This window comes from Paraliobacillus sediminis (assembly GCF_003426055.1).
Window position 1 is genome coordinate 1,268,768 of the sequence record NZ_QJSI01000001.1, and the last position, 57,671, is coordinate 1,326,438.

The following is a 57,671-nucleotide window of genomic DNA, read 5'->3' on the forward strand; positions in this document are numbered from 1 at the left end:
TTATCCATTCACGTGCTTTTATTTCTAATGGTGTTTTGCTTCGTTCTTCCTTCATGAAATCCCATCCATTCTCTAAAAGTCTATTTATACTATACCCATCAGATATTTACTTAAACCAAGTAGCTTATTTAGTTCAACCCCACCTTTCCTTTACATAGACTAAAGTAACTAAATATATATATGCATGAAGGAGAGGTTTTATTGATATGTCACTAATAAATCATTACCTAGCCAATTTTCAGGGAGAAAAGATACGAATCGATAATTATTATGGTTATCAGACAGCTGATCACAATTACTTTATTGTGCCAACTACACAAGATGAAGTAGTACATTTGGAACAAGGATGGTGTGCAGATTACTTCATTAATAAAGGGTATCTTCGAATAGCGAAACCTATTCAAAATCAACAAAAACAACTAATAACTGTAGAAAATGGCCAAAATTATATTGTTCTGAAAGCCCAAAAAACGCAAAGAAATAACGAGATTGGTGCAGCACAGCTTGCAGCATTCCATCAGACAGGAGGTTTATATCCTTATACGCCAAACTATATTTCAACTTACGGCATCTGGCATTCCTTATGGGGTGAGCGGTTAGCTATGTTTGAAGCATATTACGAAAAGCAAATAGAAGTCAGGCCTGTCTCAAGATATCTCCGCTTATTTATTGATACGTTTCCTTATCTGATTGGTTTAACAGAAAATGCAATTCAGTATGTACAAGAAACGAATCAAGAACATCGATTTGATAAGGTAGATCAGGGATGTATCACATTTCAAAGGTATAGCAACCAACTGGAACGAGATGTCATCTTCTCTGACCAGTTCGTTTATGATCATCCCACAAGAGACATAGCAGAATACGTACGGCCATATTTATTAAATAATGAGGTGCAAACGAAAGAAAAAGATCCAGTATACTTTTTTTTAAAGGAATATGAAAAACGCCAACCTCTGTCCGTTTTTAGCTGGCGGTTACTATTTGCTCGCCTTTTATGTCCTATACACATATTTGACTTTATCGAAGAGGCAATAGATGTAACGGATAAAGAAGAAACTTTTCTTGCATTTCGGGATTTACTCGAAAAACAAGGTAATTATGAGAAACAATTAAAAGACTTCTTTTTCCGTGTTGGAATTGATCCGAATTACAATCAAATACCCTTCTTAGAATGGTAAGTCTGTTTTTTCAGAAACTTTAGGCAATTGCTCCTTGAATAAGTGCATGGAGAGCGGTATAATGTCCACTATAGATATACACATGTGCTTTTTAAAAACACAGGGGAGGCGTTTAATTTGAAAAAGATACAAGTAGGTTTATGTGGTTTAGGCACAGTTGGAACCGGTGTTGTAAAAGTATTAGAGGATCATCAAGAACAGATCAAACATAAGCTGGGATGTGAGATTGAGATTTCGAAAGTCCTAGTTAGTAACCTTGAGAAATCAAGAGATGTTGTCATTCATAAAGAATGGTTAACAATTGATCCTGCTGACCTTGTTGATAACCCTGAGATTGATGTTATTATAGAAGTAATGGGTGGTATAGATGATACGAACCAATTGTTAGAACGTGCAATTAGAAACAAGAAACATATTGTAACAGCTAACAAAGACCTTATGGCTGTACATGGTCAGAAGTTATTAAGATTAGCAAAAGAAAACAAATGTGACATTTTATATGATGCAAGTGTTGCAGGTGGTATTCCAATTTTGCGTTCATTGTCTGATGGACTTGCATCTGATCATATTCAAAAAATTATGGGAATTGTCAACGGTACAACCAATTATATTATGACAAAAATGACTGATGAAGGACTTCCATTTGATGAGGTATTGCAAGAAGCACAATCTTTAGGTTTTGCGGAAGCAGATCCAACTTCTGATGTTGATGGTCTTGATGCTGCTCGTAAAATGACTCTGCTAGCTAATATAGCTTTTAGAATGGAGCTTAATTTAGAAGACGTTCATATGGTTGGTATTCGAGGCATCACACAGGAAGATATAAATTTTGCGAAAAGTTTAGATTACACAATTAAACTAATTGGTATTGCTTCGATGCAAGATGGTAAAGCAGAGGTAACCGTAGAACCGACATTGTTACCTAACGACCACCCATTAGCTTTAGTGAAAAATGAATATAATGCGGTGTATGTATATGGAGAAGCAGTTGGTGAGACGATGTTTTACGGACCAGGTGCAGGAAGTTTACCGACTGCAACTGCTATTGTATCTGATCTAATGGAAGTTGTTAAGAACATTCGTCTTGGTATTAGTGGAAATGCGTATATTGATCCACAATTTGATCATCAACTGAAGAGTGATAGCGAGAAATTCTCACGTCATTTTATTCGATTAGAAGTTGAAGATGAAGCAGGTGCATTCCAAGAAATCACGAATGTTTTCTCAGATGAAAAAGTTAGTTTTGCAAAAATACTACAATTACCAGGAGATCGCGAGAAAATTGCTGAAATTGTCATGGTCACACATAAAATTAGTAGAGAGCAACTATTAAAAAGCTTAGCTAATTTAAAAGGATTAGATGTTGTGAAACGTTTAATTAGTCATTATCGAGTAGATGGGGAGGAATAAGAAATGGCATGGGAAGGTTTATTAAGAGAATATAAAAAATATTTACCAGTAAACGAGAAGACACCACTTATTAGTTTACATGAAGGGAATACGCCTTTAATAAAATTAGAGAATTTATCAAAAAAGTATGATATTGAAGCATATGCTAAAGTAGAAGGAATTAATCCAACTGGTTCATTTAAGGATCGCGGCATGGTTATGGCGATGGCTAAGGCAATTGAAGATGGTGCAGAAGCTGTAATATGTGCATCAACTGGTAATACTTCAGCATCTGCTGCTGCTTATGCAGCAAGAGCAGGTTTGCGTTGTATTATTGTAATTCCTGAGGGTAAAATTGCGCAAGGGAAGTTAGCACAGGCAGTTATGTACGGAGCAGAAATTTATTCTATTGAAGGTAACTTTGATGATGCCTTACGTATTGTTAGAAAACTTGGCGAACAAGATGGTATTACATTAGTGAACTCTGTTAATCCATATCGTATTGAAGGCCAAAAGACTGGTGCATTTGAAGTGTGTGATGTGTTAGGACATGCACCTGATTATCTATTTATTCCAGTTGGAAATGCCGGTAATATCACAGCATACTGGAAGGGATTTAAAGAATACAATGAAGAGAAACAAACAGGCCTACCGAAAATGATGGGTTACCAAGCAAGTGGTGCTGCACCAATTGTGCATAATCGTATATTTGAAAATCCTGAAACAGTTGGTACTGCGATTCGAATTGGTAATCCAGCAAGCTGGGACAAGGCTTTAAATGCACGTGATGAATCTGGAGGTACTATTGACGAAATTACCGATGAACAAATGATTGCCGCTTATCAATGGATGGCTGGTAACGAAGGTATTTTTGCTGAACCAGCATCGAATTCATCTGTAGCTGGATTATTTAAAGCATTAGAAGAAGGAAAAGTACCAAAAGGTTCAAAAGTAGTTTGTGTCATGACTGGTAATGGATTAAAAGATCCTAATACAGCAATTGACTATAATGATATCAAACCACGTGTTCTTCCAAATGAAGAAGAAACGGTGATGAAAGTTATCTTAGGTAGTGTATCGGTATGAGTTGGCTAATCAAAGTGCCAGCAACAACTGCAAATATAGGTGCTGGCTTTGATTCGATTGGTGTTGCTTTAAATTTATATTTATCTTTAAAAGTTGATCGATCAGAGAAGTGGGAGTTTGTTCCTTGTTCTGATGGAATGGATGAACTACCACGTGATGAAGAAAATTTAATTTATCAGATTGCGTTGCAAACTGCAAATCAATTTGGACATGCTAGTTTACCCACTTGTCGTGTTGAAATGACAAGTGATATCCCTTTAGCGCGTGGGCTTGGTAGTAGTGCCACTGCTATTGTGGGCGGAATTGAATTAGCGAATTGTTTACTTCATTTAAACCTTTCAACAGAAGTTAAACTAGAAATTGCAACAGCTATTGAAGGTCATCCAGATAATGTCGCACCATCTTTGCTAGGTGGCTGTGTCATTGGGCATTATGATAAGAAATTGGATTGTATTAACGTTCCAATTCATGACTTAGTATTTTTAGCAGTCATCCCTTCTTTTCAATTAAAGACAAAAGAAGCACGAGCTGTTTTACCAGTGGAATTTGCCTATAAGGAAAGTGTTCAAGCGAGCAGTGTGGCAAATGTTAGTGTAGCTGCTATTTGCCAAGGGGATTGGGGTCTTTTAGGAAAGATGATGGAAAAAGATCATTTTCATCAGCCATATCGAAAGGCTTTAATACCACATTATGATCAGCTTGTTAACCTACTGAAAAGTGATGTATATGGCACATTTTTAAGTGGTGCTGGTCCTACAATGATCGCCTTAACAACTAAAGAGGTAGTCGATCGGAAATTAAAAGAATGGCAAGCATACATGCCTGAAATGAATTGGCTACGATTAGAAGTTGAAAACAAAGGTACACAAACAATACAGCAATAATAATAGATTCCGATTTCAGTCCCCAAACTGAAATCGGAATTTTTTTAATGAAATACTCTTTTGGAAACATTTTTGCTTTTCAATATACGAACTTGATAGAAACTGCGACGTAGTTATAAGTTATGCTTGTCCTCGCTGCGTCAGTAAATGGCTTCCCTTTCCGTGGGCACAGTCTCAGCTAACTCGGATAAGCAAAAATCGCTTTCCGAGTGGATCTTCAACTTTTGCTGTTCCCACAGGAGTGTCATCCATTTGCTTCCTTCGCTGGTGTCTAATTACAAACGATATCAGTATGTATTGAAAAGATGAATTAAACATGATGAAAATAATAATTTTCAATCAACAAAATATGATTAAGATCTGTTCATTTTTATGTGCAGATATGTACTCTCTGTTAGTAACGGGAAGATGGATATGTGCGTATCAAGTGAAATTGGCGACACTCCTGCAGGAACAGCACGGGCTGAAGATCCACTTGGAAGCGTTCTTTGCTTCCAAGTTAGCTGAAGCCGTGCCTGCGGAAAGGGAGTCGATTTCACTTGAGAAGCGGTTCAAAAATTCTGTTACGTCACAGTTGATGATAATTACGACGCATGGAACGCTATGTCGGAGTTCATAAAATTTATTCATAAACTATAATCTTTAAGCAAACAGTCTAATGAAATTATTAAGAATTCATAAAAAAGTCAATGCATTATGAAAAGAGTATAAATCGAGTAATTATATGAAAGCGAAACCAGTTTTAGAATTTGATAAAAGCCCTTTATACTTGTCGGTTAATGTCGATAATAAGGGAAACAAGGGGGGAGCAGATTGAAAAGAAAAAGTAGTATACAAATGAAAATTTTGATTTTTGTTCCAGTTGTATTAATAGCAATCATCATATTATCAGTATTTAGCTATTCATTTGCAAAAACAGAATTAGAAACGGAAATATCAGAAAAGATGTCTTATTTATCGGAAGAGGTTATTAACGATATTGATGGACAATTAATTAGCCACCAACGATTAGGTGAATCTCTAAGTGAAATCGTAGGAACTAGTGGTACAAATTTAACGGAAGAAGAGTATGCAAGCTTATATGAAAGATTACTCGCATTAAATCCGGATACATTTGGAATGGGTGTTTGGTATGAACCGTTTCAATATGATGAAGAACAAGAGTATTTTGGTCCATATGGATACAAAGACGGAGAGAATGTAATCTATACAGATGAGTATGAAACGGCGGAGTATGATTATCCTAATCAAGCATGGTACACGGCAGGTGCAGATTCTGGAGAAATAGTTTGGACAGCACCTTATTTTGACGAAGCGCTTAATACAACATTAATCACAACTAGTATTCCATTTTACAATCAATCGGAAGAACTAGAAGGTGTAATCTCGAGTGATATTGATATAGGAAATCTCCAAGAGATCGTTAAAACAATTGATACAGGTGAAACAGGATGGGCATTCCTAACAGGTTCAGATCAGCAATTTCTGGTTCATCCTAATGAAGAGAATAGTCTAGATATGACGCTCGCAGAAGATGAAACATTGCAATCTTTAGATAGTGCAATCCAACAGCAAGAGTCGGGTGTTGATATCGTAACATTAGATGATGGTGATGCACATGTTTATTATCAACATATACCAAGAACGGATTGGACACTAGGTTTAGTTATTCCCGATAATGAAGCATATGCCTCATTAAATGGTTTATTAATCCAGATTGTCATTGTGTCTATTGTGATAATAATTTTATTTGTAATTATCGCTCTAATTCTTGCTAGAAGACTTACAAAACCAATTAAGTTACTAAATGAAGAGGTAAGTAAAGTTGCCTCAGGGGACTTATCATCTAATATGGAAGCGAGCTCGAATGATGAAATCGGGGAATTAACAACGAATTTTAATGGTATGGTTAAAAACATTAGAGAATTAGTGACTTCCGTGAGGTCTTCGATTTATACCGTTTCAGAATCAACAGGACAGTTAAGTGCGGTCTCTGAAGAAACAACGGCGTCTAGTGAGGAAATAAGTCGTGCAATGAATAGTGCTGCTAATGGTGCTACAGAGGCTTCTAGTTATGCTGAAAAGACAAATACACAAACCGCAGCCTTATCAGATAAATTGTCTAGTTTGGTGAATCAAACAAACCAATTAAAAGAGAATTCTAGTGAGGTACAAAAACTTAACCTTCACGGTGTGGATCAGATAGAAATTCTAAAGGATACATCAGATCAATCTAAGGTAGTTATAATGTCAGTAGAGAAGGTAATTCAAAACCTTTCTGAAAAAATGAATAGAATCGATGAAGTTGTTAATACGATTAGTGCTATTTCAGAACAAACTAATTTATTAGCACTAAATGCCTCCATTGAAGCAGCAAGAGCAGGAGAACATGGTAAAGGTTTTGCTGTTGTAGCAGAAGAGGTAAGAAAACTAGCGGATGAAACTTCTACCGCGACAGAAAATATCAGTAATACAATAAAAAGTGTCCAAATTGAGTCAAAAGATGCAGTTAAACAAATTTCTTCATCTAGAGAAATGTCAGAAGCGCAAAATAAAGCAGCTGAAGATTCCTCTCAAGCATTTAAAGCAATTTCAAATGAAAATGATCGAATGGTTGAATCAATTCAAAAAATAGCTACAGATATTAAGAATATTGATACGTATAAAGATAGTGTTGTGGAGTCTATTGGTTATATAGCAAGTATTCTTGAGGATAGTGCCGCAGCAGCTGAAGAAGTTGATGCGTCGTCAGAAGAACAATTGACAGCTTTAAGAACAATAACAACTTCAGCAGAAAGTCTGCAAGAAACTGGTGAAGAGTTAGAAAAATTAATCGAGAAATTCAGAACATAAAAAAAGATGATCTTCCAAAAGGAAGATCATCTTTTTGCATCATCTATGGTTTTAAAATACTTGTTCAATTTCTGCTACGCCTGGAACTTCGGCCATTAATGCGCGCTCAATACCAGCCTTCAATGTGATTGTTGAACTTGGGCAATTCCCGCATGCTCCCATTAAACGAAGACGTACAATACCTTCATCAACATCTACTAATTCAACATCGCCACCATCACGTAGTAAAAATGGACGTAATTTGTTTAATACTTCTTGTACTTGCTCTTGCATCATCCATCTTCCCCTTTCATACTATCATTAACAGTATAACATGTTTTTATCAAAAATCTATTCTAGAGATTTACTTTTTTAGCTACCTCTATTTTACCTTTTCAATAAAGTTTTGTAAAATAGAATTAATAAGTTTAATTGAAATTTTTTAATAGTGAGGTGCCAGTGAAATGTCCATTACAATTGCAGTCTATGGTGCAAATAAAATATGTCCGAGTTGCGTAAATGCCCCAAGTTCTAAAGAGACATTCGATTGGATAAAAGCAGCTGTTTCTAGAAAATATCCTGAATTCAACCATATTGAATATAAATATGTAGATATGTTTAAGCAGACAAACAATAATAATGAAAAAAAGTGGATTGATCAGATACAGAAGGAAGATTTATTTTATCCTATTATTGTGATAGATGATCAGTTTGTTTGTGAAGGTGATCCACGGATTAAAGTGATTTATCAACTAATCGAGCAAAAAATTGATTCACATATGTAGCATAACAATGATTATGTTTGTATAATAAGATATAAATAACTTTGGTGAATGTGACCTAACAGTGGAGGTAACGATGAGAATACCATTTACGAAAATGCACGGATTAGGCAATAGCTATATATTTATTAATACATTTGATACTAAACTTGAGGAAAAGAGTTTACCGCAATTAGCAATAACTGCTGCGAATAAGGATATTGGAATTGGTTCAGATGGTTTGATTCTAATTCATCCTAGTAAAAAAGCGCCAGTCGGCATGCGTATTTTTAATAAGGATGGTTCAGAGGGAAAAACGTGTGGCAACGGTATACGATGTGTTGCTAAATATGCTTATGAAAATCAGTTAGTTAAGGAAAAAACATTTGAGATAGAAACAAAAGCAGGTAATGTAACTGCTGAAGTTCATGTAACTAACGAGTTAGTTGAAGAAGTAACAGTTGATATGGGTGAACCCATTTTAAACCGTAATAGCATTCCAATGACAGGTGAAGATGATGCGCAAGTTGTATTAGAAGCTTTTCAAGTGAGTCATCATCCTTTACAATTAACAGCGGTATCAATGGGAAATCCGCATGCTGTCTTTTTTGTAGAAGATATTGAAGAAGCACCACTAAATGATCTAGGACCAATTATTACACATGATCATCGCTTTCCTGAAGGTGTTAATGTAGAATTTGTAGAAGTTATCAATGAAACAGAAATACATTTTCGTGTCTGGGAACGCGGATCGGGAATTACACAAGCTTGTGGTACAGGTGCGTGTGCTGCTGTAGTCGCAACTATTCTAAATGGTTATGCTACGAAAGACCAAGTCGTGACGGTTCACTTAAGTGGTGGTGATTTAGCGATTCGCTGGGGATTGGATAATCATGTATGGATGAAGGGAAAAGCAGAGACTACAATTGAAGGTGTATTTATCTGGAAATAGGTGAATCAGTCACTATATTTGAATCAATCATTATTTATGCGTATAATTGGAGATAATGATTATGAAGAAGGGAGTTAATAAAATGGTCTTGAACATTACCGATAATGCTCGTTTACAAATAGAAGAAATGTTAAAAGAAGAGGATCAAGAAACGGTTCGCCTTCGTTTTGGGGTTAAAGGTGGGGGTTGCAGTGGTCTTTCTTATTCTTTAGGTTTTGATTATGATATAAATAAAGATTTAGATACAACAGAAGAGGTTAATGGAATACCGTTGACAATTTTCAGACAAGATATACCGGTAATTGAAGGTACAACGATTGACTTCAAACAAAATATGATGGGCGGCGGCTTTACGATTGAAAATCCGAACGCGATCGTATCTTGTGGTTGTGGTTCATCATTTAAAGCGAAGGAACGTGAAGGTACGCCAGAGAGCTGTTAGGTGCGTTTACGGTTGTTAATTACGAGATGAAAGACTTTTCTAGCGATGAATTTATCGTAGGGAGGTCTTTTTTTGTGTCGATATAATATATGTTGCAATTTTTATGGTGAAAAATACAAAAATAAAAATTGATACTTTCTTGAATTCTTAGTATAATCATCACAATGTATATGCAAATGAAATTCCTTACTAAAATTGTTGAGGTTTTTGGGATATACTTTAGTGCACTAATACGTTTCTTTGGAGGTTTTAAGTGAAGAAAATAGGAATGTTTCTATTGATTTTACTTGTTTTTATTGGAATTCCATTTAGTTATATTCAATATAAAAAGTCAGAAGTTGAGGAAAGTGTAATGAAGTATTTAATGACAGAAGAGAACGTTGCAAAGAGTAACATTATTTCCAGTGAACCATTTATTGCAAATTTAAAAGTAGATAAGAATTGGATGGTAAGTGTTAAGCTAAAAGATGATGATAAAACGTATTATTACTACAAAAGTAACAATGAAGTTATTTTAGAATCGTATGTAGAAGATGGAGTAGAACACGTTCAATAAACTGGCTAATTTAAGAAGGAGAAAACCCTGTTAAATATGCTTTCTCCTAAATATTATACAAATAGCAATTTTTAAAATTCAATGGATTTTTTTAAAAAAGGCATCGTTCAGTTTTTAACTGAACGATGCCTTCCTGCATAAACATTAGTAGGAAATGTCTTATAATCCGCATTGTAGCTGCGCGCCACAATTGTCACAGGTATTACAGCCGCCTGATTCTATCACTTCACCATTTTTACAAATAGGGCGTGTTTCACCTATCTCACTTACACAATATATTGCGTTATATTCCATTAGATCATATAGATTTCAAATTATCAATCATAGGTACACAATAATTTATTAGTTGTGAATATGTTGTGACCGAGGTCATGATGTAGGGGAATTTGCCCTTTTTTGTTTTAACGGTAGCGTAATACAAAACACTATAAAATCATTAAAAACAAATTCTACCTAATCGATAGTACGTGTTTTGCCACTACTGATTAGATAGTTTTTTAAATTTTATAAAGATGTTCGTAATACCTATTGAAATTAAAAAGAGTAAACAATAAAGCAGAAATAGATAAAAGTAATTAAAGCCATTATTCATACCAAATAGGTTTATGCTCACCAAAAAAGGTTTAAAGATAAATGAGAAGAAGGCCGCTAAACCTGTTGCATATAGATAAAAGTTCTTCTGTTTATTTAGTGTCCACTGATAAACTAACATAAAGGCGACAGGAGCTAATGCGCCATCTAGTGACAGGCTAAAAGGAAAGTATGGGGTGAGAGTATAGGGGTATTCCCAATAGGCTCTTCTTACACCGATTGAATCGATATAGGCAAACCAAACATGGATATTAAGTGTAAAGAATAGAATAAGAAATAGCTTGGTTTTATCAATTGCAATAACTAATACAATTAATGGTAGAATCATCGTGGCAACCATAACCCAAAATTGCCATGTGTCAATATTAGAATAGGTTAACCAATATTCTTCTTGGAGTTTTGCTACTTCTTCTTGTAATATGTTTATTTCGTTAAAAAATTCATTTTGTGCTTTCATTTAGGTCCCCCCTTATCGATGACTCCATTTTATAAAATCTCCAAATTTACGAAGAATATGCAAATATGTTGTCATGCGTTATTGCTCAACATGATAAAATAACAAACTTTGATACGGAAGAAGGTTCTATAAAAGCGAAAACAAAAAACACCACCCAATCTGGGTGGTGTTAATTATTCAAACAAACTTGTTGAATGTTTTGGTTGCACACGAGCATCTGGTTCTATATAAGCTTTCGCATTATTAATGGCAGTTGGACCTTCACCAAATCCTGTTGCTATTAAGTTGATCTTTCCAGGATACGTACAAATATCACCTGCTGCATAAATGCCTTCAACAGTTGATTCCATTTTTGAATTAACGACAATACTATTTTTATCGATATCCATTCCCCAACTCTTTATAGGGCCTAATGAGGAAATAAAGCCATAATTAACAATTACGTCATCGACATCAATTGTAACTTCATTGTCACCCTTTACTTCGCTTACTCTAACTTGTTCGATCATATCTGTTCCAATAAGTGCTCCAGGTACATAAGGAGTTAGAATGCGGACATTTGAATTCATTAATTTCTCGACACTATGCTCATGGGCGCGAAAGTTATCACGACGATGAACAAGTGTTACTTCAGCAGCAATTGATTCCAACATTAATGCCCAGTCAACTGCAGAATCTCCACCACCAAATAATACAACACGTTTTCCTTTGAATTTCATCATATTATCAACAAAATAGTGTAGATTGCGACTTTCATATGCCTCTGCTTCTTTTAATGCTAATTTACGTGGCTGAAATGCACCATTTCCTGCTGTTATAATGATGGTTTTTGTATAATGTACTTCTGTTTTTGTAGTTAATTTAAAAGATCCATCCTCTTGTCGTTCAACCTCTTGTACCTCTTGATCTAAAACAATAGAAGGGTCGAACATATCCAGTTGTTCTTTTAAATTATTTACTAGCTCTTGGGCTCCAATTTTAGGAAAACCAGCTATATCATAAATGTATTTTTCTGGATAGAGTGCACTAAGTTGCCCACCAATATGTGGTAAGCTCTCAATTATTTTAACACTGGCTTGTCGAAGACCACCGTAGAAGGCAGTAAATAGGCCTGTAGGTCCGGCGCCAATAATAGTAATATCATAAACTTTTTGATCAGTCATCCTTGGTTCCTCCTATATTGAAAACATATGTAGATAATAAATATTTTAACATACTTTATTATTAATATAGAAATCTCAATTCTTTCATTAAAATTTGGTTGCGGGTTGAAAATTCGACTAAAACCATCTAAAATTAGTTTAGATTAAATATTACGGAAATGTGACAAGGAATGTATAGGATGGAAGTGACACATTGGGAAAGCCGAGAATAGTTATATTAGGTGCAGGTTACGCAGGAATAATGACTGCGGTAACACTTCAAAAAAAGCTGAGACTAGATGATGCGGAGATTCAATTAATTAATAAACACGCGTATCATTATCAGACGACATGGTTACATGAAAATGCAGCTGGTACGTTGGCTGACGAACGGACTAAGATTGCTATTGATCAGTTGATAGACCCTCGAAAGATAGAATTTATCCAAGATACTGTAACGCATATTGATGTAGACGAAAAGAAAATCAATTTAGTACAGTCAGAGTTAGATTATGATTATCTTGTTGTGGCGTTAGGATTTGAAATGGAAACTTTCCAAATACCTGGATTAAAAGAATACAGTCTTTCAATGGGAACTTCTAATCAGGCCAAAATATTAAGAGAACAGGTTGAAAGTCAGTTTGCTACATATACAAATACTGGAGCAAATACGCATCCGTTAACGATTGTTGTTGGTGGAGGTGGATTTACAGGTGTAGAGTATTTAGGAGAATTAACAGATCAACTGTCAAATTTATGTAAGGCCCATAATGTCAAACAAGAAAACGTAAAAATAATAACAGTAGAGGCAGCACCAACTGTTATGCCGGGATTTGACTCTGAACTTGGAGAATATGCGATGCAATATCTTGAAGAGCGTGGTGTTGAATTTCGATTAGGAACAAAGGTGAAAATAGTTAAACGTGATTATATTGTTGTAGAAAAAGCAGGGGCGGTGGAAGAGATACCAACCTCCGCCTTTATTTGGTCGGCAGGTGTCCGTGCAAATAAAATTATGGAAAAATCAGGTATTTCAAATAATAAGGGAAGTGTCAAGGTTAATGCAGATTTAAGAGCACCGGGTTATCATAATGTTTTTGTGATTGGTGACTGTGCATTGATCTATTCTGAAGACGGTGAAACGTATCCTCCTACGGCTCAAATGACGATGCAAGAAGCTAAAGTTTGTGCGAGTAACCTAGTGAAATTAATGAAAGGTGACGTCAATTTAGATGCGTTTTATTTTAAAGATCGTGGAACAATCGCTTCTCTAGGAAGAAAAGATGCAATAGGAAATATTTTTAATAATAGAAAAACATTTGGTAAAGAAGCTATAGTATTAAAACAGATTATAGATAATCGAGTTTTATATCAGATTGGTGGTTGGCCACTTTTATTTAAAAAGGGAAAGTTTAAACTCTTTCATTAATTAAATAAACTTGTTTTCTTTGAAACAATGTATAAAATCAAATCATTTTGGTAAAGCTGACACCCAGAGAGGGTGTAAAAAATGGTTTGGTTTAAAACCTGTTTAAGAAGATTTGGTATGACATTTGTTTTCTTTGCAGCATGTCTTACAACACTAACAGCAATGACGAATGTTTCTGCACAAGAATTTTTAGAGGGAATTGAAGATAATGATTTATCCACACGAACCATCACAGAGCAGCCTGTTAAACAAGTAGAATTAACAAAAAAAGAATTAAATAATAAACAACCAAAACAATCGTATATATCTAGTGAACAAGTAGTAGTTCCTGATAAGTTAGAAGATACGATTGATCTTGAAGCATACCCAAGCGAAACGGTTATAGCTACGGGTTATACAGCAGGAGTTGAGTCGACTGGTAAGACTTCTGATCATCCGCAATATGGAATAACTTATTCTGGTGTGGAAGTAACCAGAGATTTATATTCTACTATTGCTGCAGATTTAACTGTTTATCCGATAGGTTCAATTCTCTATATACCTGGTTATGGTTACGGTGTTGTGGCAGATAAAGGTGGAGCAATCAAAGGGAATAAAATTGACTTATATTATCCTACAGTTGAAGATGTGTATCAAAAGTGGGGTAAGAAAGACGTAGAAGTTTATTTGATTGAAAAGGGAACAGGGGTACTTGTCAAAGAAACGCTGGAAAGTTTGAATGAAAATGAAGCATTACAAGTTTTCAGAGATCAAGTGAAAGAGAGTTAAAGAATATCGATTGCTAAGATTGTTCAAGTAAGAGGAACGAGTTACCGATAGATAAAGCCTGTATCAATGATTACTTGATAATCTACGATACAGGCTTTTTTTTGAAATTTTTTTAGTGAACTAGTTTTCAACTCAGCTGAATGATTCAACTTTCTTAGAAAATAGACTATACTTTCCCAGGCATGGGGATAAGCTCTCATTTCATAAATAAAAGGAGGTGCAATAATCTTACGTCGATATAAATCATCAACTGCGACGTAACAGAATTTATTGACCCGCTTCTCAATTGAAATTGACTCCCTTTCCGCAGGCACGACTTCAGCTAACTTGGATTCAAAGAACGCTTCCAAGTGGATCTTCAGCCCGTGCTGTTCCTGCTGGAGTGTCGTCAATTTCACTTGATACGCTAGTTTAGTACACTCCAATATTAAAAAAGTATAAATTAATTACAAGTCGAAAAGATACGCTATTATGCGAAGGAAGAAAATGGTTGAGACTCCAGTGGGAACAGCACAAACCGAAGATCCTCTATAGAAGTGTTCTTTGCTTCTATAGATAGCTGAGGTTGTGCCCACGGAAAGCGAGACCATTTACTGACGCAGCAAGGACAAGCATAACTTATAACTACGTCGCAGTTTCTAACAAGTCCGTAATATACAATTCAATGATGCATACGAAAAGAGCAATAAATCAACTTCAATTTTGGATTGGGAGACTTCCTAGTTATACCAATACTTCAATGCTCGTTTCACTCTGCGAAAGTTGTGAAATTATATAAAAAAGATAGTAAGGATAATCAATCCCTACTATCTTTACGCCTTACATGTATGCGTTTTTAAGACTACATAGTTTCTTTTTCGCTTTTTAAAAGAGTGGATAGAGTAATAGTGCAAGCATAATACCTGTTATACAACCAAAGAAAACTTCAATGGGTTGATGTCCAAGCAATTCTTTTAACTCTTCTTTTTTCTGGTATTCTTCTTTCTTTGACCAGACTTTAGCTTCCTCAATAAAGTAATTAAAATCTTTGACGAGCATATTTAAGATAATGGCCTGTTCTCCAGCTTGTCTTCTTATTCCAGTAGCATCGAACATAATAATGATACTAAAAACGCAAGATGCGGCAAACAAACCAGAAGACACACCGTGCTCTATACCAATTCCAGTTGTAACAGCAGCAACAGCTGCAGAATGACTACTCGGCATCCCACCAGTACTAAAGGCTAAACCTGGATTAAATTCTTTTGTTGCAATAAAATGAATTGGAATCTTAACCACTTGTGCGAAGATAATTGAAATTAGTGCTGCCCACAATGGGAAATTTTCAAACAAAGCCAACCGATATTCATCCTTTCACGTGTACCTTTATGTTTAAAATTTGATCATAGCTCGCGATCAAATTTCTAAATATTATTATAGCACAGCAATTAATTGAACGGAATCAATCTGTTTTTTGACAAAAACGAATTATTGACTTTTTTATACAGATCGAATAGTTGGCTTAGGTATGCGATCTACTATCTTGATAATAAGAAAAGCTGCAATAATTGCTATACCGACATCTTTCACGAAAAATGGTATCATACTGATCCATGTTATCGAATAAGATATCGTTAATCCTAACCAGGTGTTCATTGCAAGATACATGTAATTGACGCCAATTAAATAGTTAACAATTACACCTATAAGAGCAATTTGAAATGCTGATCCTAATTTGAATTTTTTTTGTCTTTCTGATAACCAGCCAGTTATATAGGCAACAAAAATATAAGACAATATAAAACCACCAGTATAACCAAATAAAACAAATAATCCAGCATGCATATTTGCAAATACAGGTACACCTACAATACCAATTAAAATATAAGCACATATTGATAACAATGCGAGTTTTCTACCTAATAATAGTCCAGCCATAATTGCAAAAAAAGTTTGTAATGATAGTGGTACAGAAATGCCACCAATTGGAATTGCTAAAAAAGGAAACCAAATAGCTATGTTTGCACCAATTGCCATTAAACAAACAAAAACACTACCATATGTAATATCAAGTGCAGTTAATCTTTTCATATGACACCTCCTGCACAGATCATAAAATAATCACAACCTATTGTCAACCTGGTTTCAAAAAGGTTTACAATATATGATAGAAAGAGGATTACGCAAGCCAATAACGTAATCCTTTTCTGATTTCTATTTTATTGCTGCGTCAAGTGAAACTTCTATCATTTCATTGAATGTTGTTTGACGTTCTTCTGCACTCGTTTCTTCTCCCGTTATAATATGATCAGACACAGTTAAAACAGAAAGTGCTTGACGATCAAATTTAGCTGCTAACGTATAAAGTGCAGTTGTCTCCATTTCAATCGCTAGTACATTGTACTTCGCTAATAATTCTAATAGTTCTGGAGCGTTATCACGATAAAAACTATCACTAGTAAAGACATTACCTACACGTAAGTGCAAGCCTTTTTCTACACCAGTGTCATATGCATTTTTCAATAGTTCGAAATTTGCTGTAGGTGCATAATCAATACCATTAAACACCATACGGTTCATTTGTGAATCTGTTGAAGACGTTGAAGCAAGAATAACATCTCTGACTTTTACATCTTTTTGAATCGCACCACATGTTCCTACACGTATTAACTTTTGTACGTTGTAACTTTGCATTAACTCATTAGCATAAATAGAAATGGAGGGAATGCCCATACCAGTACCTTGTACAGAAATTCTTTCTCCTTTATATGTACCAGTATAGCCATACATTCCACGGACTTCATTATAGCAAAACGCGTTTTCTAAAAATGTTTCTGCAATATATTTAGCACGTAGTGGGTCTCCTGGTAATAGAATTTTATCTGCAATATCACCTTGTTTTGCTCCAATATGTACACTCATTTGTCTGCCTCCCAAAAATCAATTCAATATAATATTAATAATAACGTAACAATATGTCGAATACAAATTTCTTGAAAATGGCTACCTTAATCATACAAGTGATATGAGAATGAAATCGTTTTATAAATATTTTCTTTTCTGTTTCTTCCAGTCAAGTTTTCGTATATAATGTTTATAAGTAGTCATTCCACAGTTTTTAATTAATGGAACCTTTTGTTATTAGTGAAATGAAAACGTATATAAATTGGAGGAGAAAAGAATGAAAGAACAAAAATTTCAAATTACAGATGATACAGGTATTCATGCTAGACCTGCAACTTTATTAGTAAATAAGGCTGGACAATATGAAGCTCATGTTGAAATGCATTTTAATGGTAAAGCGGTAAATTTAAAGTCAATTATGGGTGTTATGTCACTAGGTGTACCAAAAGGTGCTGAAGTTACAATAACTGCAGAGGGTACAGATGAAGAACAAGCGATTCAAGGAATTTCAGAAACAATTAAAGAACATTTAGGTGAGTAAGAAACCAGGAGCTAGAAGTATATTCTAGCTTTTTTGTTTGGCTAATAATTGATATGGTATACTAATAACCATAGATAACTATGAAAATATAAGAGGTGTTAGATATGAATGTTTCTGTATCGCAACTTCCAGGAATTGGCCAAAAAATCACATTAAAGACTGCCGAAGATAGCATGCTTGTGGTTATTGTACATCACACTGGAAAGCGTGAATTATATTTTTTTGATGATGTGGATGGAGACGAAGCTGATTTTGCGATGGATCTTACTTCAGATGAAACAAGAGAATTAGGAGCCCAATTATTAGGGGCAACATACCAACCTGTAAATGCACATCAATTAAAAATGTTTAAAAAGCAAATTGTTATTGACTATATTACTTTAACAGATAAAGCATCGATTACACATCAAACAATTGAAGAATCAGAAATTCGTAATAAAACAGGTACAACAATTATTGGAATTGTCCAAGGGGATGAGATGATCGCAATCCCGGAAGCAGATCGTATCCTGGAACCAGGAGATGTGCTAATGGCAATTGGTAAAAAAGATCAATTAGCAATGTTAGAAGCATTGTGTAAAGGAGAGGAATGATTCGGTTGTGCTAAGTGATTTTCCAACTTTACTAGTAGCAGGTCTTGTTTTACTTGGCATATTCTATTTGGGTTTTTTAAGTTTAAAAATTAATTTTCCAAGTGTTATTCTTTATATTTTATTTGGGGTACTTTTGGCCGATCAATTAAGTGACAATGAAATTCTGCATTTTGTTAGTGAAATCGGAATTGTGCTTTTACTCTTTATATTAGGCTTAGAGTTTAGTGTAAAAAGACTTGGAAGTATTGCAAAAAAAATCTGGACTTCGGGTTTATTGGATGTAGTTTTAAGCCTCGGTGTGTCTACATTAATAGCACTTGGATTTGGAATGAGTTTATTTAATGCCTTCTTAGTTGGTGGCGTGGCCTATGCAACAAGTTCATCCATTACAGCCAAACTGTTAGATGATAAAAGTAGAATGGCAAACAAGGAAACGGAATTTATTTTAGCTGTATTGATTTTTGAAGATTTAGTTGCCCCAATTATTATTGCGGTTTTAATTGGAATGAGCGCAGGTGGTGGAGAGTTTGTGCCGTCTGATTTAGCTTTTATATTATTAAAAGTTAGTGGACTTATTGTATTTGCAATTATACTTGGCAAAACACTCTTCAAACGTTTTGGAACATTTATAGATAGAATAGATGATGAGGATTTTAAATTCGCGTTATTAATAGGAATTGCTATTTCATTTGGTGGATTTGCATTATTGCTTGACCTTTCAGAAGTATTAGGTGCATTTTTAGCAGGCATGATGTTAGCGGAAATAAACAAGATTGAAAGAGTGGAACATGCAGTTATTCCAATTCGAGATCTTTTATTACCGACTTTCTTTTTATATTTTGGAACATCAATTGAATTGGGAGCAGGATTCCCTATGCCGCTTTTATTAATCACGCTGCTTATTTGGTCGGTATCATCTAAGGTGCTTGTCGGTGTAATTGGCGGAAGATGGTATGGCTTATCAAAAAGAGTGTCCCTGAGGGCAGGTCTTTCTTTATGTGCAAGAGGTGAGTTTTCAGTCGTTATTGCAACAGTGGCAACAGGAACAGCTCAAGTATTAAGTGGAATTTATATTATCGGTGCAGCGTTTATTGGAATGCTCTTGTTTGAATGGGCTCCAAAGATTACCAATATGGTATATGGTAAACCGATTCCAAAGAAAAAAGATTTACGTGTGCCTACTTCTAAAAATGAAAAACAAATCTATTAATTTTCTAGATGCGTTTGATTAGTAAATACCATAACTGGACATACTAATGATCAGCGGATTTCATGAACAGGAGCTGTTTATTAGATGAAAAAAACCATTTTATTTATAGTATGTATACTTAGTTTAGTAGCTTGTCAACAGGATGATTATTCTCCTCTGACAGTGACAATGTATAATAGTTCAAATGATGCAATAGGAACAGCGATACTTACCGAAAATTCTGAAGGTGTTTCAGTTGAAGTTTCAGTTGAAGGTTTAGAACCAGGCTTACATGGGATACATATTCATGAATATGCAAAGTGTGATTCGCCTGATTTCCAATCCGCAGGGAACCATTATAATCCTGAAGACAATGAGCACGGACTGATGCATCCAGAAGGCGCACATCTTGGTGATATGCCTAATATTGAGGCAGAAGATGGTGGTTTAGTTGAGGCTGAATTACTTATTGGTGGTGCGACCTTAACTGAGGGTCAGAAATCTTTACTTCAAAATGATGGAACGTCACTTATTATTCATGCGAAACAAGATGATGGTGTGACGCAACCAGCAGGTGACGCAGGGGAAAGAGTTGCTTGTGGATTGATTACTGTAGAAGAAGCAAAGAATGACGAAGCGCCTACAGATCCAACAGAAAATGAAAAAGAAGAAAAAGAGTAGTACATTTATCTGATGTACTACTCTTCTTCTTTTACTTTTTATCTAATGCGGCTATTATTTTGTTAATACCTTCTTGTACATAGGTTGTTGGGCTTGCAATATTCATACGCATGAACCCTTCACCTTCTTTACCAAATGAAACTCCGTCATTTAAACCGACTTTAGCTTCCTCTTGCATGAATTTCTTTAAGTCTTCATGTGAAAGACCCATATTTGTACAATCAAGCCAAATGAGATAAGTACCTTCAGCACGGATTGCAGTTATCTCTGGTCTCTCTTGAAAAGCTTCTATTAGAATGTTGCGGTTATGTTCTAATAGTGTCAGTAAATCATCTAACCAGCTTTCCCCATCTGTATAAGCAGCGTCGAGTGCTGCAATTCCCATTGCATTTAACATTGTCATGCCATATTTTCGATATTCTTTTTGCATTGCCACTCGAATATCTTTATCGGGAACAATCGCATAAGAAACATTTAATCCAGCCAAATTAAATGTTTTAGTAGGGGACATACATGTAATCGTACGATTATTTATTTCATTTGAAAGTGAACCAATTGGAATATGTTTCTTACCATCGAAAATCAAATCAGCATGTATCTCGTCTGATAACATGAATACGTCGTATTGCAGACAAAGTGCGGCCATTTTTTCTAAATCCTGTTTTGACCAAACTCTTCCTACTGGATTATGCGGATTACAAAGAATAAAAGCTTTTACGCCTTGTTTGAATTTAGTTTCTAAATCATCAAAATCAATTTCGTAGGCACCATTTTTGTATTCGAGTGGATTGGTGACTAATTTGCGGTCATGACTTTTCACAATGTCATAAAAAGGTGGGTAAACAGGTGTTTGAATTAGCACACTGTCACCTGGGTTTGTTACGTTTAAGATCGCCATATGTAATGTAGGAATTACTCCTGGGCTATAGATAATCCATTCTTTTTTAATATCCCAATTATGTCGACGAAGTAGCCAATCTTTCACTGTTTGGTTTAATTTATCGTCGGTAAGCGTGTAACCAAATATTGCGTGTTCCGCTCTATTTACCAATGCGTCTCTTATTGGTTCAGCGATTGGAAGATCCATATCAGCCACCCACATTGGTTGTACATCTTCTGCACCGTACAATGTTTTAACCATATCCCATTTTACCGAGCGGGTATTTTCTCGTTTTGGTAATTTTTCAAATAATGATGACATATATAAATTCCTCCTTTTAAAAAGATGTGATATTTAACAAATTATAACATGATTCGAAAAAAACTTCGATTCTTTGAAATTTTTTTATCGAATGAAAAGAGTCTCGTCAAGTAACATAGGAGTTTATGGCTTTCTTTGCAAAAAGTAAGAGGCACAAAAAAATAAGCAAAGCCTAAACGAGCGCTTTGCTTTCACAGGGGGAATACGAGAAAGTCTTACCTTTACATTACTTATTCTTACCTTAATGTACGTATGTTAAACCTGATTTTTAATTTTTTGAAAAATTTTATTGTGCTATTTACGACATTTATGTTAAAATTAATAATTGCGTGTAAGGAAAATAGTAGATACAAGCATAAGTCTAAATATTAGAGGCAATGAGATTAAAAAATAGGAGTTGTTAGCATGTCAGAGAAGTTTGTAGAAGGTCAAGTAGTAGATGGAAAAGTTACCGGTGTTCAACCATACGGAGCTTTTGTAGCATTAGATGATCAAATTCAAGGGTTGGTTCATATTTCTGAAGTAACACACGGATTTGTTAAAGACATTAATGAGTTTATCGCAGTAGGTAATGAAGTGAAAGTTAAAATCTTATCTATCGATGAAGCAAAAAATAAATACTCACTTTCTATTCGCGCTACAGAAGAAGCACCAAAACAGCAAGAAAAACCAAGCAAAGCACAAGCTCAAGGTGGAAACTTTAAGCAATATCAACAACAACAGCAACAAGAAGAAGCTGGTTTTAACACATTAAAAGACAAATTAAATGAGTGGATTGAACAATCCGAAGAACGCTCACAATCTTTTAATAAAAAGTAAAAATAAGAAAAAGCCTTTCAGAATTCTGAAAGGCTTTTTCTTATTTTTCTGGTTGTGGACTTCTAGCGCCAACTACTTCTTCAGATGGTTTAAATAACAATGATATACAAACGAGCCCACTAATACCAACTAGAGTATAAATTACACGAGCAAATGCACCGCTTTGTTCGCCACCTCCGAAAAGAGCAGCGACTAAATCAAACTGAAACAATCCGATAAGTCCCCAATTAATTGCGCCAATTATAATAAGAAGTAATGTAATACGTTGTAACGTGTTCAAGTAAACTCCTCCTTTTTTTTTAATTCTTCTATAGCTTAACTAATTTTGTTGAAAATATGCGAAGAGAAGTAGTTTTTGATTAATAAAAGATATTTTTCTTTAGCGTATCGCTGTTTCGGTGCTTTCTTATTTATTCTTACTTGATTTAAGTGGTAACTTTAGGTACATTTAGTATAGTAACGGTTAATAAAAAATGGAGGGTTAATAATGACACATGTAAGTTTTGAATATGATAAAGCATTATCTTTCTTCGGTACGCATGAATTAGATTATTTAAAAGAACCTGTAAAATTAGCGCACGATATGTTACATAATCAGACAGGAGCAGGAAGTGATTTTCTTGGATGGATAGATCTACCTGAAAATTATGATAAAGAAGAATTCGCACGAATAAAAAAATCTGCTGAAAAGATAAAATCTGACTCCGATGTCTTATTAGTAATCGGTATTGGTGGTTCTTATTTAGGTGCACGTGCTGCCATTGAAATGTTAACTCATTCTTTTTATAATGCATTGCCTAAAGAACAGCGTGATACACCTCAAATTATCTTTGTTGGTAATAGTATTAGTTCAAAATATATGAATGACTTATTTGATTTATTAAAAGATAAAGATGTTTCGATTAATGTTATCTCTAAAAGTGGTACAACTACAGAACCTGCATTAGCTTTTCGTATTTACCGTAAATTTTTAGAAGAAAAATACGGAGCGGAAGAAGCAAAAGGTCGTATTTATGCAACAACGGATAAAGAAAAAGGTGCTTTGAAAACATTGGCAACTGAAGAGGGCTATGAGTCGTTTATTATTCCTGATGATGTTGGCGGTCGTTATTCTGTTTTAACAGCTGTAGGTTTACTTCCAATAGCTGCAAGTGGTGTTGATATCGACGCAATGATGAAAGGTGCACAAGCAGCACAGCATGACTTAAGTGAGCCAGACATGGACAAGAACCCTGCTTACCAATACGCAGCTGTTCGTAACGTGTTATACAATAAAGGAAAAACAATTGAAATGTTAATTAATTATGAACCATCATTGCAGTACTTTTCTGAATGGTGGAAACAATTATTTGGTGAAAGTGAAGGAAAAGACTATAAAGGAATTTATCCTTCTTCAGCAAACTTTTCAACTGATTTACACTCACTAGGACAATATGTGCAAGAAGGTCGTCGTGATATCTTTGAAACAGTTTTACATGTGCTTGAATCCCCATCTGAGATTTCGATTGAAAAAGATGGACAAGATTTAGATGGACTAAATTATCTTGCTGGTGAAACGGTTGATTTTGTAAATGAAAAAGCTTATCAGGGTACGATGCTTGCACACACAGATGGTCAAGTGCCGAATCTAATCGTTCATTTACCTAAATTAGATGCATATACTTTTGGTTATGTTGTCTATTTCTTTGAAAAAGCATGTGCAATTAGTGGATATCTACTAGGTGTTAATCCATTTGATCAACCTGGCGTTGAGGCATATAAGAAAAATATGTTTGCATTACTTGGAAAACCAGGATTTGAAAAAGAAAAAGAAGAACTAGAGAAAAGATTATAAGATACAGAAAAAAGGTTCTCATTAAATTGAGAGCCTTTTTACATGCCTTCTAACAAAAGAAGTATATCTTTTTTAGTTAAGATTTGCTCAAAAGGTGGATTCAAACTCACTTCGCCATTACGTATTATTCCGATAAGTAAACGTTCTGAGCAGACATAGTAATCGGATACTTCTAAAAAGTTTTTTCCTACTAATTTTTCAGGTAAAGCACATTGAGAAAATTGTTGATTCGATAGTATTTCTAGTAATAATTCAAATGGTCGTAACGACGAGGTACGAAAGATTTCATGATAAAACAAGGTACTCATAAAGTCATTTGAACGAATGATTGTATCTGCACCGGCGCGTTTCGCGTTTGAAATTTGGGTTTTCATAAGAATTTCTGTGATAATTTGAATTGTTGGATTGTTTCCACGTAATGCTACTGTTGTTAAGATACTTGTTTGATCTGCTTGACGTTCTTTTTTTGCTGGATCTGCTGTAACGATGGCATATTTTGCGGCCTGAACGTTAGCCTTTTCTAAAATATCATCTGCAGTTGGATCACCGTGAATAAAGTGAAGGTTGTGTTCTTTGTAAGGAAGTTGATTTAAGGAATGATCAATTAAGACAAATTCCTCCTTCTTATGATGTTTATCCATCATCTCAAGTAGCTGTTTTGTCCGTTCATTCCAACCAATGAAAATAATATGATTTTCTCCTTTAAAGGTAATATCCCCTTTTGATAGTGACTCTTCTTGTTTGATGGTTGTAGCTGATATGGTTGCCATATAAAAAGTTACAACTCCACCACCAGTTAGTATTAAAAGAATACCAAGGATTTTGCCTAGTGTACTTAATGGAATATAATCTCCATAACCAACCGTTGATCCTGTCACAAATGCCCACCAAATACCATCAAAAATAGTCGTGAAGTGCTCGGGTTCGATTAAGTGTATAAGGAGACCAAAGCTAAACATTAGTATGAATACGGTTGCTAGTAAGCGTAGTAAATTAGGTAAACGAAAATAATACTGCCAAAATTTATAAAGGTGCAATTTCTCACTTCCTATCCAAAAATTAAAGTTAAAGATTAGTATTTACCAAAAAATTTGATATGATGTTAATAGATTATTTAGGAGGTCATACAAAAATGGAAAAAGAGAGACAACAGTTTTTAATGGAACTACTACAAACACCATCTCCATCAAGTATGGAAATGGAGATTCAAAAAAAATGGATGCGTTATGTTGAGCCTTTTGCAGATGAGATCATGACAGATCATGCAGGTAACGTAATTGGTGTGTTGAATAAAGAAGCTGATTTTAAAATTTTATTAGCTGGTCATAGTGATGAAATTGCACTTGTAATCAATCGTTTAGATGAACAGGGTTTTTTATATTTTGATAAAATGGGTGGAATTAATCCAAAAGCGGCTGTTGGCATGAAGGTAGATGTTTTAGGTTATGGTAAGAAAATCACCGGTGTTATCGGCGTTAATGCGCAACATCATGGTGGTATTAAAGGTGATTTTGACGTAGAAGATCTTTTCATAGATTGTGGTGCACAATCAAAAGAAGAAATCGCAGCATTTGTGCAAATTGGTGATCTTGCGGTATATCAACGCGAACCAGAAGTATTGATGGATCGCTACATAACGGGACGAGGTTTAGATAACCGTACAGGTGCATTTATCGTTGCTGAGGTATTACGTAGACTCTCTGATAAAGATTTAAAGGTAGGTGTCTATGCCGCAAGTACAGTGAATGAAGAAACAAACATGGGTGGTGCTTATTTTGCAGCAGCAGGAATTGCACCAACAATGGCAATTGCGTGTGATGTAACGTTCGCTACGGATTATCCAAGTGTTAATAAAAATAAACATGGAGACATTCGTTTAGATGGTGGGCCAGTGTTAGCAAAAGGAGCACCAATTAATCGAAAAATGAATATCCTATTAGAGGAAACTGCGAAACAGTTAAATATGGACGTGCAATATGAGCTAACTCCACGCATGACGGGAACAGATGCTGATAAAATGCGCTTAACAGGACGTGGTGTGCCAGTTAGTTTAGTCTCCTTACCTTTGCGCTATATGCACTCACCTGTTGAAACAGCTAGCATTAAAGATATTGATGAAGAAATTGACTTGTTAGTTGCAATGATAGCTGGTATGACTGGAAAAGAAAGCTTAAATCCATTAGATGAATAAGGCGATTTCTTGAAAGTTAAACTTTGTGAAAAGAAATACATGCAAAACCCTTCACAATGTTTTTAATTTATTGTATACTAAGATTAATTAAATATCGATTCTATCTTCGGGGCAGGGTGAAATTCCTGACCGACGGTGATAAGCGTTAGATCGCTTTTAGTCCGTGACCCACTTTCATAGTGGTGGACCTGGTGCAAATCCGGGACCGACAGTTAAAGTCTGGATGGGAGAAGATAAGGAGCAAAATTTGGTATATGTATGTATACCTTTATTTCCTGATATGTGTAAACCCTAAAAGCCCCCATTTGGTTTTAGGGTTTTTATAATGTCTAAAGGATTGCTCTACCTTCATCAAGATTAGAATCGATAAAGATGAAGGAGGAATTAGATTGCAAACAACTAAATCGCAATCATCAAAATTATTAAAATTAATTATTCTAGCTCTATTAGGTACAATTTCGTTGGTATTATTATTTATAAACTTTCCGTTACCATTTTTACCACCGTATTTAAAAATTGACTTTAGTGAAGTTCCAGCATTAATTGCAGCACTATTGTTTACACCAATGGCAGGAATAATTGTCGAGGCAATTAAAAATTTATTATATTTAATCTTTACAGGTGCAGGAGATCCAATTGGAGTGGTCGCAAATTTTATAGCTGGCGTATTGTTCGTTGTTCCAGTATCGATGTTATATCATAAATTTAAAGGTAATAAGAGTCTAGTTTCTGGATTAGTAACTGGTACTGTCGTGATGGCCTTAGGAATGAGTGTACTAAATTACTTTGTTATTTTACCTGCTTATAGTTGGTTTATGGGCTGGGAAACAATGAGTAGTACAGTCAAGTTAAGTACGGTCCTAGTTGGTGTACTACCGTTTAATGTAGTGAAAGGAATTATTTTTGCGGTGTTATTTGTTCCATTATATATAAAGCTTAAACCATGGATTGAACAAAAAAGGGCAACGATAGGATAAAAAATATCAAAGCAGGCTCCCTTAAAAGGAAACCTGCTTTTTTGATTGAGATAATTTAATTTGAGAAAGCGGACTTTTGAATCGGGCGAACACAGCTGGAATCGAGCGAACGCACAATTCATTCAATCAAAAAATTATCGTTTTTCTACAATGCCGATTGTAGAGCGTGAAGTAGCAATTAATTTATCTGATTCATCAACAATGTCAATTTGCCATACCATCGTAGTTCTACCAATATGCACTGGTTTTGCACGAGCGATCACCCAGCCATTCTTCTTACTTTTAATGTGATTAGCGTTAATTTCTATTCCGAAAATATTGTATTTGCTGGCATCAATATTTACTAAGGATCCAATGCTTGCGGCTGACTCAGCTAATGCTACACTTGCTCCGCCATGTAAATAACCCATTGGTTGCCGTGTCTTTTCGTTAACAGGCATTTTAATTTCAACTAAATCTGCCTGTGCTATCATAACTTCCATTTCTAACGCTTCCATTAATGTTCCGTTTAAATCCATTTAAATACCACCTCTCTTATGAAAAAAGCAGACACAATTTTTAATGTCTGCTTTTCTGTACGTATACGTTCTATTCTATAAAGAAAAAGGAATAAAGAATTGAATTAACAAAGATAAAGCTAGTAGAAATCCGTAAATTGTATTTGTTTGTGCAGTTGCTATCATAGCTGGAATCATTTCGACGTTAGTGGTTTTTCCTTGGAATCCATTAATAGCCTGTTTCGCTTTTTTAATACTCAATAATGTAAGAAGCGACCAGAATGGTAAAAGTCCGATACCAACAAATAGCACAGTCAAAAGATAACTAATAGAAAATAAAGATCCAAGCAATTTGACTGCTTTTTCATGTCCAAGTAAGATAGCAACTGTTTTACGACCGTTCGCTTTATCACCTTTTAAATCGCGGATGTTATTAGAAAGCATAATTAATCCGATGAAAATTGCTAAAGGAATGGAGATTAAGAGCATATCACCTGATATTTCCATTGTCTGTACGAAATAACTAAATCCGATTAACATCGTTCCCATGAAAAATCCAGAAACAATTTCTCCAAACGGTGTGGAAGCAATTGGATATGGTCCGCCTGTATATAAATAACCAATTAACATACAGAATAAACCGACAGCGCAGACCCACCAATTAGACTCTAAACAAATATAAACACCTAATAACATCGCGAGTAAAAAGAAACTACAAGCCAGTGTTAAAACAGTTTTTGCGGAAATCCCATCACGGACAATTGTTCCACCGATTCCAACAGAATTCTCGTTATCGAGTCCGCGGACATAATCGTAATATTCATTAAACATATTGGTTGCTGCTTGAATAAGCATTGCGGCTAAAAGCATTGCAGAAAACAGTAAGATATTTAACGATCCATCTAATAGAGCTAACATGCTACCGATGAATACTGGAACAAAAGAAGCGGTTAATGTGTGCGGACGAAGTAACCTCCACCACACATGAAAACCCGGTTTTTCGTTCAATGTTGATTTTATGGTACTATTTTCTAATGATTGCATAATCCTTATTTCTCTCCTAACTGACGTATAACGCGCAATTTCTTTTTATTATCTTGTCTTTAAACCTGATAATTACGCTAATATAATCTATAATAACATTATAAGTTTAGAGAAGGAAAGAAGTCGTGTCAATCAAATTGAATAAAAAATTATTGGTAAGGAATCAAATTGTTGAGAAAGATTGCGAAACAGCATAAAATATAAAAGGGGAAAGTTTTAAGTTAATAAAAATAGTGAATAGATGTATCATATATTATGGATCAAAGCCTTAATAGATAACCCCTATCATTATTGGAGGGTAGCACACATGATTGATATAGAAAAAAAACAACTAGATATTTTATTAGATGAGGCAATTAAAAAAGCAAAAATAAATAATACGGCACAAATGCTCAGTTTTACAGAAAAAATTGATCCAGTTGATCCACATGTTTTTTTTGAACAAGCGAAGTTTTTAGAAGAAAATCGTTTATTTTGGGGTAGTGTACCTGATGATTTTTATTTAGTTGGTGCAGGAACAGCGATTTCGATGCATGCAGATGATGCTTATTATCAAAATACAGAAAAACAATGGAAACGTCTTTTAGAAGACGCTATTATTTATAATGAATACAAACAGCCTGGCACAGGTCCAATTGCGATTGGTGCTTTCCCATTTGATACTACGAGTAGTCAAACGCCATTATGGGATAATTTTAACGGTAGCTATTTTCGCGTGCCTACTTATTTGTTGACGAAAGATAAAGAAGATTTTTATTTCACGGTTAATTTGCACATAAAAGAATCAGATCAAAAGCATCAGTTACAGGAAAAAATTGAAAAACAAAAAAACATGCTAATTTCACCACATATAGTAAAGCACGCGTTACCAGTTCTTAAAAACAAATCAGAAAGCGATCCAACAATTTGGAAACAACTAGTAAAACAAGCTACAAAGAAAATTAATCAAGGGCAAGCAGTTAAAATTGTATTAGCGAGAAAAATGGAAGTGGATTTTGCTGAACCGCCAGCAATTGTTTCTGTTTTAAAAGAATTAACAAGCAATCAAACATTAAGTTTTGTTTTTGCGATTGAAAAGGAAGAGGATTGTTTTGTTGGTGCGACACCTGAAAGACTTGTACGTATTGATAATCAACAGTTATTTTCTGCGTGTTTAGCAGGGACTGCACCACGTGGTAAATCAAAAGCTGAAGACGATAAAATTGGACAGGCGCTATTGGAAGATAGGAAGAATAGGGAAGAGCATAATCATGTTGTTCATATGATTCGAGGAGCATTAGAATCCTATTGTGAAGCAATCGATATTCCTGCTGAACCAGTAGTTTATCCATTAAAAAACTTACAACACTTATATACACCTGTGGTAGCAAAACTCAAGGAAGGTTTCACGATATTTGATGTTTTAAGGGATCTTCATCCAACACCGGCATTAGGTGGCTTACCACGAGAGGCTTCATTGACTTTTATTCGAGAATACGAATCCTTGGATCGTGGTTGGTATGGTGCCCCAATTGGTTGGCTAGATGCATATGCAAATGGGGAATTTGCTGTAGCAATTCGTTCTGCAGTCGTGCAACATAAAAAAGCCACGTTATTTGCAGGGTGTGGTGTTGTAAAAGATTCGATTCCAGAAGAGGAATATGAAGAAACAATGATGAAGTTCACACCGATGTTGACAGCTTTAGGGGGTGTAATGGATGAACCATACTGAAAGTTTAACACGCTACGTAACACGTTTTGTTGATGAACTGTACCAAAATGGATTAAGAGACGTTGTTATTTCACCAGGTTCCAGGTCAACGCCTCTTGCACTATCCTTTGCAGCCTTTCCATCCATTAAACATTGGGTTAATATGGACGAGCGCTCTGCTGCTTTTTTTGCACTGGGTATAGCGAAGCAAACGAAACGTCCTGTTGCACTTGTTTGTACTTCTGGTACGGCAGCAGCGAATTATTATCCTGCGATTATTGAGGCCTTCTACAGTAGGGTGCCATTACTTGTTTTAACAGCAGATCGTCCTCATGAACTAAGAGATGTTGGAGCTCCGCAAGCCATTAATCAAATCCATTTATACGGCGATTATGTAAAATGGTTTCATGATATGAGTTTACCTGAACTAACTGATCAGCAAGGAACTTATGTAAGAGGAAAGGCTTCAGCTGCCTATAAAACTGCAAATACAGCTAACCGTGCTGCTGTGCAAGTAAACTTCCCTTTTCGGGAGCCTTTAGTTCCTGACTTTACATTAGAAAATTTGTGGTGTGCAGATAAAGATACACCACATTTGGAAGTGAATCAGGGAAAGAAACAGCTTTCGAAGGAGCAGTTAACAGCTTTACATAATCAGTTTTCAACAATGCAAAAAGGTATTATTGTGTGCGGGCCTATGGAAGACCAGCAGGCTCAAAAAGAGATCATTGCACTAGCAAATGCTTGGCAATTACCATTATTCGCTGATCCATTATCACAATTACGTTCAGGTGATTGTGACAAAAGTAATGTAATCGAAAGTTACGACGCCATTTTAAAGCATAAACAAACAAGGGATCTATTTAAGCCGGATTTTGTTATTCGTTTTGGTGCTCAGCCTGTATCTAAACCTTATACATTGTGGGTAAAGGAAAACACGCAAATTGTTCATTACGTAGTAGAAGAAGCAGAAGGATATCGTGAGCCAATTGGTCACCAATCTACTGTTATATACGCTGATCCGCAACTTTTTTGTGAAGGATTAGTAACAAACCCTGTTCCTCATTTTGATCAACAGTGGCTGAAGGATTGGCAAAAAGGTAATAGTATTGCAAAAGAAGTTCTACAAAAAAACACAACTCAAGTAGTAACAGAAGGACATGTCGTCCAGTTTATTGAAAAGATTATACCGGACAATAGTACATTTTTCGTCGGTAATAGCATGGCGATTCGTGATGTAGATACTTTTTGGTTTAATACGGATAAACAAATTCGTATTTTAGCAAATCGTGGTGCGAATGGAATTGATGGGGTTACATCTAGTGCGCTTGGTGCGGCTACTGCTGTTGATCGCGTGACATTATTACTTGGTGATTTATCTTTTTTCCATGATCAAAATGGTCTATTTATGACAAAGCACTATTCCTTGAACATAACGATTGTTTTAGTGAATAATAACGGTGGAGGGATTTTCTCGTTTTTACCACAGGCAAAACAAGAAGTAGAGCACTATGAGGAGTTATTTGGTACGCCAATGGATTTAGATTTTTCTCATGTTGTTACGTTATACCAAGGGCAATATTCAAGTCCAGCTGATTGGCATGCTTTCCAAACAGCATTAGAAAAAAGTTATCAAACTGAAGGTCTATCGGTTATTGAACTAAAAACGAATCGTATAGATAATGTCGCATGGCATGAAGAAAAATGGCAAACCATTGCTAGGCATTTGGAAGGTGAATACGATGTATCTAACCGTAAATGATCGATCTTATTGGATAGAAGAAAATGGCGATAAAACAGGCATTCCGATTCTTTTTTTACATGGATTTACTGGAAGTAATAAAACGTGGCGTGAAACGATGGCGTCCTTTTCTGCTTATCATTGTATTGCACTTGACCTACCTGGTCATGGTCAAACGAAATCTAATGACCCTGTTCGAATGGAAGATTTCTGTGAAGATCTAGCTTTGATCCTTAACCAATTAGCGATAAAACAAGTTCATCTAGTTGGTTATTCAATGGGTGGTAGGGCAGCTTTATCATTTACACTAATACACTCTAAAATGGTTGCATCGCTTACTTTGGAGAGTGCTACACCAGGTCTTGACTCACCGAATGAACAGGTGGCTCGACAAACAAAAGACGATAGTTTGGCAGAAACAATAGAAAAAGATGGTATACTAGCGTTTGTTGATCAGTGGGAAAGCTTGCCGTTATTTGCTACACAACAGACATTATCACATGCAGTGAAAAACGAAATAAGAAATGAACGTCTAGCACAATCTGAAAAAGGCCTTGCATCCTCGTTACGTGGTATGGGAACGGGGAAACAACCTTCGTGGTGGGATCAGTTAGCAACGATCACTGTACCCGTTTTGGTCATTGTAGGCGCGTTAGATGAAAAATTTGTTGCAATTGCTAAAAAGATGGTACAGCGCTCAAAAACAATGGGTCTACATATTGTTTCTAATGCTGGCCATGCTGTTCATGTGGAAAAAAAGCAAAAGTTTGATACAATAGTAAAAGATTTTATTAATGATATGGAGGAATAATGATGACAGTAACATGGGAAAGTGTGAGAGAATATAGTGATATTTTATATCATAAGAATGATGGGATTGCTAAAATAACAATTAATCGACCAGAGGTGCGTAACGCATTTCGTCCACAAACAGTGCATCAACTTATCGATGCATTCGCAGATGCGAGAGATGATTCAAGCATCGGTGTTATCGTTCTTGCAGGAGCGGGAGATGAAGCATTTTGTTCGGGTGGTGACCAAAAGGTTCGAGGTCATGGTGGTTATGTAGGAGATGACCAAATTCCGCGTTTAAATGTTTTAGATTTACAACGTTTAATTCGTGTTATTCCAAAACCCGTTATTGCAATGGTTTCTGGCTATGCAATTGGTGGTGGGCATGTTTTACATATTGTCTGCGATCTAACAATTGCAGCTGATAATGCTGTCTTTGGTCAAACAGGTCCTAAAGTTGGTAGTTTTGATGCAGGTTACGGTGCAGGTTATTTAGCACATATCGTTGGACAAAAAAAGGCGCGCGAAATATGGTTCTTATGTCGTCAATACAGTGCACAAGAAGCAATGGATATGGGCTTAGTTAATACAGTTGTCCCATTAGATCAATTAGAAGCTGAAACCGTGCAGTGGTGCCAAGAAATATTAGGGAAATCCCCAACTGCCTTACGTTTCATTAAAGCAGCTCTAAATGCTGATACAGATGGTATAGCAGGTATGCAACAAATGGGTGGAGATGCGACCTTGCTTTATTATACAACAGACGAAGCAAAAGAAGGCCGTGACGCATTTAAAGAAAAGCGTGATCCAGACTTTAAACAGTTTCCGCGTTTTCCATAATATGGTTTTAATTAAACAAGAGGCGAGCATGAGAAAGAAAATGTTCGTCTTTTTCTTACATAAGGGGATGTGCGATTATGACAGAAAAAATGCCTCATTGGTTAGATAAACAAGCAGATATTACACCGGATGGATTAGCAATTGAATCTCCTTTCGTTCCTCCAGTCACATTTTCTATTCTTCGATATCGTGCGCAACAATTTGCTAAAAAACTGCAATTTCTTGGTGTGCGAGAAGGTGAACATGTCGCGATTCATTCCAAAAATAGTATCGAGATGATTATAGCTATTCATGGTTTATCTTATTTGGGTGCAGTTATCGTGTTACTTAACACACGTCTTTCTAAAAGTGAATTAGCCTTTCAAATAGAAGATGCAAACGTAAGGCACCTTGTAACTACATCGGAAGATCAAAGTTATATAGAAGGGTTTGTTGAACCAGATGTTGTAAAGGTTGTCTCCTTTACAACAGTAGAAAAACAACCAGAAATAGTAGGGGATTTAAAAATAGAAATGAATCCCGATGATATATTTTCAATTATTTATACGTCTGGAACAACCGGAAAACCAAAAGGTGTCGTTCATACATATGGTAATCATTGGTCAAGTGCAATTGCTTCTGCCTTAAATTTAGGTATTGATAAACAAGATAAATGGTTAGCAACGTTACCTTTATTCCATGTTGGTGGGTTCTCTTTACTAATGAAGAGTGTTATTTACGGTATGCCAATCTACTTATTAGAGAAGTTTGAAGTGGAGTCCATTCATCAAGCGATTATGAATAAAGGCGTGACAATCGTTTCTGTTGTTTCCGTTATGTTAGATCGTTTAATGGAGGAATTAGCTGCTAAAAGCTATCCAGCGGAATTCAGATGTATGTTGCTTGGTGGAGGACCGGCTTCCGCTTATCTGTTAGAAAAAGCAAGGCAAAAACGTATTCCAGTTTTTCAAACTTACGGAATGACCGAAACGAGTTCACAAATTGTAACCTTAAGTCCAAATGAGGCATTAAGAAAAATCGGATCAGCTGGAAAGGCTCTTTTTACTGCGCAAATGAAAGTAATCAATGACAAGAAAGAGGCCAATCCATTAGAAATTGGTGAAATTTTTGTGAAAGGCCCAATGGTGACAAAGGGTTATTATCAGAATGAAGCGGCAAATAAATCTGCTGTCTTACACCAAGGTTGGCTTGCAACAGGTGATCTAGGTTATCTTGATGAAGAAGGCTTCTTATATGTCGTTGATCGAAGAAAAGACCTAATTATATCTGGTGGGGAGAATGTTTACCCTGCTGAAATAGAGAACGTGTTAGTAGGTATAAAGGGAATTAAAGAAGCTGGAGTAGTAGGACAGGAAGATCCAAAATGGGGAAAAGTTCCTGTGGCTTTTATAATAGTTGAAGATAAACTCGATCTAGATTTAGTGAAACAACAGTGTAGAGATGAATTAGCTAAATATAAAATTCCGAGAGCTTTTTATATTGTGGACAATTTGCCTCGCAATGCCTCTAATAAACTGCTCCGTCATCAACTAGTAACCCGACTTGAACAAAATATAAAAGAATAAAGCAAACAATTTCCATTGATTAAAGAACCTGCGTTCGTATATACTATATATACGAACGCAGGTTCTTATTTTGAGGAGATGTTAAGCGTGTCTAAAGTGATTTTTTTGGTTGATATGCAATCTTTCTACGCATCGATTGAAAAGGCAACAAACCCAGACTATCAGAATAAGCCGCTTGTGGTATCTGGTGATCCAGCAAGAAGAAGTGGGATTATTTTAGCTGCTTGTCCAATCGCAAAAGGATATGGAATCAAAACAGCTGAAACATTATGGGAAGCCCAACTTAAATGTCCAGAAGTAGTAATGGTAAGGCCACGTATGCAGTTATATATTGATGTCTCCTATCATATAACAAAGATTTTAGAGCAATTTACTGATTGTATTGAAGTATACTCGATTGATGAACAATTTATTGATATTACAGGTAGTCAACATTTATTTGGTACACCACAACAAATAGCGGAAAAAATACAACAAACTATTTTTGAAGATGTAGGTATAAAAGCACGAATTGGGATGGGATCGAACAAAGTATTGGCTAAAATGGCTTGTGATGCATTTGCAAAAAAATCACCAAATGGTATTTTTCGATTAGATCCAAGTAATTTACAAGAAAAACTATGGCCGCTTCCGATCGGCGAACTATTCGGTGTGGGACGAAAAATGGAAGCGCATTTGCAGAAGATGGGGCTACACACGATTGGTAACCTGGCAAATTATCCAGTGAAGTGGTTGCAAAAGCGTTGGGGAATAAACGGAGAATTATTGTGGCGTACAGCGAATGGCATCGATGAAAGTCCAGTTACAACCACAACACATCAAGAACAAAAAGCGGTAGGGCATCACATGACACTGCCACGAGATTATCAAAAGTTAGATGAAATTAAAGTTATTGTATTAGAGCTAAGTGAAGAAGTTGCACGTCGCGCACGTGCACACCACTATATAGGGCAGACCGTTTCAATCAATGTACAAGGTAGTAGCACTTCCGAAGTTTCGACTGGATTTAATCGTCAAAAAAAATTAGTTACGTCAACAGCCTTTGGTTTCGATATTTATGAAACAGCTGTACAGTTATTTCACAAGTATTGGGATGGCCTTCCTGTAAGGGGAATTGGTATAACCTTAGCACAGCTAGAAAAAGCAGACGCTTATCAGTTGTCTTTATTCGATGATACATTAGAAAAAGTTAGGTTAAATGAAACGATGGACGGTATTTATCAAAAATATGGACCAACAGCAATTGTAAGAGCCTCATCTCTTATGGAGGCAGGCCAAGCACATGTTAGAGCGAGCAAAATTGGCGGACACGATAAAGGAGTAGGATTATAGATGAAGCCAAATAAATTAACACCTGGATACAATCTGATGTGGGAATCAAGCAGGATGATGCTCCCTGAACATAAACAAGTCTTACGGGCACATCAAAAGGAACTGAAAAAACAAGCAAAGCCAATTTTAGATGAACAGCAAATCATCCTTTTTTCTGAGCAAATTGTAGAAGCCAGATATTTTGAAAAGACGATTAAAATTAAAGTGTTTGACCCTTATCAAACGCTATATGTTATTGGAAAAGTAATGAAAGTAGATGAGCTGGAACAACGAATTAAGCTAGTTACAATTGACGGAATCAGTTGGGTATCGCTTGATGAGATACTTGATTTGACGATAGAAAACAATAATATCGAGTAGAATTCCCGAAGCGAGTGATAAGATTAAATGATAAAGATTATCAAAATCATTGACGAATTAGTTAATAGCCAATAAACTAGAGGTACTGATAAAAAAATTACTGCCTAAAATATAGTTTGAAATGCAGCTACTTATTTTTCTGATATAAATCAGCAACGCTCGTAAGGGAGAGATTGCATATGGAAACGATCGCTACGAAAGATTTAACACTAGGTTACGGTGATGATATTATTATAGATGATTTAAATATGACTGTACCTAAAGGTGAAATCACAGTTTTCATCGGTGCAAATGGTTGCGGTAAATCGACTTTGCTTCGTTCAATGGCAAGACTGTTAAAGCCAAAAGAAGGCGGAGTTGTTCTTAACGGGGAAAATATTGCAAAAATGCCTACGAAAGAAGTAGCAAAGCAACTTTCTATTCTTCCGCAAAGTCCGATAAGTCCAGAAGGTCTGACAGTTGAGGATTTAGTTAAACAAGGACGTCATCCATATAAAAGCATGTTTAATAGATGGTCTGGTGAAGATGAAGATGCTGTAAATGAAGCGTTAGAATCAACCAATATGTTAGATTTAAGAGATCGTGCAGTTGATTCGTTATCAGGCGGACAACGCCAACGTGCTTGGATTGCAATGATTTTAGCACAAAAAACGGACACTATTTTATTAGATGAGCCAACTACTTATTTAGATATGACTCATCAAATTGAGGTCCTTGATTTATTATTTGAATTAAATGAAAAGCATAACAGTACCATTGTGATGGTATTACACGATTTGAATCTTGCTTGTCGTTATGCTCACCATATAGTTGCGATTAAAGATAAAAAAGTTCATGTACAAGGAAAACCAGAAGAAATCATTAGTTGCAATATGGTTCATGATGTATTTCAAATGAGATGTGACGTAACCTATGATCCGGTTTTCGGTACACCAATGTGTATTCCACACGGACGCGGTCGTTGTTTAATAAAAGAAGTAGTAGCAGAGTCCCAAAAGAAAACAGCACAAGCACAATAAACTAGAAAGCGACTATCTTAGATAGTCGCTTTTTCTATTGTTAGTGTAGGAAACCTCGAAAAACCTAAGACACTAGTTAAGCTTATTCTTTTTAAAAATAACTCTTTTCGCAAATGTCTTTGCTTTACAATATACGGACGTGAGAGCTTGAGAAATAATTCGACGGAAGCGAGAGAAACTCCGTCGTAACATATAACAAACTTTATATAAAGTGCAATACAATAGAATTTATGTCCCGCTCCTCAAGCGAAATGGGCTCCCTTTCCGCAGGCACGTCTTCAGCTAACTTCGTTAAGCAAAAAGCGCTTTCCGAAGTGGATCTTCAGATCGCGCTGTTCCTGCAGGAGTCTCTCCCATTTCGCTTGATCCACTGGTTTTAGTCCGCTAATTATAATTGCGTATAAGCCTCTATTATTTTTAATTAATGGGTATCTAAAACATGAGCTAGAAACAATAAAAAGTGATTGTATAATACAAGGATACACTATCCAGCGAAGGTAGCAAATGGTTGACACTCCTGTGGGAACAGCACAAACCGAAGATCCTCTATAGAAGCGGTCTTTGCTTCTATAGATAGCTGAGGTTGTGCCCACGGAAAGGGAGACCATTTGCTACCGTAGTGTGATAGAAATCAGTAAATTATTGAGGTAGTCGGTAACAATGTTACGCCGTAGTTTATAGAAATTTAGAATAAACAATAAGCTTTTAGAAAACAGTCTTAAAAATAAATGAAACTATTTCATCTTGTGAGACGTTTATATATTAAAAGCAACACAAAAAAATTAATAAAAATGTTTGATCTAACATATAAAAAGGAAAGGTATATTAACAACAGATGGGAGGTGAGGAAATGAAACGGGAGAAACTAAAAGTACTATTAGCTTTTACGGCAATTATTCCACTGTTTTTATTTTCTTATCAAGGACAAACTAATGGAGATATTACAACAGAATCAGTTACATCAAAAGAATTGAGTGCTAATCAGGTACTAAAAAAGGAAGAAGCAACAAATGTTGAAGCTAATCGATTAGCAAGTTCTCAAGAAGATATAAAAACACCAACTTTAGAGCATAATGAACTTATTGATATTACCAATACATTTATGGACATTCTTGTTCAAGATGTTGATCAGCAATATAAAGTTAATGGAATAGAGACTAAAGTAGAATTAATCGATAAATTCAAAGATACTACAACAGAGGAAATTGCAACAGAATATGTGTCGCATTACTATGAAGAAAAAGAAGATGGTTTGTATATCATACCGACAGAAACACCACCTTGGTTTATCGAATCTCAACCGTATCAAAAAGAAAGTACAGGAGAAAACAAAGTGAAAATCACGCAACAGAATCAAAGTGATTTGTATGGTGCATATACAATTGAAATCGAGTTAACATACAATGAAGAAGGTTGGAAGATAACAAATATTAATCATAATGATCAAAATAATGATACAATGGAAACAAATCAAGTATAAAGGTAGCGGTAAGTATGAAAATATTCTACGATTATTATCACAATGAAGTTAAATTGTCATTCGATGATCACCCATTCAAAAAAGATCCGAAACACGTCTGGGTAATTTGTCGATGGGAAACGCAATGGTTATTAACCAAGCATAAGGAACGAGGAATTGAGTTTCCAGGTGGGAAAGTTGAACCAGGAGAAACAGCTGAAATAGCTGCAATTCGAGAAGTGAAAGAAGAAACAGGCGGAAGGGTTCATTCTCTAACCTATATTGGCCAATATTATGTGAAAGGCAAAAGTGAAGATGTCGTAAAAAATATTTATTTTGCCGTAATTGACTCGTTACCAAAGCAAGCTAGTTATTTTGAAACAGAAGGACCAGTATTGTACAAAGAACTTCCTGAAAAGTTACGCACAAATCCCGCTTTTAGTTTTATGATGAAAGATAAAGTACTACCATACAGTTTAGAGCGGGTACAAGAATTAGTTGACTCATAAAGCCGTCCCAGATGCTTTTAAGCAATCAGGACGGCTTTTGTGTACTTAACTTTTTTTGATTAACCACTTCTCTAATCTTTCTACCCCTTGATACATAAGCGAGGCTAAAATAGCGATAACGACCAAACTATAAAGCACAAGGGTGAAGTTAAACACTTGGAACCCATAAACAATTAAATAACCAAGTCCTTTTGAAGCAACAAGAAACTCTCCTACAATGACACCTACCCATGACAATCCAACATTTACTTTGAATGTTGAAATCATTGCGGGAAAAGAAGCTGGAAAGACTGCTTCTTTAAAGCATTGCCATTTCGTCGCACCGAAGCTTTGCAGTACTTTTAAATAGTTAGGATCAACTTCCCTAAATGCACTGTATACCACGAGTGCTGTGATAATAAAACAGATAATCGCACCCATCATAATAATAGAGAAATAACCCGGTCCTAAAGCAACAATTATAATTGGTCCTAAAGCTACTTTAGGTAAGGCGTTTAGTATAACAAGATAAGGATCAAGGATGTCAGAAAGTTTCTCTGAATACCATAATAAAAATGCTAAAAGTATCCCAAGTATTGTTCCAACAAGAAACCCAGCAATTGTTTCAAAAAGAGTGATCTGTAAATGAAACCAGAGTGAGCCATCAGCTAAATTTGTTAAAAGCATGCTTGCAACTTTAGAAGGTGAACTGAAAATTAACGGGTCTATCCATGCTAATCTGCTAGTTGCTTCCCAGGTTATGATAAAAACAATTAAAATAAACAGTTGCCAATATAACGTATTTCTGCGATCGGATTTCAAATTTTTAATATGGTTTAGAAATAGACTATTATCGGACTGTTGCTTTTGACTCAAGGCTATTCAACTCCTCCCATATCCGATCAAACAAGATTTGATATTTGATATGCTTTCTTGCCTCAAAGGGCGTTAAATTCCGTACTTCAACTGGAACTTCAAATTGTTGGTTGATCTCACCAGGGTTTGCCCGCATGAGGTAAATTTGATCACTCATTGCAATAGCCTCACCAATATCATGTGTGACGAGAATAGACGTTTTGTGATAGCTTTTTAATAAGTTAGAAACCAAATCTTCTAATTTTAATTTTGATTGAAAATCAAGTGCCGAAAATGGTTCATCAAGTAAAAGTAATTTTGGCTCTGTTAGAAGCGTGCGAATGAGTGCAACTCGTTGACGCATCCCGCCAGAAAGACTACTTGGATAAGCATCTGTCACATCTTCAAGACCCATTTCTTTCAAAAGACTTTTCGCCCTTTCAATGGTAGTTTTATCTTGATTGTGCTGCACTTTTGGGCCAATTAACGTATTTTCTAAAATGGTCTTCCAAGGAAAAAGATAATCTTGTTGAAGCATATAGCCGATTTCTGAGCGGTTTTTAATTAAGTTCTGCTGTTGAAGCGTAATAGCACCGTGAGTTGGAGCAATAATACCTGCTATAATAGATAACAGGGTACTTTTACCACAGCCGCTCGGTCCTAGCAAGGAAATAAATGCGCCCTCATCAACAGAAAAAGAGATATTATTTAATGCTTTTGTATAACCTTCTCGGTTAAAGTAATAATGTGAGATCTGCTTTATTTGTAAAAAACCCAAGCACAAAACCTCCCTATTCGTCCATGACCTCTTTAGCTATTTCGGTGTTCACTAATTCATCATGCATAATATCTGCTGGTAATTCCCCAGATTCATCCATAATGGACTTTAAGTTATTCCATTCTTCTTCATCTAAAAGAGGATTTTCGGCAAAAGAACCTTGTGTTTTGTAACGCTCTACCGAAGAAACTAATAACGCAATGTCGGTTTCCTCAAAATAAGGCTTAACTATTTCAGCAATTTCTTCCGCTTCATGTTCTTGCACAAATTGCTGGGCCTTGTAAATTGCGCGTGCAAATTTGATTGCTGCTTCTTCATTCTCTTCTAGAAAACTTTGCTTAGCCATAAATACGGTATAAGGAACATGACCCGATTCTTCACCAAAAGAAGCAACGATATGACCATTCCCATCTTGCACAAATTGACTTGCGATTGGTTCAAATAGTTGAACATAATCACCTGTACCAGATAAGAAAGAGCTAGCTATATTAGCGAAGTCAATGTTTTGAATTAAATTTAAATCATTCTGTGGGTCGATTCCATTTTGTTTTAAGACGTATTCTCCAACCATTTGTGGCATGCCACCTTTTCGTTGCCCCAAAAAGTCACTATCTTTTAAATCTTCAAACGAAAAATCATCATTCGGTTCCCGTGCTACAAGAAATGTGCCGTCTGTTTGCGTTAACTGTGCAAAATTAATAATAGGATCTTCAGAACCTTGCGCACCAACATAGATGGATGTTTCCGATCCAACAAGACCGATGTCGGAGTTATCAGACAAGATGGAAGTCATAACCTTATCCCCACCAGGAATTGTTTGTAGTTCGACGTCTAGTCCCTCTTCTTCGAAAAAACCTTCCTCGAGTGCCACATATTGTGGTGCATAAAAGATACTGCGCGTAACTTCTGCAACCTTAATTTTTGTAAGTGTTGAACTACTATCTGAACAGGCACTAAATACTACTAACGATAGAAGTAATATAAGATATACCAACCATTTTTTCATTATTTTATCCCCTTTTAAAATGTCTTTATTTACTTTATTCATGGGCGGAAAATGTGTGCCTGCCTATAAGTGTAAGTTTCCGAAAAAAATGATTAATAATGGTATAGTAGTGGAAAAGTAAAGTAAGGAGGCTAAAAATGTCTAAGAATATTATTTTGTACGATCAATTCTGTTACCTCTGTAAGCAAAGTAAGAAAATCATAAACACACTAGACTGGTTTAATGTATTTGAATGGCAATCCTTACAATCTTATCAAGAAAAAAATGATCTATCTGTTGAGGAGAAACAAGAATTGGCAGGAGAGATTCATTTAAGAAAGAAAACGGGTGAAACTTTAACTGGTTTTTATGCAGTTCGTTTTGTTTTGCTTCGTTGTGTTCTAACATTTTGGCTGGGAGCACTTGCCTATATACCAAAAGCCGATTTGATTGGAAATCCGATATATCGGTGGGTTGCTAAAAATCGTTATCGTTTATTTAAAAATAAATGTGAAGATGGCACGTGTCGAATTCACTAATAATTTGGCTTGTTTTATTGACAACTGTTATTGGTTCCGTTACGATAACATTCGAACACCTTCCATTAAATAAAGTAGCATTCCTTTAATTGGTGCTTGATAATGGATATGCAGCACTTTTAAAGTTAAAATAACTATTGCAGTTCAAAAAAAGAAGACGTAAAATAGATCTATTCGACATAAAAATGGTCGGGCAAGTGATTTAGGAAGGGGAGATTTAGCAGAATGACTGCAAATCGTCGATTATTCACCTCGGAATCAGTAACAGAAGGACACCCAGATAAAATTAGTGATCAAATTTCTGATGCGATTCTTGATGAGATATTAACACATGATCCAAATGCACGGGTAGCGTGTGAAACAATTGTAACAACAGGTCTAGTCTTAGTGGCAGGAGAAATAACTACTTCTACTTACGTTGACATTCCACAGATTGTGCGAAAAACAATCAAAGAAATCGGTTATACAAGAGCTAAATATGGTTTTGATGCTGAAACGTGTGCAGTACTGACAGCAATTGATGAGCAATCATCAGATATTGCTGGTGGAGTTGACCAAGCACTAGAAGCAAGAGAAGGAAATATGACGAATGATGAGCTTGAATCCATTGGAGCAGGGGATCAAGGTCTTATGTTTGGTTATGCCAATAATGAAACACCTGAATTGATGCCCTTACCTATAGCGCTAGCGCATAAGCTGTCTAAACGCCTTGCTGATGTAAGAAAAGATAAAACGGTGGGATATTTACGTCCAGATGGAAAGACACAAGTAACAGTAGAATATGACGAGAACAATAAGCCTTTACGAATTGATACAATCGTTATTTCAACACAACATCACCCAGATATTGAATTGGAAACAATTCAGGCTGATTTAAAAGAACATGTTATTAAACCAATCGTGCCAGTGGAATTATTAGATGACGACACAAAGTATTTTATTAACCCTACTGGTCGATTTGTTATCGGTGGACCACAAGGTGATGCAGGACTAACAGGTAGAAAGATTATCGTAGACACATACGGCGGTTACGCTCGACATGGTGGTGGAGCATTTAGTGGTAAAGATGCAACAAAGGTAGATCGTTCTGCAGCATATGCAGCACGTTATGTCGCAAAGAACATAGTTGCTGCTAAGCTTGCTGATGCTTGTGAAGTACAGTTAGCTTATGCGATTGGTGTCGCAGAGCCAGTTTCAATTGCTATTAATACGTTTGATAGTGGTCAAGTTAGTGAAGAAAAATTAGTAGAAGCTGTTAGAGCGTTATTTGATTTAAGACCAGCGGGTATTATTAAGATGCTTGATTTACGCAGACCTATTTATCGAGATACTGCTGCATACGGACATTTTGGTCGAACAGATATCGAGTTTCCTTGGGAGCAAACAGATAAAATTGAAGCATTACAATCCTATGTAAAAAAATAAATAACAAGAATGAAAAACACTAGATAAATTATCTAGTGTTTTTTTTTTTTTTTTTGAAAAAAATGTAACTAATTTTGAAACCCTACGTCTACTGTATATATTTTAAAAAGGAAGATTAGAGGGGATTATATGTGCGGGTTTATCGGAATGATTCGAAATAATGCAACAAGTATAACAAACGAGGAAAATAAAGAATGGTTTGAGCAAGCGAATTCTTTTATACAACATAGAGGTCCGGATGATGAAGGGTACTACCATGATGACTATGTATCATTTGGTTTTAGTCGTCTAAGTATTATTGATATTGATAATGGACATCAACCATTTACCTACGATGATGATAGATATTGTATGGTCTACAATGGAGAAATTTATAATTATGTAGAATTGCGTGAACAGTTAATAAACAAAGGCTATACGTTTGAGACAGACTCGGATACAGAAGTAGTAATTGCTATGTTTTCCACTCATCGTGAAGAAGCATTTCAATACTTTAGGGGTATGTTTTCGATATTAGTCTGGGATAAGCAAGTAGAAACATTGTATGGTGCTAGAGATCCCTTTGGAATTAAACCATTGTATTATACAAATACAAACGAAGGAACTTTATTTGCTTCAGAGAAAAAAAGCCTCACGTATTATAATGGTGCGGAAGAAGTGGATGTAGAAGCCTTGCAACATTACTTGAGTTTTCAATTTGTACCAGAGCCGTTATCTATGACGAAAGATATTTATAAAGTAGAACCTGGACATTATTTTATTAAAAAGCCAGATGAACAAATCCGTTTTTATTGTTATTGGAAAGCTAATTTCCAACCAGTAAGTATGGAACGATCAGAATGGATTGAGCGTATACAGAAAACAATGATTGATTCAGTTGGTGTTCATATGCGTAGTGACGTTCCAGTAGGATCCTTCTTATCTGGTGGAATTGATTCTTCTTTAATAGTTGGAATTGCTAAGCAATTCAACCCGAATATTAAAACGTTCTCAGTTGGTTTTGAACAAGCAGGTTATTCAGAAGTTGATCTGGCAAAAGAAACAGCGGATAAACTAAATGTAGAGAATATTTCATATATGATTACACCAGAAGAATATGTGGAGAATTTGCCGAAAATCATTTGGCACATGGATGACCCACTTGCAGATCCAGCATGTGTACCGTTATATTTTGTTGCAAGAGAAGCGCGTAAACATGTCAAGGTTGTTCTTTCGGGTGAGGGTGCTGATGAATTATTTGGTGGATATAATATTTACCGGGAACCAAAAGCACTTAAAGGCTTTGAATACCTGCCTAATACAGTCAATCGTTTATTAAACCAATTGGCAGGTATATTACCAGAAGGAGTACGTGGGAAAAGTTATCTGGAAAGAGGAACAATACCATTAGAAGAGCGTTATATAGGAAATGCAAAAATGTTTGAAAATAATCAAAAAAGTGCATTGTTACAAAATTATAATCCGAACAGTACGTATCAACAAATAACAGCCCCATTTTATGAGGATGTAAGAGGACAAGATCCTGTTAATCAAATGCAATATATTGATATTCAAACATGGTTGCGTGGTGATATATTATTAAAGGCAGATCGCATGACGATGGCAAATTCGTTAGAACTTCGCGTACCATTTCTAGATAAGGAAGTTTTTAAAGTGGCGAGTGAATTACCTGTGGACCTGAAGATTGCTAATGGGACAACAAAACAGATATTGCGTGAAGCATCGAGGGGGTTTGTGCCTGATGATGTATTAAACCGCAAAAAGCTTGGATTCCCCGTACCAATTCGTCATTGGTTAAAAAACGAATTAAACGATTGGGCAAAAACGTTAATAAAAGATAGCCAAACAGATCATCTGCTAAAGAAAGATTATGTATTAGATTTACTAGAAGATCATTGTTCAGGAAAAGCAGATTATAGTAGAAAGATTTGGACTGTACTCATTTTTATGCTGTGGCACCAAATCTATGTGGAAGGAAAGTATGACGTAGAGAAATTTCAAGAAGGAATTAAAAATAAAAGCAAGCTTATTCCGGTAGAATCGTAATAGCTTGCCGTCCCATCTGTATCCATGCTTCTTCAAAAGAGGTAATGGATACTTTTCTTTTTGTTGCATTTAGTGGATCATTAAAATAGATATATTCTTGATCATAACCAGTAACCAAAACGGAATGTTCGCGCATCGTAATGCTGACAGGACCTTGAGGTGTCTCCCATTTTTGAAACGCATTAGGAGCTAACTTTTCAAATGTTGCATTTGTAATGACCCAAACAGGCTGTCCTTGACTTATATAATAAAGAATTTGATCAAACGATGAACCACTAAAGTCATGAACGCTATCATTAAGATACTTTTTAGCTAAATCTGCAATGGGTTCATGGTATACACCATAACCTGGATTAGACAAGTCATACATATCACCGACAAATCCTTGATTAGGATTACCAAAATAAATCTGTTGTTTTGTTTCTTTGTATGGTGTTGAGTCTTTTCTTATTTCAGTGGCTAATTCCATTTTATCTACATTAATACCAGCATAGTTTAAAAGCATTGCTAAGCTTGTAACTTCGCATCCGCGTGGTAATTGCGGATATTGTCCTATTACGGGTACATCAATTTGAAAAGCATCATGAATAGGTTCATTTTCTACTATAGGATCCAATATCAAGCTTTCTTTTTCTTGAGCATAGGTAATATTTTTTGAAGTTGTAAGTGGTTCTAACCAATTAGATAACTCCAATTTATTTGTATTAAATAGCATAAGGATAAGTGTGATACTGCATATTCCAAATAAAATACTGTATATTCGAAAAGCATAAAAATGAATCTTAGAGAGTGTGTGTTTTGCATAATAAACCAACAATAATGTTAAACTTATACTTATAGTAAGAAGAACAATGAGCAACACAATGATATTCTCCTTTCAAATAAACGTTCGTATAATGTTAGTATCGTCAAACATAACCAATATATTTAAAAGATTTTGTCTAAGAGTGAAAACAAAGGGCAAAAATTGATGATATAATGTAAAAAAAGTAGCTCAATAAATTTAGATTGTTGCTTGGCTAAAATCTCTAAACTATGACGTAACGTGTTTGATACCTGCTTCGTCAGCAAAGGCTTGCGCTAGTTAGCGGCTAGGAGAAGCTTAGCCTATTATATTTCGTGCGATGTATCGCTGTCGAAACTTTCCTTGTCCAGTGGAACAGCAAGAGTAGAAGTTGTAAAAGGAAATTATAACCAATTTGTGACATAGTAGGTAAGAAAGCTTCAATAAGTCGCAGTTTCCATCTACTACGACGTAACTGAATTTCCCGCCCCGCTTATCAAGTGAAATTGACTCCCTTTCCGCAGGCACGGCTTCAGCTAACTCGGATAAGCAAAGGACGCTTTCCGAGTGGATCTTCAGCCCGTGCTGTTCCTGCAGGAGTGTCGTCAATTTCACTTGATACGCTAGTTTCTTATACCGTGATAATTATAGAGATAAATTGCTTCGTTATATAATAATAATGATATTTGTCACAAAGATACGCTATCCAGCGAAGGAAGCAAATGGGTGACACTCTAGTGGGAACAGCACAAGCCGAAGATCCACTTTGTAAAGTGTTTTTCTTTACAAAGTTAGCTGAGGCTGTGCCCACAGAAAGGGAGCCCATTTGCTGACATAGCGGGTAAGGAAGTTACGTCGCAGTTTCTATCTACTACGATGTTTAGAGGCAACTATGAAATGAGTCTAAGAAATAAAGAAATGAGGAGTGGCAAAATGGGTTATCATATTCCACGGTCAGCACCATTTTTAATGCGCTCGGTCTTCAGAAAAATTTTTCCTAAGGTAAACGAGGAGTTAACATATTGGAAAGAAAGAGCGGAGCGTATTCCTAATGCAGAATTACGTGAGCAAGCACTAGCGAGCATTAGTGCTAAGAAGTTTCATTGCCAAGGTGGCAGTGTTTATAGCATTTTAGCAGGATTAAATTGGAATGAAGCCGTTCGATTTATTGTTGCTTACCAAACGATTAGTGATTACTTAGATAATTTATGTGATCGTAGCACATCATTAGATCCAGTTGATTTTCGCATGTTACATCAAGCGATGGAAGATGCTTTATCACCAGATAATGATGTGCAAAATTACTATTGTCACCGAGAAGATCAAAGCGATGATGATTATCTCGTTGATTTAGTAAAGACATGTCAGAATGCATTGCGTGTATTACCTCAGTATCCACTCATGAAAGAATACCTTTTACAGTTGGAACAGCTATATAGTGACTTACAAGTACATAAGCATGTTAAAAAAGAAGAACGTATTCCTAGATTAGAAAACTGGTTTAAAACGTGTAAGGAGATGTCACCATCATTAAGTTGGTATGAATTTTCAGCTTCAAGCGGGTCGACATTAGGGATATTTTGTATGGTTTCTTATGCCATGAATGAGGAGATGGATGAGGTATTAGCAAAAAAAATATTTGATAGCTATTTCCCGTTTATGCAAGGACTACACATTTTATTGGATTATTATATTGATCAACAAGAAGATTTGGTGGAAGGTGACTTAAACTTTTGTAATTACTACGAAGACGAGTCGCATTTGAAGGAGCGTTTATTATATTTCATTCGCCAGACAAATAAAAGTGTCCAGTTGTTACCGCATCACCATTTTCACGAAATGATTCATAATGGTCTAGTTGGATTGTATTTAGCAGATCCAAAAGTGAAACAATTAAAGAACGGAAAAGAAATCACTAAGCTGTTGCTACATGCAAGCGGAATAAGATCAGCCTTTTTTCATCTGAATATAAAGGTATACAATCGATTAAAAAACAAACCTCAAGAAGTATAATACTACTTCTGTGAGGTTTGTTTTTTTTCAATGGCAAGAATAAAAGGAGGGTTATTTTTTTGATTAACAAATCCATACTGCAATACTTGAAAATACTTTTGATCAAAACTAGATAAGTGATCGAGTAAGGTGTTCTTCTCATCATTTCCACCCGCATGTCCATAATAAACGACACAGACAATAATTCCCTCGGGTTTAAGATAATCGATAAGTTTATCTATCGCTGCAATAGTATGCGTTGGTGTTGTGATGATTTGTTTGTCACTACCAGGCAAATAGCCAAGATTAAAAATAGCTCCAGCTAGCTTCCCTGTTAATTCTTTTGGTAAATAATTATCCACGTTTTCGTGCCCATCATGGATTAAAGTAACATTTGAACTGTTGCTTTCTTCAAGTCTTGTTTTTGTTTGTTCAATCGCCTGTAATTGAATATCAAAAGCATAAACATGGCCATTTGGTCCTGTTGCTTGACTGAGCATAATTGTGTCATTCCCATTTCCACAAGTGGCATCAACAACGCTCTCTCCTTGTTGAATTGCATGACAGATTAATTCATGCCCGTATGATATAACGCGTTTAATCATAAGATAACCCTTGTTTGCTGGTCATAGAATTTGCCTTGCCATGTGTTTCTATGTACTAATTCTGCATCAATCGTATTTAAAACTTCCCATTTATTCATGCTCCACATTGGCCCGATCAATAATTCAGGTGGTCCATCTCCAGTGATGCGATGGATAATCATCTCTTCTGGTAACAATTCTAACTGATCAACAACAAGCTTGACATAATCATCTCTGTTTAAAAATTGAAGTTTGCCTTTTTCATACTGTTTTACCATAGGTGTTCCCTTTAATAAGTGCATAAGATGAATTTTAATGCCTTGCACATCCATTTGACTAACAGCTTTTGCAGTCTCTAGCATCATTTCATGTGTTTCTCCAGGTAAACCATTAATAATATGGGTGCAAATACGAATGTTATGTTTTCGTAATTTTGAAACACCTTCTAGATAAGCTTCCATATCATGCGCACGATTTATTAAGTCGGATGTTTCTTGGTGAATCGTTTGCATACCTAATTCAACCCACAAATAGGTGCGTTCATTTAGTTCAGCTAAATATTCGACGACATCTTCTGGTAAACAATCTGGACGAGTAGCGATAGAAAGACCAACGACACCATCTTGTTTTAAAATAACTTCAAACTTTTCACGTAGCTCTTTTACTGGTGCGTGTGTATTTGTATAAGCCTGGAAATAGCCTAAGTATTTTGCATCTTTCCATTTATCGTGCATCTTTTCTTTAATTTCATTAAATTGTGTTTCTAAATCATCTATACGATCCCCAGCGAAGTCTCCACTTCCAGCAGCAGAGCAAAACGTACATCCGCCATGTGCTACAGTGCCATCACGGTTTGGGCAATCAAATCCGCCATCAAGCGGTACTTTAAATATCTTTTCACCAAAAGTGTTTTTTAAATGATAATTCCATGCGTGATAGCGCTTTTGGTCGAATGAATATGGAAATGGGTTTTGCAAAATAAAAACTCCTTTATGTTGGTACAATAATAAATATCATTTCTTATTGTAGCATGAAGTGATATTTTGGGTCGCGGTATGTCTTAAATCAATTAAAATAAATAGGAGATGATGTTATGGCAACAAGACAGTCAATGGATGATTTAATTACAAAAGCTGAAGAAACACTTGAAGCAGCCAAACAGCAATTAGATAAAGCAAATCGAAATGGATACAGGATGGATACTGATTATTCCGAAGCACAAATAGAATTATCAAATATGGATACAGAGATAGAAAAAATGATGTTAAGTGCGAATCATCAACAAAAGGAGCAATTACATCGAGTCCATCTTCAAGTTACGGATTATTGGAACGATATGATTCTTGATGAGAACGATTTACACAATTAAAAAATTAAACCCTTTCTATATAGAAAGGGTTTTTTTAAAAAATATTTATATTTATTTTTTTCTTCCGATATAAGAGTAATAAGTATGTAATTTTATCCAAGTAGGGGGAATAGTAATGCACAACAAGAGATTTTTTAGCATGTTAGTACTTATAATAATGAGTTTTATCGTGTTAATAGGATGTTCGCAACAAGAAGAAACAGACGCAAGTACTGGTAAAGTGAAAATTGGTATTATGTTATCTGATGTAGGGTTAGGTGACCAATCATTTAGTGACTTAGCTTTTAATGGTTTAATGCAAGCTAGAGATGAATTAGATATTGTCTTCGATTACCGTGAAATTGAGACTACAGAAACCTATGAACAAGGATTGCGTGAGTTAGTAGCACAAGATAATGATTTAATTATTGGACTTGGATACATGGTACAAGAGGATTTAGAAATAGTTGCACAAGAGTATCCAGATCAACAGTTTATCTTAATTGATTCCGTGTCTGAACTAGAAAATGTAACATCTGTCACATTTAAAGTTGACCAAGCAAGCTATTTAGCAGGTATCGTGTCTGCACATACAACAACAACTGATCATATTGGTTTTATTGGTGGAGAAGATGTTCCATTAATTCAAAACTTTTATAATGGATTTGAAGCAGGTGCTAAATCAGTCAATCCTGATATAGAAATAGATAAAGCTTATGCTGGTACATATGGTGATGATAAATTGGGAGCAAGTTTAGCAAAAGAAATGATTGATCAAGATGCGGATATCCTTTTTGCAGCAGCAGGTTTTACTGGTGTTGGTGTGTTAAAAGAAGCCCAAGACCAAAATATTTACGCTGTTGGAGTTGATACTGATCAATTTTTTCATGCAGAAGGTGCAGTCATAACGTCTGTAATGAAAAATATTGACCGTGCAATTTATCAATTAGCAGAGAATTTAGTAAATGGAGAAACAATCGAACAAGGAACACTTGAATTCGGGCTTGGTAATGAAGGTGTTGGTCTAGCACCTTTACGTATCGCAGATTTTCCAGAAAACATAAAAGCGGAAATTGAATCAGCAACAGAAGAGTTAGCACAGCAATAGGAGGGATATTATGTCGATTAAGAAGAAGTTACTGATTAATACAATGACAACAGTTATCTTAGCAATAGCTATTATAGCTTTTATAATTATAAATATGTTACAAATACAATCTTCAAATGAAAATCAAGTTGATGCGTTAGTTACCATTGAGAGGTTTAAATCAGAAATTCATTCAACACAACAGAATCTAAATAGTTTCTCAACAACACGTTCAAATGCTTTAGTACAAGAAACTACCTCCACAATAGAAGAAAGTGAAAGGTTAATTGAGCAATTAAATGCATTAGCAATTGATGATCAAATTCAAGAATATATCAATAAAATAACCGATAAATTTGGAAGTTGGAAAACACCAACAATTGAGGCGTTAACAGCTGGAGAAAGTAACGCAGCTGATAAACAAGCAGCACGACTCGCAGGTATTGAAAATGATGTTTACATGCTCCAACTGAATGCAGAAGAGGATTACCAAAATTCGCTTGTTAGATTAGAGCAAAAAGTACAATTTATAATTGTCGCTTCAGTAATTAGTGTTATTATCTTACTTGTAATTTCATTAATCGTATCAAATCGTATAACAGGACCAATTACGAATACATTGAAACATCTAGCAGATAATGCAAATGAAGTAGCACAAGGTAAATTAGCAATCGAAGCTATTGATTATAATAAAACAGATGAATTAGGACGATTAAATCAATCATTTACACAAATGATAGACCAAATTCGTACACTACTATCTTCAATCGGAACAGTTAGTAAAAAGGTGGAAGGATTTGCGATAGACATTGAAAAAGAAAATGGAACAGTAACAGAAATTAATAAACAAGTAGCAGCATCAACGGATGAATTAGCTCAAGGAACACAAACTATTTCATCTGATTTACAAGATGCAGTTACTAAAGTAGAACAAATGGATAGTGCTTTTACTACTAATGTTCAATATACTGAGCAATCTGTTCATTTTGGAAAAGAAGCAATGGACGCAGTTAGAGCTGGTTTAAAAGCTATTAATGAGCAACGTGAGTTAATAGAAGATAATGCAAAAACAACCGAAAATATTCAAGGTGCAACACAGTCCTTTATTGAATCTACAAAAAAAATAGAATCAATGGCAAATACCGTTTCTGAGATAGCGAAACAAACAAATTTATTAGCACTTAATGCTGCAATAGAGGCATCGCGTGCTGGAGAAGCTGGTAAAGGATTCGCAGTTGTTGCCGATGAAGTACGGAAATTAGCAGAGGAAACAACAGTAGCAACAACTCAAATATTTGATATGGTGACATCAATTGAAACAGGAATAGAAGATATTACCTCAGCAGTTGATCAGGGTGCTTCTATCGCCAAAAAGGAAAAAGCATCAATGGAAACAACAAATACTTCTTTTAGTGCGATTGATGAAAAAGTAACAGCGATAACTGATAAATTAAAGGAATTATTAAAAGGGATTGAACACTCAAAAGGATTAGGAAGTAATGTCCTAGAAAGTGTGGAAAGTATTAGTGCAGTAGTTGAACAAACAGCTTCTGGAAATGAAGAAATTGCTGCTTCTACACAAGAACAGTTAGGCGCATTTAGGAATGTTGTCGAAAAAGTAACGGAATTACGGGCGTTAACTGATGAATTAAATGGAACTGTTGAAGAATTTACGTTATAATAGCATTTATATAATGGAATGTTTGCGTAGGTATAGGAAGACTTGACAAATTGTAACGGTTTTTTTACAATACGAATACAATAAGATGAAATGACAATGATGAGGACTAGTAATGAAGTCAAACAAGTGTGAGAGAGATAACGGTTGGTGAAAGTTATTCTTGTACTTCATGAACTCACCTTTAATGTTGCAGTAATGAACAAGAGTAGTTACTGCCGTGCTCTGCGTTAAAGAAGCAAAGTGGACGCTTTACTAGAAATATACGTAAACGTTAATCTTGGGTGGTACCGCGGGAAATAGACTCTCGTCCTAGTTTTGGGATGAGAGTTTTTCTATATACGGAACATAGGTTCTTACATAATTTTTTGTAAAAAGTAGAAGGAGGTAAGATGGAAAATGACATTTGATCATAAAATAGTAGAAACAAAATGGCGTAATTACTGGTTAGATAATAAAACGTTTAAAACAAACACTAAAACAGATAAAGAAAAAATGTATGTGTTGGATATGTTTCCATATCCCTCAGGCGCTGGTTTACATGTAGGGCACCCAGAAGGATATACAGCAACAGACATCATAGCGAGAATGAAGCGGATGCAAGGATTTGAAGTGCTTCACCCAATGGGTTGGGACGCATTTGGATTACCAGCGGAACAGTATGCATTAGATACGGGAAATGATCCAGCTGAATTCACGGAACATAATATAGATACTTTCCGTCGTCAAATTCAAGAATTAGGTTTTTCATATGATTGGGAACGAGAAATTAACACAACAGATCCTAATTATTATAAATGGACGCAATGGATCTTTTTGCAATTATTTGATAAGGGTCTAGCTTACGTGGACGAAGTAGCAGTTAACTGGTGTCCGGCACTGGGAACGGTGCTAGCAAATGAAGAAATTATTGATGGAAAAAGTGAACGTGGAGGACATCCAGTAGAACGTAAACCAATGAAACAATGGATGTTAAAAATAACAGCTTACGCTGATCGCCTACTAGAAGATTTAGAAGAGTTAGATTGGCCAGAGAGTATTAAAGACATGCAACGTAATTGGATTGGAAGATCTGAAGGTGCTGAAGTTACTTTTAGTATTGCTGATTTCGAAGAGAAATTTAATGTCTTTACAACAAGACCGGATACATTATTCGGTACAACTTATGCGGTCTTAGCACCGGAACATCCATTAGTAAATAAAATTGTATCTGCAGATCAAAAGTCTGCAGTCGACAGCTATATAAATCAAGTTAAACTGAAAAGTGATTTAGAACGTACAGATTTGGCAAAGGATAAATCAGGTGTATTTACTGGTGCTTATGCGATTAACCCAATTAATGGGGAAAGACTCCCGATTTGGGTTGCAGACTATGTTTTAATGACATACGGATCCGGTGCAATTATGGCTGTACCTGCACATGACGAACGTGACTATGAGTTTGCTGTTAAATTTGATCTATCCATTGTTCCAGTAGTCGAAGGTGGAAATGTTCAAGAAGAAGCATTTGTTGGAGACGGTCCACATATCAATTCAGATTTTCTTAATGGTTTAAATAAAGTGGATGGTATAACGAAAGCAATTGAATGGCTTGAAGCTAATAAAAAAGGTGAGAAAAAAGTAACGTATCGCCTACGAGATTGGTTATTTAGTCGACAACGTTATTGGGGTGAGCCGATTCCAATCATTCATTGGGAAGACGGAACGACTACTGGTATACCTGAAGAAGAATTACCACTAGTACTTCCAAAGACAACTGAAATCAAGCCTTCTGGAACAGGTGAGTCACCATTAGCTAATATTGCTGATTGGGTACATGTTGAAGATCCAGAAACAGGAATGAAAGGTCGTCGTGAAACGAATACGATGCCACAATGGGCAGGTAGTTGCTGGTATTTCTTGCGTTTTATTGATCCAGATAACACGGATAAATTGGCTGATTTTGACACATTGAAAAAATGGTTACCTGTTGATGTATATATTGGTGGTGCAGAACACGCAGTTTTACATCTGTTATATGCTCGCTTCTGGCATAAGTTCCTTTATGATATTGGTGTCGTACCAACGAAAGAGCCATTTATGAAATTGTATAATCAAGGAATGATCCTTGGTGACAATAATGAAAAGATGAGTAAATCAAAAGGTAATGTCGTAAATCCAGATGATATTATAGAAAGCCATGGAGCGGATACGCTTCGTTTATACGAAATGTTTATGGGTCCATTAGATGCTTCAATAGCGTGGTCAACGAATGGTTTAGATGGATCGCGTCGTTTCTTAGACCGTGTTTGGCGGTTGTTTATTACAGACGAAGAAACTGGATTATCTAACAAAATAATTGATAATGTAAAAAATGATTCGCTTGAAAAGGTTTATCATGAAACGGTAAAAAAAGTCACAGAGAACTTTGAGGCTCTTCGATACAATACTGGAATCTCACAAATGATGGTATTCATCAATGAAGCGTACAAAGCAGAAGAAATTCCGAAAAACTATGCGGAAGGTTTTGTTAAGCTGTTATCACCAGTAGCGCCACATCTAGCAGAAGAGTTATGGAGCAAACTAGGTAATGAAGAAACAATTGCTTATCAATCATGGCCTACATTTGATGAAGCGAAACTTGTAGAGAGTGAAGTGGAAATTGTCATTCAAATAATGGGTAAAGTAAGAGCGAAAATGTTTATTGATAAAGATGCAACGAAAGAAGAATTAGAAAAGAAAGCTTTGGATAATGAAGCTATTAAGGAACGTTTAGAAGGCGTAACAGTTCGAAAAATAATTGCTGTTCCTGGTAAACTCGTGAATATCGTAGCTAATTAAAAGATCCAAAGTTGAGTTATCAAGAGGTATTTGAATGCTTATATGCTATTCAAATACCTCTCTTATGTTGTTTAATAATACTGTTGACTTTTTTGTGATTAACCTGTATTATTAATCTCGCTGTCACAGTTCATTTATACTAACTGTTAACAATTAATGGTTATTGACAAACGACAGTATTGATGATAATATTTAGTTGTTGTCGCAGAGAACTAGGCAACTTAATTGATCTTTGAAAACTGAACGAAACACACAGTATGTTAAGTAAGTAGAAACAACAAGCTAGTTAAGTAATTGAGCAGCAAGCTCGCATTTTATGGAGAGTTTGATCTTGGCTCAGGACGAACGCTGGCGGCGTGCCTAATACATGCAAGTCGAGCGCGTGAAGCAAGTGAATCCCTTCGGGGTGAAACTTGTGGACCGAGCGGCGGACGGGTGAGTAACACGTGGGCAACCTGCCTGTAAGACTGGGATAACTCCGGGAAACCGGGGCTAATACCGGATAACACTTTTCTTCACCTGAAGGAAAGTTGAAAGGCGGCTC

The 57,671-nt window shown here is 35.7% G+C and carries 56 protein-coding genes, 1 rRNA gene, 1 pseudogene, 1 riboswitch and 1 other annotated feature (2 of these 60 running past the window's edge); of the genes and pseudogenes, 38 read left to right on the forward strand and 20 right to left on the reverse strand.

The genetic code is table 11. From position 1 onward, the window contains the following. Window positions 1–55, reverse strand: partial view of a phosphatidylglycerophosphatase A family protein gene (locus D2K60_RS05650; protein ID WP_117168997.1) — the 5' portion only. It extends 455 nt beyond the left edge of the window; only the first 55 of its 510 coding nucleotides appear in the window; its start codon is at window positions 53–55; its stop codon lies beyond the left edge, outside the window. A gap of 151 nt (window positions 56–206) precedes the next feature. Between D2K60_RS05650 and D2K60_RS05655 the strand changes: the two genes are divergently transcribed. The 5 genes from D2K60_RS05655 (at window position 207) to D2K60_RS05680 (ending at window position 7,393) form a co-directional block, all read left to right on the forward strand. Continuing rightward, complete coding sequence (locus tag D2K60_RS05655) at window positions 207–1,181, forward strand: protein kinase family protein (protein ID WP_117168998.1); 975 nt, start codon at window positions 207–209, stop codon at window positions 1,179–1,181. A 117-nt stretch (window positions 1,182–1,298) separates the two neighbouring features. Beyond that, complete coding sequence (locus D2K60_RS05660; protein ID WP_117168999.1) at window positions 1,299–2,591, forward strand: homoserine dehydrogenase; 1,293 nt, start codon at window positions 1,299–1,301, stop codon at window positions 2,589–2,591. Window positions 2,592–2,594: 3 nt separating this feature from the next. Continuing rightward, window positions 2,595–3,656 (forward strand): threonine synthase, encoded by a 1,062-nt coding sequence (gene thrC, locus D2K60_RS05665; RefSeq protein ID WP_117169000.1) that lies wholly within the window; start codon window positions 2,595–2,597, stop codon window positions 3,654–3,656. Beyond that, on the forward strand, window positions 3,653–4,540 hold the full coding sequence (thrB, locus tag D2K60_RS05670) for a homoserine kinase (RefSeq protein ID WP_117169001.1): 888 nt from the start codon (window positions 3,653–3,655) through the stop codon (window positions 4,538–4,540). Before thrC ends, thrB begins: the two co-directional genes overlap by 4 nt. 813 nt (window positions 4,541–5,353) lie before the next feature. Continuing rightward, window positions 5,354–7,393 (forward strand): methyl-accepting chemotaxis protein, encoded by a 2,040-nt coding sequence (locus tag D2K60_RS05680; RefSeq protein WP_240335246.1) that lies wholly within the window; start codon window positions 5,354–5,356, stop codon window positions 7,391–7,393. A 51-nt stretch (window positions 7,394–7,444) separates the two neighbouring features. On the opposite strand, the gene D2K60_RS05685 is transcribed toward D2K60_RS05680, so the two are convergent. Further along, on the reverse strand, window positions 7,445–7,669 hold the full coding sequence (locus D2K60_RS05685) for a NifU family protein (protein WP_232824104.1): 225 nt from the start codon (window positions 7,667–7,669) through the stop codon (window positions 7,445–7,447). A 167-nt stretch (window positions 7,670–7,836) separates the two neighbouring features. On the opposite strand from D2K60_RS05685, the gene D2K60_RS05690 reads away from it, so the two are divergent. The 4 genes from D2K60_RS05690 to D2K60_RS05705 all read left to right on the forward strand — a co-directional run bounded on the left by D2K60_RS05690 (window position 7,837) and on the right by D2K60_RS05705 (window position 10,083). Next, on the forward strand, window positions 7,837–8,157 hold the full coding sequence (locus D2K60_RS05690; protein WP_117169003.1) for a YuzD family protein: 321 nt from the start codon (window positions 7,837–7,839) through the stop codon (window positions 8,155–8,157). Between the two features lie 73 nt (window positions 8,158–8,230). Beyond that, window positions 8,231–9,085 (forward strand): diaminopimelate epimerase, encoded by an 855-nt coding sequence (gene dapF, locus D2K60_RS05695; protein ID WP_117169004.1) that lies wholly within the window; start codon window positions 8,231–8,233, stop codon window positions 9,083–9,085. A gap of 82 nt (window positions 9,086–9,167) precedes the next feature. Next, the gene (locus tag D2K60_RS05700) at window positions 9,168–9,527 is read left to right on the forward strand and encodes a HesB/IscA family protein (RefSeq protein WP_117169115.1); all 360 of its coding nucleotides are present in this window, start codon (window positions 9,168–9,170) and stop codon (window positions 9,525–9,527) included. A gap of 253 nt (window positions 9,528–9,780) precedes the next feature. After that, window positions 9,781–10,083, forward strand: a complete 303-nt coding sequence (locus D2K60_RS05705; protein WP_240335247.1) for a hypothetical protein — start codon at window positions 9,781–9,783, stop codon at window positions 10,081–10,083. Between the two features lie 159 nt (window positions 10,084–10,242). On the opposite strand, the pseudogene D2K60_RS21270 reads toward D2K60_RS05705, so the two are convergent. The 3 genes and pseudogenes from D2K60_RS21270 to D2K60_RS05720 form a co-directional block, all read right to left on the reverse strand. Continuing rightward, window positions 10,243–10,350 (reverse strand): annotated as a pseudogene (locus tag D2K60_RS21270) (response regulator SirA); the annotation flags it as partial. A gap of 211 nt (window positions 10,351–10,561) precedes the next feature. After that, window positions 10,562–11,131 carry a CBO0543 family protein gene (locus tag D2K60_RS05715; RefSeq protein ID WP_117169005.1) on the reverse strand — a complete coding sequence of 190 codons (570 nt, stop codon included), beginning with the start codon at window positions 11,129–11,131 and terminating at the stop codon, window positions 10,562–10,564. Between the two features lie 173 nt (window positions 11,132–11,304). Next, window positions 11,305–12,294, reverse strand: coding sequence for an NAD(P)/FAD-dependent oxidoreductase (locus tag D2K60_RS05720; RefSeq protein ID WP_117169006.1), 990 nt, complete (start codon window positions 12,292–12,294; stop codon window positions 11,305–11,307). 193 nt (window positions 12,295–12,487) lie between these two features. On the opposite strand from D2K60_RS05720, the gene D2K60_RS05725 reads away from it, so the two are divergent. Both D2K60_RS05725 and D2K60_RS05730 read left to right on the forward strand, forming a co-directional pair. Continuing rightward, window positions 12,488–13,702: an NAD(P)/FAD-dependent oxidoreductase gene (locus D2K60_RS05725; RefSeq protein WP_117169007.1), complete on the forward strand. Its 1,215-nt coding sequence runs from the start codon at window positions 12,488–12,490 to the stop codon at window positions 13,700–13,702. 81 nt (window positions 13,703–13,783) lie between these two features. Further along, a complete protein-coding gene (locus D2K60_RS05730) occupies window positions 13,784–14,470 on the forward strand; it encodes a 3D domain-containing protein (RefSeq protein ID WP_117169008.1) in 687 nt (228 codons plus the stop codon). A 41-nt stretch (window positions 14,471–14,511) separates the two neighbouring features. Here D2K60_RS05730 and D2K60_RS05735 read toward each other — a convergent pair whose 3' ends face one another. The 4 genes from D2K60_RS05735 to deoD form a co-directional block, all read right to left on the reverse strand. After that, entirely contained in the window at window positions 14,512–14,820 is a 309-nt protein-coding gene (locus tag D2K60_RS05735) for a hypothetical protein (RefSeq protein ID WP_162880709.1), read from the reverse strand. Window positions 14,821–15,334: 514 nt separating this feature from the next. After that, window positions 15,335–15,808 (reverse strand): divergent PAP2 family protein, encoded by a 474-nt coding sequence (locus tag D2K60_RS05740; protein ID WP_117169010.1) that lies wholly within the window; start codon window positions 15,806–15,808, stop codon window positions 15,335–15,337. 141 nt (window positions 15,809–15,949) lie between these two features. Then, entirely contained in the window at window positions 15,950–16,540 is a 591-nt protein-coding gene (locus tag D2K60_RS05745) for a biotin transporter BioY (RefSeq protein WP_117169011.1), read from the reverse strand. Between the two features lie 123 nt (window positions 16,541–16,663). Beyond that, on the reverse strand, window positions 16,664–17,371 hold the full coding sequence (gene deoD / locus D2K60_RS05750) for a purine-nucleoside phosphorylase (protein ID WP_117169012.1): 708 nt from the start codon (window positions 17,369–17,371) through the stop codon (window positions 16,664–16,666). A gap of 259 nt (window positions 17,372–17,630) precedes the next feature. On the opposite strand from deoD, the gene D2K60_RS05755 reads away from it, so the two are divergent. The 4 genes from D2K60_RS05755 to D2K60_RS05770 all read left to right on the forward strand — a co-directional run bounded on the left by D2K60_RS05755 (window position 17,631) and on the right by D2K60_RS05770 (window position 20,357). Beyond that, window positions 17,631–17,894 (forward strand): phosphocarrier protein HPr, encoded by a 264-nt coding sequence (locus D2K60_RS05755; protein ID WP_117169013.1) that lies wholly within the window; start codon window positions 17,631–17,633, stop codon window positions 17,892–17,894. Between the two features lie 104 nt (window positions 17,895–17,998). Further along, entirely contained in the window at window positions 17,999–18,487 is a 489-nt protein-coding gene (locus D2K60_RS05760; RefSeq protein WP_117169014.1) for a cation:proton antiporter regulatory subunit, read from the forward strand. A gap of 7 nt (window positions 18,488–18,494) precedes the next feature. Beyond that, window positions 18,495–19,697, forward strand: a complete 1,203-nt coding sequence (locus D2K60_RS05765; RefSeq protein WP_117169015.1) for a cation:proton antiporter — start codon at window positions 18,495–18,497, stop codon at window positions 19,695–19,697. 84 nt (window positions 19,698–19,781) lie between these two features. Next, window positions 19,782–20,357, forward strand: coding sequence for a superoxide dismutase family protein (locus D2K60_RS05770; RefSeq protein ID WP_117169016.1), 576 nt, complete (start codon window positions 19,782–19,784; stop codon window positions 20,355–20,357). A 31-nt stretch (window positions 20,358–20,388) separates the two neighbouring features. Here D2K60_RS05770 and D2K60_RS05775 read toward each other — a convergent pair whose 3' ends face one another. Beyond that, complete coding sequence (locus tag D2K60_RS05775) at window positions 20,389–21,558, reverse strand: MalY/PatB family protein (RefSeq protein ID WP_117169017.1); 1,170 nt, start codon at window positions 21,556–21,558, stop codon at window positions 20,389–20,391. Window positions 21,559–21,963: 405 nt separating this feature from the next. Between D2K60_RS05775 and yugI the strand changes: the two genes are divergently transcribed. Beyond that, complete coding sequence (gene yugI, locus D2K60_RS05780; RefSeq protein ID WP_117169018.1) at window positions 21,964–22,377, forward strand: S1 domain-containing post-transcriptional regulator GSP13; 414 nt, start codon at window positions 21,964–21,966, stop codon at window positions 22,375–22,377. A 40-nt stretch (window positions 22,378–22,417) separates the two neighbouring features. Here yugI and D2K60_RS05785 read toward each other — a convergent pair whose 3' ends face one another. Beyond that, entirely contained in the window at window positions 22,418–22,657 is a 240-nt protein-coding gene (locus D2K60_RS05785) for a DUF378 domain-containing protein (protein ID WP_117169019.1), read from the reverse strand. Between the two features lie 207 nt (window positions 22,658–22,864). On the opposite strand from D2K60_RS05785, the gene D2K60_RS05790 reads away from it, so the two are divergent. After that, the gene (locus D2K60_RS05790; protein ID WP_117169020.1) at window positions 22,865–24,211 is read left to right on the forward strand and encodes a glucose-6-phosphate isomerase; all 1,347 of its coding nucleotides are present in this window, start codon (window positions 22,865–22,867) and stop codon (window positions 24,209–24,211) included. 38 nt (window positions 24,212–24,249) lie between these two features. Here D2K60_RS05790 and D2K60_RS05795 read toward each other — a convergent pair whose 3' ends face one another. Further along, the gene (locus D2K60_RS05795; RefSeq protein WP_240335248.1) at window positions 24,250–25,248 is read right to left on the reverse strand and encodes a potassium channel family protein; all 999 of its coding nucleotides are present in this window, start codon (window positions 25,246–25,248) and stop codon (window positions 24,250–24,252) included. A gap of 95 nt (window positions 25,249–25,343) precedes the next feature. On the opposite strand from D2K60_RS05795, the gene D2K60_RS05800 reads away from it, so the two are divergent. After that, window positions 25,344–26,402 carry a M20/M25/M40 family metallo-hydrolase gene (locus D2K60_RS05800; RefSeq protein WP_117169021.1) on the forward strand — a complete coding sequence of 353 codons (1,059 nt, stop codon included), beginning with the start codon at window positions 25,344–25,346 and terminating at the stop codon, window positions 26,400–26,402. Window positions 26,403–26,500: 98 nt separating this feature from the next. Continuing rightward, a riboswitch (FMN riboswitch) is annotated at window positions 26,501–26,641 on the forward strand. 150 nt (window positions 26,642–26,791) lie between these two features. Beyond that, a complete protein-coding gene (locus D2K60_RS05805; protein WP_117169022.1) occupies window positions 26,792–27,379 on the forward strand; it encodes an ECF transporter S component in 588 nt (195 codons plus the stop codon). Window positions 27,380–27,513: 134 nt separating this feature from the next. On the opposite strand, the gene D2K60_RS05810 is transcribed toward D2K60_RS05805, so the two are convergent. Beyond that, complete coding sequence (locus tag D2K60_RS05810; protein ID WP_117169023.1) at window positions 27,514–27,897, reverse strand: hotdog fold thioesterase; 384 nt, start codon at window positions 27,895–27,897, stop codon at window positions 27,514–27,516. Window positions 27,898–27,972: 75 nt separating this feature from the next. Continuing rightward, window positions 27,973–28,920, reverse strand: a complete 948-nt coding sequence (locus D2K60_RS05815; protein ID WP_117169024.1) for a 1,4-dihydroxy-2-naphthoate polyprenyltransferase — start codon at window positions 28,918–28,920, stop codon at window positions 27,973–27,975. A 307-nt stretch (window positions 28,921–29,227) separates the two neighbouring features. Here D2K60_RS05815 and D2K60_RS05820 point away from each other — a divergent pair, with 307 nt between their 5' ends. The 10 genes from D2K60_RS05820 to ytkD all read left to right on the forward strand — a co-directional run bounded on the left by D2K60_RS05820 (window position 29,228) and on the right by ytkD (window position 40,227). Beyond that, a complete protein-coding gene (locus D2K60_RS05820) occupies window positions 29,228–30,631 on the forward strand; it encodes an isochorismate synthase (RefSeq protein WP_117169025.1) in 1,404 nt (467 codons plus the stop codon). Beyond that, complete coding sequence (gene menD / locus D2K60_RS05825; RefSeq protein WP_117169026.1) at window positions 30,618–32,372, forward strand: 2-succinyl-5-enolpyruvyl-6-hydroxy-3-cyclohexene-1-carboxylic-acid synthase; 1,755 nt, start codon at window positions 30,618–30,620, stop codon at window positions 32,370–32,372. The genes D2K60_RS05820 and menD overlap by 14 nt, the downstream gene beginning before the upstream one ends. Then, window positions 32,353–33,162 (forward strand): 2-succinyl-6-hydroxy-2,4-cyclohexadiene-1-carboxylate synthase, encoded by an 810-nt coding sequence (gene menH, locus D2K60_RS05830; RefSeq protein ID WP_117169027.1) that lies wholly within the window; start codon window positions 32,353–32,355, stop codon window positions 33,160–33,162. Before menD ends, menH begins: the two co-directional genes overlap by 20 nt. Before the next feature lie 2 nt (window positions 33,163–33,164). Continuing rightward, entirely contained in the window at window positions 33,165–33,983 is an 819-nt protein-coding gene (menB, locus tag D2K60_RS05835; RefSeq protein WP_117169028.1) for a 1,4-dihydroxy-2-naphthoyl-CoA synthase, read from the forward strand. A 77-nt stretch (window positions 33,984–34,060) separates the two neighbouring features. Then, the gene (locus tag D2K60_RS05840; protein ID WP_117169029.1) at window positions 34,061–35,548 is read left to right on the forward strand and encodes an o-succinylbenzoate--CoA ligase; all 1,488 of its coding nucleotides are present in this window, start codon (window positions 34,061–34,063) and stop codon (window positions 35,546–35,548) included. A gap of 78 nt (window positions 35,549–35,626) precedes the next feature. Continuing rightward, window positions 35,627–36,880 carry a DNA polymerase IV gene (locus tag D2K60_RS05845; RefSeq protein WP_117169030.1) on the forward strand — a complete coding sequence of 418 codons (1,254 nt, stop codon included), beginning with the start codon at window positions 35,627–35,629 and terminating at the stop codon, window positions 36,878–36,880. Beyond that, the gene (locus D2K60_RS05850; protein WP_117169031.1) at window positions 36,881–37,240 is read left to right on the forward strand and encodes a YolD-like family protein; all 360 of its coding nucleotides are present in this window, start codon (window positions 36,881–36,883) and stop codon (window positions 37,238–37,240) included. A gap of 179 nt (window positions 37,241–37,419) precedes the next feature. Beyond that, entirely contained in the window at window positions 37,420–38,259 is an 840-nt protein-coding gene (locus D2K60_RS05855; protein ID WP_117169032.1) for an ABC transporter ATP-binding protein, read from the forward strand. A gap of 850 nt (window positions 38,260–39,109) precedes the next feature. After that, window positions 39,110–39,739 (forward strand): hypothetical protein, encoded by a 630-nt coding sequence (locus tag D2K60_RS05860; protein ID WP_117169033.1) that lies wholly within the window; start codon window positions 39,110–39,112, stop codon window positions 39,737–39,739. Window positions 39,740–39,753: 14 nt separating this feature from the next. Beyond that, window positions 39,754–40,227 (forward strand): RNA deprotection pyrophosphohydrolase, encoded by a 474-nt coding sequence (gene ytkD / locus D2K60_RS05865; protein ID WP_117169034.1) that lies wholly within the window; start codon window positions 39,754–39,756, stop codon window positions 40,225–40,227. A gap of 45 nt (window positions 40,228–40,272) precedes the next feature. On the opposite strand, the gene D2K60_RS05870 is transcribed toward ytkD, so the two are convergent. The 3 genes from D2K60_RS05870 to D2K60_RS05880 are packed head-to-tail and all read right to left on the reverse strand — an operon-like array spanning window position 40,273 to window position 42,845. Then, window positions 40,273–41,082: an ABC transporter permease gene (locus D2K60_RS05870; RefSeq protein ID WP_117169035.1), complete on the reverse strand. Its 810-nt coding sequence runs from the start codon at window positions 41,080–41,082 to the stop codon at window positions 40,273–40,275. Continuing rightward, window positions 41,057–41,839, reverse strand: coding sequence for an ABC transporter ATP-binding protein (locus D2K60_RS05875; protein WP_117169036.1), 783 nt, complete (start codon window positions 41,837–41,839; stop codon window positions 41,057–41,059). The genes D2K60_RS05870 and D2K60_RS05875 overlap by 26 nt, the downstream gene beginning before the upstream one ends. A 13-nt stretch (window positions 41,840–41,852) precedes the next feature. Beyond that, window positions 41,853–42,845: an ABC transporter substrate-binding protein gene (locus tag D2K60_RS05880; RefSeq protein WP_117169037.1), complete on the reverse strand. Its 993-nt coding sequence runs from the start codon at window positions 42,843–42,845 to the stop codon at window positions 41,853–41,855. Between the two features lie 137 nt (window positions 42,846–42,982). Here D2K60_RS05880 and D2K60_RS05885 point away from each other — a divergent pair, with 137 nt between their 5' ends. From D2K60_RS05885 to asnB, 3 genes are all read left to right on the forward strand, one after another. Continuing rightward, a complete protein-coding gene (locus D2K60_RS05885) occupies window positions 42,983–43,363 on the forward strand; it encodes a thiol-disulfide oxidoreductase DCC family protein (protein WP_117169038.1) in 381 nt (126 codons plus the stop codon). Window positions 43,364–43,588: 225 nt separating this feature from the next. Continuing rightward, a complete protein-coding gene (gene metK / locus D2K60_RS05890) occupies window positions 43,589–44,788 on the forward strand; it encodes a methionine adenosyltransferase (RefSeq protein ID WP_117169039.1) in 1,200 nt (399 codons plus the stop codon). A gap of 129 nt (window positions 44,789–44,917) precedes the next feature. Continuing rightward, entirely contained in the window at window positions 44,918–46,834 is a 1,917-nt protein-coding gene (gene asnB, locus D2K60_RS05895; RefSeq protein WP_117169040.1) for an asparagine synthase (glutamine-hydrolyzing), read from the forward strand. Here the strand turns inward: asnB and D2K60_RS05900 are convergent. Beyond that, the gene (locus D2K60_RS05900; protein WP_117169118.1) at window positions 46,815–47,549 is read right to left on the reverse strand and encodes a C39 family peptidase; all 735 of its coding nucleotides are present in this window, start codon (window positions 47,547–47,549) and stop codon (window positions 46,815–46,817) included. The genes asnB and D2K60_RS05900 overlap by 20 nt on opposite strands. Window positions 47,550–48,551: 1,002 nt before the next feature. Here D2K60_RS05900 and D2K60_RS05905 point away from each other — a divergent pair. Next, on the forward strand, window positions 48,552–49,631 hold the full coding sequence (locus D2K60_RS05905; RefSeq protein WP_117169041.1) for a tetraprenyl-beta-curcumene synthase family protein: 1,080 nt from the start codon (window positions 48,552–48,554) through the stop codon (window positions 49,629–49,631). A 2-nt stretch (window positions 49,632–49,633) separates the two neighbouring features. Here the strand turns inward: D2K60_RS05905 and mnmM are convergent, their stop codons facing one another. Together mnmM and mnmL are read right to left on the reverse strand one after the other, a co-directional pair. After that, window positions 49,634–50,215, reverse strand: a complete 582-nt coding sequence (mnmM, locus tag D2K60_RS05910) for a tRNA 5-(aminomethyl)-2-thiouridylate-methyltransferase MnmM (protein ID WP_117169042.1) — start codon at window positions 50,213–50,215, stop codon at window positions 49,634–49,636. Further along, entirely contained in the window at window positions 50,212–51,171 is a 960-nt protein-coding gene (gene mnmL / locus D2K60_RS05915) for a tRNA modification radical SAM protein MnmL/YtqA (RefSeq protein WP_117169043.1), read from the reverse strand. Before mnmL ends, mnmM begins: the two co-directional genes overlap by 4 nt. A gap of 116 nt (window positions 51,172–51,287) precedes the next feature. Here mnmL and D2K60_RS05920 point away from each other — a divergent pair, with 116 nt between their 5' ends. The 5 genes from D2K60_RS05920 to D2K60_RS05940 form a co-directional block, all read left to right on the forward strand. Further along, a complete protein-coding gene (locus D2K60_RS05920; protein ID WP_117169044.1) occupies window positions 51,288–51,563 on the forward strand; it encodes a DUF2524 family protein in 276 nt (91 codons plus the stop codon). A 115-nt stretch (window positions 51,564–51,678) separates the two neighbouring features. Next, a complete protein-coding gene (locus tag D2K60_RS05925; RefSeq protein ID WP_117169045.1) occupies window positions 51,679–52,650 on the forward strand; it encodes a BMP family lipoprotein in 972 nt (323 codons plus the stop codon). A 10-nt stretch (window positions 52,651–52,660) separates the two neighbouring features. After that, a complete protein-coding gene (locus D2K60_RS05930) occupies window positions 52,661–54,310 on the forward strand; it encodes a methyl-accepting chemotaxis protein (protein ID WP_117169046.1) in 1,650 nt (549 codons plus the stop codon). A gap of 87 nt (window positions 54,311–54,397) precedes the next feature. Continuing rightward, window positions 54,398–54,625: a binding site (T-box leader), on the forward strand. Between the two features lie 81 nt (window positions 54,626–54,706). Further along, a complete protein-coding gene (gene leuS, locus D2K60_RS05935; RefSeq protein ID WP_117169047.1) occupies window positions 54,707–57,127 on the forward strand; it encodes a leucine--tRNA ligase in 2,421 nt (806 codons plus the stop codon). 313 nt (window positions 57,128–57,440) lie between these two features. Next, a 16S ribosomal RNA gene (locus D2K60_RS05940) occupies window positions 57,441–57,671 on the forward strand; its annotated part runs 132 nt beyond the window's last position; the annotation flags it as partial.

Coding starts and splice junctions, on each gene's coding strand:
- D2K60_RS05655 (WP_117168998.1), top strand. CDS start 207: ATGTCACTAATAAATCATTACCTAGCCAATTTTCAGGGAGAAAAGATA.
- thrC (WP_117169000.1), top strand. CDS start 2,595: ATGGCATGGGAAGGTTTATTAAGAGAATATAAAAAATATTTACCAGTA.
- thrB (WP_117169001.1), top strand. CDS start 3,653: ATGAGTTGGCTAATCAAAGTGCCAGCAACAACTGCAAATATAGGTGCT.
- D2K60_RS05685 (WP_232824104.1), bottom strand. CDS start 7,669: ATGATGCAAGAGCAAGTACAAGAAGTATTAAACAAATTACGTCCATTT.
- D2K60_RS05690 (WP_117169003.1), top strand. CDS start 7,837: ATGTCCATTACAATTGCAGTCTATGGTGCAAATAAAATATGTCCGAGT.
- dapF (WP_117169004.1), top strand. CDS start 8,231: ATGAGAATACCATTTACGAAAATGCACGGATTAGGCAATAGCTATATA.
- D2K60_RS05700 (WP_117169115.1), top strand. CDS start 9,168: ATGGTCTTGAACATTACCGATAATGCTCGTTTACAAATAGAAGAAATG.
- D2K60_RS05715 (WP_117169005.1), bottom strand. CDS start 11,131: ATGAAAGCACAAAATGAATTTTTTAACGAAATAAACATATTACAAGAA.
- D2K60_RS05720 (WP_117169006.1), bottom strand. CDS start 12,294: ATGACTGATCAAAAAGTTTATGATATTACTATTATTGGCGCCGGACCT.
- D2K60_RS05730 (WP_117169008.1), top strand. CDS start 13,784: ATGGTTTGGTTTAAAACCTGTTTAAGAAGATTTGGTATGACATTTGTT.
- D2K60_RS05745 (WP_117169011.1), bottom strand. CDS start 16,540: ATGAAAAGATTAACTGCACTTGATATTACATATGGTAGTGTTTTTGTT.
- deoD (WP_117169012.1), bottom strand. CDS start 17,371: ATGAGTGTACATATTGGAGCAAAACAAGGTGATATTGCAGATAAAATT.
- D2K60_RS05755 (WP_117169013.1), top strand. CDS start 17,631: ATGAAAGAACAAAAATTTCAAATTACAGATGATACAGGTATTCATGCT.
- D2K60_RS05760 (WP_117169014.1), top strand. CDS start 17,999: ATGAATGTTTCTGTATCGCAACTTCCAGGAATTGGCCAAAAAATCACA.
- D2K60_RS05770 (WP_117169016.1), top strand. CDS start 19,782: ATGAAAAAAACCATTTTATTTATAGTATGTATACTTAGTTTAGTAGCT.
- D2K60_RS05775 (WP_117169017.1), bottom strand. CDS start 21,558: ATGTCATCATTATTTGAAAAATTACCAAAACGAGAAAATACCCGCTCG.
- yugI (WP_117169018.1), top strand. CDS start 21,964: ATGTCAGAGAAGTTTGTAGAAGGTCAAGTAGTAGATGGAAAAGTTACC.
- D2K60_RS05790 (WP_117169020.1), top strand. CDS start 22,865: ATGACACATGTAAGTTTTGAATATGATAAAGCATTATCTTTCTTCGGT.
- D2K60_RS05800 (WP_117169021.1), top strand. CDS start 25,344: ATGGAAAAAGAGAGACAACAGTTTTTAATGGAACTACTACAAACACCA.
- D2K60_RS05810 (WP_117169023.1), bottom strand. CDS start 27,897: ATGGATTTAAACGGAACATTAATGGAAGCGTTAGAAATGGAAGTTATG.
- D2K60_RS05815 (WP_117169024.1), bottom strand. CDS start 28,920: ATGCAATCATTAGAAAATAGTACCATAAAATCAACATTGAACGAAAAA.
- D2K60_RS05820 (WP_117169025.1), top strand. CDS start 29,228: ATGATTGATATAGAAAAAAAACAACTAGATATTTTATTAGATGAGGCA.
- menD (WP_117169026.1), top strand. CDS start 30,618: ATGAACCATACTGAAAGTTTAACACGCTACGTAACACGTTTTGTTGAT.
- menH (WP_117169027.1), top strand. CDS start 32,353: ATGTATCTAACCGTAAATGATCGATCTTATTGGATAGAAGAAAATGGC.
- menB (WP_117169028.1), top strand. CDS start 33,165: ATGACAGTAACATGGGAAAGTGTGAGAGAATATAGTGATATTTTATAT.
- D2K60_RS05840 (WP_117169029.1), top strand. CDS start 34,061: ATGACAGAAAAAATGCCTCATTGGTTAGATAAACAAGCAGATATTACA.
- D2K60_RS05845 (WP_117169030.1), top strand. CDS start 35,627: ATGTTAAGCGTGTCTAAAGTGATTTTTTTGGTTGATATGCAATCTTTC.
- D2K60_RS05850 (WP_117169031.1), top strand. CDS start 36,881: ATGAAGCCAAATAAATTAACACCTGGATACAATCTGATGTGGGAATCA.
- D2K60_RS05855 (WP_117169032.1), top strand. CDS start 37,420: ATGGAAACGATCGCTACGAAAGATTTAACACTAGGTTACGGTGATGAT.
- D2K60_RS05860 (WP_117169033.1), top strand. CDS start 39,110: ATGAAACGGGAGAAACTAAAAGTACTATTAGCTTTTACGGCAATTATT.
- ytkD (WP_117169034.1), top strand. CDS start 39,754: ATGAAAATATTCTACGATTATTATCACAATGAAGTTAAATTGTCATTC.
- D2K60_RS05880 (WP_117169037.1), bottom strand. CDS start 42,845: ATGAAAAAATGGTTGGTATATCTTATATTACTTCTATCGTTAGTAGTA.
- D2K60_RS05885 (WP_117169038.1), top strand. CDS start 42,983: ATGTCTAAGAATATTATTTTGTACGATCAATTCTGTTACCTCTGTAAG.
- metK (WP_117169039.1), top strand. CDS start 43,589: ATGACTGCAAATCGTCGATTATTCACCTCGGAATCAGTAACAGAAGGA.
- asnB (WP_117169040.1), top strand. CDS start 44,918: ATGTGCGGGTTTATCGGAATGATTCGAAATAATGCAACAAGTATAACA.
- D2K60_RS05900 (WP_117169118.1), bottom strand. CDS start 47,549: ATGCTATTTAATACAAATAAATTGGAGTTATCTAATTGGTTAGAACCA.
- D2K60_RS05905 (WP_117169041.1), top strand. CDS start 48,552: ATGGGTTATCATATTCCACGGTCAGCACCATTTTTAATGCGCTCGGTC.
- mnmM (WP_117169042.1), bottom strand. CDS start 50,215: ATGATTAAACGCGTTATATCATACGGGCATGAATTAATCTGTCATGCA.
- D2K60_RS05920 (WP_117169044.1), top strand. CDS start 51,288: ATGGCAACAAGACAGTCAATGGATGATTTAATTACAAAAGCTGAAGAA.
- D2K60_RS05925 (WP_117169045.1), top strand. CDS start 51,679: ATGCACAACAAGAGATTTTTTAGCATGTTAGTACTTATAATAATGAGT.
- D2K60_RS05930 (WP_117169046.1), top strand. CDS start 52,661: ATGTCGATTAAGAAGAAGTTACTGATTAATACAATGACAACAGTTATC.
- leuS (WP_117169047.1), top strand. CDS start 54,707: ATGACATTTGATCATAAAATAGTAGAAACAAAATGGCGTAATTACTGG.